Raw genomic sequence first — 57,671 nt, 5'->3', positions numbered from 1 at the left:
TCGAGCGTGGCGTTCGGGTTTACGCTGAACTCTGCCGGTTCTGGCGTTGCTAAAGACACTCCGGTCGCGAAGCCCGGTTTATAGCGCAGCAGCAGGCTGTGCAGCTTCTCTTCATCGATCGGTTTAGCCAGATAATCATTCATCCCGGCACTGAGCAGTTTCTCTTTTTGCCCGGCCATGGCGTGAGCGGTTACCGCGATCACCGGCGTCTGCTGTTGATGCGGCAACTGGCGAATCAGCTCACAGGCGCGGATGCCGTCCATGCCCGGCATCTGAATATCCATCAGGATCAGATCGAACTGCATCTGTTTGGCCTGTTCAACCGCCTGCGGGCCGCTGGTGCACAGCTCAACGTGATGTACCTGATCCTCCAGCAATACGCCGATGAGTTTCAGGTTAGCCGGATTGTCATCCACCGCCATCACGCTCATGGGCAGCTTGTGATCGTCACTCGAGACAGGGATCGCCTGATGATTAATGCGGCAGTATTCCGTCAGCGCAGGCAGCAGGCGCGTGGCGGTAAGGGGCTTTAACAGACAGGCGGCGGCACCGTCATTTTTCAGCTCTTCCGCGTTAAGCTGCGCGTGGCACGGCAAAGCCAGGAGCAGGTAATCGGTCATCGATGCGGCCTTCGCCAGCCGCTCCTGCTGCATGGTCAGCTCACCGGTGAACGTCACGGGAATGCCCATCAGCAGAATATCGTAATGGTCGACTGCCAGCGCCGAGAATGTCGGGCTGTAAATCACCTCCAGCGGCGTGGTGCTGAGCACATCCAACGTGCTCTGCGCGGCTGCGGCGTTGGGTTCGATATAGGCCAGACGCTTGCCGCGCAGGCAATCCGTCATCGGTCCGTCCGTCACCACGTTCGGGTTCAGATCGAGATTAATATGGAACCAGAAGGTCGAGCCGCGATTCGGCTGGCTGTGGAAGGAGATATCGCCGCCCATCTCTTTCACCAGTTTCTGGGTGATCACCAGCCCCAGACCTGTCCCGCCGTGGCGACGCGAGATGCTGGCATCAGCCTGCCGGAACGCCTGGAACAGCCGCGACTGATCGCGCTCGGGAATACCAATGCCCGTATCGCGTATCTGCACCTCGATCTGCACTTTGTTATTGCTTATCGCCCGGCGCTCAACCAGCACATCGATGTTGCCGCTCTCGGTAAATTTGATCGCGTTGCCCACCAGGTTAGTGATCACCTGCTGCAGGCGCAGAGGATCGCCGATGACGTTATCCGGCACGTCGTTTTTGATGTTCAGCGTTAGCTCAAGGCCTTTGTCATGGGAAGAGTGGGCCAAAAGAGTGACCACCTCATCCAGCGTACTGCGCAGCGGGAAGGGAATACTTTCGAGGATGAGCTTGCCTGCCTCAAGCTTGGAGAAGTCGAGTACGTCGTTAATGATCGCCAGCAGGTTATTGGCGGAACGCTCGATGGTGTGCAGGTGATCGCGCTGAGTAGGATTAAGCTCCGATTTGAGCGTCAGGCGGGTAAAGCCAATCACCCCGTTCAGCGGCGTACGCAGCTCGTGGGACATATTCGCCAGGAACTCCGATTTGATACGCGCCGCTTCCTGGGCGCGTTTCTTCGCCAGATCCAGCTCGACGTTCTGGATCTCCATCTGCTCTAAGGTTTCGCGCAGATCGGAGGTTGCCTGGTCGACGTTGTGTTGCATCTCTTCGTGATAAGCCGCCAGCGACATTGCCATCGAGTTGATGCCGTTTTTGAGCATATCCAGCTCGCCGAGCATAAACCCTTCAACGCGGCTATCGAGCTGCCCGCGACGGATACGGTCGACGGTGTTCACCATATTGCGAATCGGGCTGGTGACGTCACGCATCAATCGCCAGCCGAAAATCAGCGCAATACCGATACAGAACAGCATCATGACGCTGGAGATGAAAATTTCTTTGTACTGTTGCAGGCGCACTGACTTGAGATCCAACTCCAGTGCCACATATCCCAGTATATTATTACTGGCCTTGGCATCTGATATGGCCGATTCATCAGGTGAATAGCTTTCCGAGATAATGGGCGTACGCAGGATCATGATGTCGCCGCGTCGCACCACGCTCAGATGGCGCGGGAAAGGTGTACCGTCGGGGATTTTAAGCTCGCCGGGGTCGAGATGAAAATTCGACGTGACAAACAGCCGGTTATTCTCGTCATAGACCGAAATGGCGCGCACGATTTCTGAATGCCGACGATGCAAAACGCTGATTAACTGGCCGAGGGAATCACGGTTTTGCAGGTTCATGCCGTATTCGCTGGAGACGGCCAACGGTTCGATGATGCTGGCTCCCGCATCTTCCAGTTGACGCTGCAAGTCATTGTAACGGTGCACAACGAAGAAGATGCTCAGCAGCAAACCGATTAAAACGGTCGGGGCGAGGATCAAAATCATCATGCGCGCGCGCAGGCTGTAGTTGGTCATGGAGTTCCGTTATGGGACAATTAGAGTCATTATGTTTATTTGAGAAAATTCTCGGCAATGGCGCAATTCTACTCTGCAAAGCGACGCGTGACGACGCGTCAGATCATAACTGTTGATGTCACCGACCTTGACCCCTTCGGCCAGGGCGTTGCGCGTCATAATGGTAAGACGGTATTTATCCCCGGATTATTACCCACTGAGCGTGCCGAAGTCACCCTGACGGAAGACAAGAACAAGTTTGCTCGCGGCAAAGTGAAGCGTCGCCTTAATGATTGCGCGGAACGCACAGCGCCACGCTGCCCGCATTATGGCGTGTGCGGCGGCTGTCAGCAGCAGCATGCCAGCGTTGCCCTGCAACAGCGCAGCAAAAGCACCGCCCTGGCACGGCTTATCAAGCATGAGGTGAACGACATCATCGCCGGCGAGCCTTGGGGCTACCGCCGTCGCGCTCGTCTGAGCCTGAATTACCAGCCAAAAACGCAAAAGCTGGAGATGGGTTTTCGCAAGAGCAGCGCCAGTGACATTGTCGACGTGAATCAATGCCCCGTTTTGGTGCCCCGTCTTGAAGCATTGCTCCCGGACCTGCGCAACTGCCTGTCTGATCTACAGGGCGTGCGTTCGCTGGGGCATGTGGAACTGGTACTGGCCGATAACGGCCCGCTGATGGTGCTGCGTCACACGGCGCCACTTTCTGCCAAAGACCGCGAAAAACTGGAACGCTTTTCGCATTCTCACGAGCTGACGCTTTTTCTTGCGCCACAAAGCGAGATACTTGAGCAAGTTACAGGTGAAGCTCCCTGGTATCTGTCGGACGGGCTACGCTTAACGTTCAGTCCGCGCGACTTCATTCAGGTAAACGACGGCGTAAATCAGCAGATGGTCACCACCGCAATCGCGTGGCTGGATGTTCAGCCCGGTGACCGGGTACTGGATCTGTTTTGCGGGATGGGGAATTTCACCCTACCGCTTGCAAAACGGGCGGCCAGCGTTGTCGGCGTAGAAGGCGTCGAGGCGCTGGTGGCAAAAGGGCAGGAAAATGCGCAGCGCAACGCGTTGCACAATGTGACATTTTTTCATGAAAATCTGGAAGAAGATGTCACCCGGCAGCCGTGGGCAAAGCACGGTTTCGATAAAATCCTGCTCGATCCGGCTCGCGCCGGTGCGCCTGGCGTAATGCAGCATATAATTAAACTCGCGCCAAAACGCGTGGTCTATGTTTCCTGTAACCCGGCCACGCTCGCCCGCGACAGCGAGGCTTTATTGGGCGCGGGTTACCAGATTCAGCGTCTGGCAATGCTGGACATGTTCCCGCACACTGGGCATCTGGAATCAATGGTGTTGTTCGAGCAGAACTAACGAATTTCGGCTTGTCGAATTCGACAGGCCCTTGTCCCTAAAGGAGAGGACGATGGTTGCGGTAAGAAGTGCACATCTCAATAAAGCTGGTGAGTTTGACCCACAAAAATGGATCGCAAGTCTGGGGATTTCCAGCCAGCAGTCGTGTGAACGCTTAACCGAAACCTGGGCCTATTGTCTGCGCACAACGCAGGGACATGCCGATGCCGAACTGCTGTTGTGGCGCGGCATCGAGATGGTTGAAATCCTCTCCATGCTCAACATGGATCTCGAAACGCTGCAGGCCGCGCTGCTCTTCCCGCTGGCAGATGCCGAAGTGGTGAGCGAAGACGTGCTGCGTGACAGCGTCGGTAAACCGGTTGTGGCGCTTATCCACGGCGTGCGCGATATGGCCGCCATCCGACAGCTGAAAGCCGCCCAGACAGATTCCGTCTCCTCGGAACAGGTAGATAACGTCCGTCGCATGCTGCTCGCGATGGTGGATGATTTCCGCTGCGTGGTGATTAAGCTTGCCGAGCGCATCGCGCACCTGCGTGAAGTAAAAGACGCGCCGGAAGATGAACGCGTGCTGGCAGCGAAAGAGTGTACCAATATCTACGCGCCCCTCGCGAACCGCTTAGGTATCGGCCAGCTGAAATGGGAGCTTGAGGATTACTGCTTCCGTTACCTGCACCCGGCAGAATACAAACGTATTGCCAAACTGCTGCACGAACGCCGTATCGATCGTGAACACTATATCGACGAGTTCGTGGGCGGATTGCGCCAGTCGATGAAAGAAGAGAACGTGCGGGCGGAGGTCTATGGTCGTCCGAAGCACATCTATAGCATCTGGCGCAAAATGCAGAAAAAACATCTCGCTTTTGACGAGTTGTTCGACGTGCGTGCAGTGCGCATCGTTGCCGATCGCCTGCAGGACTGCTACGCCGCGCTGGGGATAGTGCATACTCACTTCCGCCATCTACCGGATGAGTTCGACGACTACGTGGCGAACCCTAAACCGAACGGTTACCAGTCGATTCATACGGTAGTGCTTGGGCCGGGCGGGAAAACGGTCGAGATTCAGATTCGTACCAAACAGATGCACGAAGACGCCGAGCTGGGCGTCGCGGCGCACTGGAAATACAAAGAAGGCCCATCCAGCGGAACGCGTACCGGCCATGAAGACCGCATTGCGTGGCTGCGTAAGCTGATTGCGTGGCAGGAAGAGATGGCCGACTCTGGCGAAATGCTCGACGAAGTGCGCAGCCAGGTCTTCGACGATCGGGTCTACGTCTTTACGCCAAAAGGCGACGTTGTCGATCTGCCTGCCGGGTCTACTCCTCTCGATTTTGCCTACCACATCCACAGCGACGTGGGGCATCGCTGCATCGGCGCGAAGATCGGCGGGCGCATCGTGCCCTTTACCTATCAGCTGCAGATGGGCGATCAGATTGAAATCATCACCCAGAAACAGCCAAACCCGAGCCGCGACTGGCTGAACCCGAACCTGGGGTATGTCACCACCAGCCGTGGACGCTCCAAAATTCACGCGTGGTTCCGTAAACAGGACCGCGACAAGAATATCCTCGCGGGCCGCCAGATCCTCGATGATGAGCTTGAGCATTTAGGTATCAGCATCAAAGAGGCGGAAAAACACCTGCTGCCGCGCTACAACTTCAATGAGCTTGATGAGCTGCTGGCAGCCATTGGCGGAGGCGATATTCGCCTCAACCAGATGGTGAACTTCCTGCAGTCTCAGTTTAACAAACCGAGCGCGGAGGAGCAGGATGCGGCGGCACTGAAACAGCTTCAGCAGAAAACCTATACTCCGCAGCATCGCAGCAAAGACAATGGCCGCGTGGTAGTGGAGGGCGTCGGCAATCTGATGCACCACATCGCTCGCTGCTGCCAGCCAATACCTGGCGATGATATCGTGGGCTTTATCACCCAAGGGCGCGGAATCTCCATTCACCGCTCCGACTGCGAACAGCTGGCAGAACTGCAGTCTCACGCACCAGAACGTATTGTGGATGCGGTGTGGGGCGAAAGCTATTCCGCGGGCTACTCGCTGGTGGTGCGTGTCACCGCCAACGATCGCAGCGGTTTGCTGCGCGATATCACCACCATCCTCGCCAACGAAAAGGTTAATGTCCTTGGCGTCGCCAGCCGCAGCGATACCCGCGAGCAGCTTGCGACTATCGATATGACTATCGAAATCTACAACCTGCAGGTGCTGGGCCGCGTGCTTGGCAAGCTGAATCAGGTGCCAGATGTGATTGACGCTCGACGTCTGCATGGCGGGTAAATTTACTCTTTGTTGGCCGGGTAACGCTTTGCTGTTACCCGGCTATCTTTACTTATCATGGATGTAAAAATGAACCAACTCGACCGCCTGCTCGGCATTATGAAACGTCTGCGTGACCCGGAAAACGGCTGTCCGTGGGATAAAGAGCAGACCTTCGCCACCATCGCCCCTTACACCCTCGAAGAAACCTACGAAGTGCTGGACGCTATCTCGCGCGAAGATTTTGACGATCTGCGCGGTGAACTGGGTGATCTCCTTTTCCAGGTGGTGTTTTATGCGCAGATGGCGCAGGAAGAGGGGCGCTTCGATTTTAATGATATCTGTGCCGCCATCAGCGACAAACTCGAACGTCGCCACCCGCATATTTTTGGCGACGCGACCGCTGGCAACAGTGAAGAAGTGCTGGTTCGCTGGGAGCAGATCAAAAGCGCTGAACGCGCTGAAAAAGCACAACATTCCGCGCTGGACGATATCCCCTTAAGTCTGCCGTCCCTGATGCGTGCGCATAAAATTCAGAAGCGTTGCTCCGCCGTGGGTTTTGACTGGACCTCTCTTGGCCCGGTGCTCGACAAAGTGTACGAAGAGATCGACGAAGTGATGGATGAAGCTAAGCAGGCGGTGGTGGATGAAGCTCGCCTGGAAGAGGAGATGGGCGATCTGCTGTTTGCCACGGTCAACCTCTCGCGCCATTTGGGCGTCAAAGCCGAAACCGCGCTGCAAAAAGCCAACCTCAAATTCGAACGTCGCTTCCGCGAAGTCGAGCGGATTGTTGCGGCACGAGGCCTGGAAATGACCGGCGTGGACCTCGATTTGATGGAAGAGGTGTGGCAGGAAGTAAAACGCCAGGAACATGATCTCTAACGGATTTTTGCGATCAAGCGCAATTTGTGTGATTTTTTAAATGACAAGCGCTTGATTTGCGTCAAAAACATTTACCCAAAAGGGGCTATTTTCTCACTCCCTATGTTTGTCAAAGCCTGAGACAGGAGACGGAGAATGAAAGTTTGTGGCGCTCGCCGTGTTCGGGTATACTACTTTCCCGTCTTGGTTATTCCATCGTTCCAACCTAACTTCTCAGGTTCAGCATGACAACGAACTATATTTTTGTGACCGGCGGGGTTGTATCCTCTCTGGGTAAAGGCATTGCCGCAGCCTCTCTCGCGGCCATTCTTGAAGCCCGTGGCCTCAATGTGACTATGATGAAACTGGATCCGTACATCAACGTCGATCCAGGCACCATGAGCCCAATCCAGCACGGCGAAGTGTTCGTTACCGAAGACGGCGCTGAAACCGATTTGGACTTAGGTCACTACGAGCGCTTCATCCGTACTAAAATGAGTCGCCGCAACAACTTCACCACGGGTCGTATCTACTCTGACGTTCTGCGTAAAGAACGCCGTGGCGATTACTTAGGCGCAACCGTTCAGGTTATCCCGCACATCACCAACGCTATCAAAGAGCGCATCATCGCAGGTGGCGAAGGTCACGACGTTGTGCTGGTTGAAATTGGCGGTACCGTGGGTGATATCGAATCCCTGCCATTCCTGGAAGCGATTCGTCAGTTGGCGGTTGATATTGGTCGTGAACACGCGCTGTTCATGCACCTGACGCTGGTGCCATACATGGCGGCAGCCGGTGAAGTGAAAACCAAACCGACGCAGCACTCCGTGAAAGAACTGCTCTCTATCGGTATCCAGCCGGATATCCTGATCTGCCGCTCCGATCGTGCCGTTCCGGCCAACGAGCGCGCGAAAATTGCATTGTTCTGTAACGTTGCTGAAAAGGCTGTGATTTCTCTGAAAGACGTCGATTCCATTTATAAAATCCCGGGCCTGTTGAAATCACAGGGTCTGGACGATTATATTTGTAAACGATTCAGCTTGAACTGTCCGGAAGCTAATCTGTCAGAATGGGAACAGGTTATCTACGAAGAAGCTAATCCGGCAGGCGAAGTGACTATCGGTATGGTCGGCAAGTATATTGAACTGCCGGATGCCTATAAGTCGGTTATCGAAGCGCTGAAACACGGTGGTCTGAAGAATCGCGTAACCGTTAACATCAAGCTGATTGATTCGCAGGATGTTGAAACGCGCGGTGTCGAAATTCTGAAAGATCTGGATGCTATTCTGATCCCTGGCGGCTTCGGCTACCGCGGTGTTGAAGGCAAGATCGCTACCGCACGCTTTGCGCGTGAAAACAATATTCCTTACCTCGGCATTTGCCTGGGTATGCAGGTTGCGTTGATCGAGTTCGCTCGTAACGTAGTCGGGATGGAAAACGCGAACTCTACGGAATTTGTGCCAGACTGTAAGTACCCTGTTGTGGCGCTTATTACAGAATGGCGTGATGAAGACGGCAACGTCGAAGTCCGTACTGAGAAGAGCGATCTGGGTGGCACGATGCGTCTTGGCGCTCAGGCTTGCCAGGTGTCTGACGATAGTCTGGTTCGCAAAATGTATGGTGCGCCAACCATCACTGAACGCCATCGTCACCGCTACGAAGTCAACAATATGCTGTTGAAACAAATCGAAGCTGCGGGTCTGCGTATCGCGGGCCGCTCCGGGGATGATCAGTTAGTCGAGATCATTGAGGTGCCAAACCATCCGTGGTTCGTCGCCTGTCAATTCCACCCGGAATTTACTTCAACGCCGCGTGACGGACATCCGCTGTTTGCAGGCTTTGTGAAAGCCGCGAGCGAATACCAGAAGCGTCAGGCGAAGTAAAAAAGTTAGAACGGCAACGCGTACCATCGGTACGCGTTGTTTGTCTGGAGTTTTAGTTTAACTTGTACTGAGGAAAATCTAATGTCCAAAATCGTTAAAGTCATCGGTCGTGAAATCATCGACTCCCGTGGTAACCCGACCGTTGAAGCCGAAGTTCACCTGGAAGGTGGTTTCGTCGGTATGGCAGCTGCTCCGTCAGGTGCTTCTACTGGTTCCCGCGAAGCGCTGGAACTGCGCGATGGCGACAAATCCCGTTTCCTGGGTAAAGGCGTAACCAAAGCTGTTGGCGCGGTTAACGGTCCTATCGCTCAGGCAATCCTTGGCAAAGACGCCAAAGACCAGGCTGGCATCGATAAAATCATGATCGACCTGGACGGTACTGAAAACAAATCTAACTTCGGTGCGAACGCAATCCTGGCTGTGTCTCTGGCTAACGCCAAAGCGGCTGCAGCGTCTAAAGGTCAGCCGCTGTATGAGCACATCGCTGAACTGAACGGCACCCCAGGCAAATACTCCATGCCAGTTCCGATGATGAACATCATCAACGGTGGTGAGCACGCGGACAACAACGTTGATATTCAGGAATTCATGATTCAGCCAGTTGGCGCGAAATCCCTGAAAGAAGCGGTTCGTATGGGTTCTGAAGTGTTCCACAACCTGGCTAAAGTTCTGAAAGCTAAAGGCATGAACACTGCTGTTGGTGACGAAGGTGGCTACGCGCCTAACCTGGGTTCTAACGCAGAAGCTCTGGCTGTTATCGCTGAAGCAGTAAAAGCAGCGGGCTACGAGCTGGGCACCGACATCACTCTGGCGATGGACTGTGCAGCATCTGAATTCTACAAAGACGGTAAATACGTTCTGGCTGGCGAAGGCAACAAAGCATTCTCCTCCGAAGAGTTCACTCACTTCCTGGAAGACCTGACCAAACAGTACCCAATCGTCTCTATCGAAGACGGTCTGGACGAATCTGACTGGGATGGTTTCGCATACCAGACTAAAGTTCTGGGCGACAAAATCCAGCTGGTTGGTGACGATCTGTTCGTAACCAACACCAAGATCCTGAAAGAAGGTATCGACAAAGGCATCGTTAACTCCATCCTGATCAAATTCAACCAGATCGGTTCTCTGACCGAAACTCTGGCTGCGATCAAAATGGCGAAAGACGCTGGCTACACTGCCGTTATCTCTCACCGTTCAGGCGAAACTGAAGACGCTACCATCGCTGACCTGGCTGTTGGTACCGCTGCAGGCCAGATCAAAACAGGTTCTATGAGCCGTTCTGATCGCGTAGCTAAATACAACCAGCTGATTCGTATCGAAGAAGCACTGGGCGAAAAAGCTCCGTACAACGGTCGTAAAGAGATCAAAGGTCAGTAATCTACTGAGCTTTCACTCTTAAGAAAAACCCGCTTCGGCGGGTTTTTTTATGTCTGATTTACAGCAGCAAGGGGAGAGTGGCACTGGCCGTCTGCTGACTGACATCGCCATAGTGATCGTCGAGGGTAATCAGACTGGTTGCCAGCAGTTCCACCAGCAGCATCACGCCCACTTTGGCATTTAACGCCCCAGCACTCAGCGGCCCTTCCGGTTTCGCTGCCACCAGCAGCATTTCGCTTATCGATGCCAGCGGGCTGCGCGGCGTGTTGCTCAGCGCCAGCACTTTAGCTCCACGCTTACGCGCCAGCTTCACCACATGCAGTAAGTCACGCGTCGAACCAGAACTTGAAATCGCCACCACCAGATCGTCCTGAGTGAGCGTCGTCGCGTTCATTGATGCCCGATGCATATCGCTGAACAGTTGCACCGGTTTCCCCAGCCGCAATAATTTGTAGTGCAGATAGTCCCCGATAATGGCGCTGGCCGCGACGCCATAAATGTAGACTGACCGCGACTGATGCAGCGCCTGCGCCGCCTTCAGCAGCACCTCTCTGTCGAGCAACTGGGCGGTATCGCGCAGCGCCTGCACCGACTCTTCCACCACCTCGTCGATCTCATCGCCTTTTCTGGCAGGTGCCTGGATCCGCTGTACATCCAGCGCCAGCGCCATTTTGAATTCCGTATATCCCTTACAGCCCAGCGCGCGGCATAAGCGCGTCACGCTCGCCTCACTGGTTTCACTTTCGCGCGCCAGTTCGGTGATCGTCAGATAAAGCACTTTCGCGGGATCGTTTAAGACGAACTCTCCCAGTTTTTGCTGAGTGGGGCTGTATCCCGAGACGCTCTGGCGCAGCCTCAGCAGCAGATTTTCATTTTCTGACATGCAAGATCCTTAATGCGTTTCTCTGCGGCTAGTGTGGCGGAAAGCGGGGGAGAGATGCCAGTCATTTTAAAAAAGTATGATCCGCTTCCCGATCTTTGGTGATAAATTTCAGTCTATATAATTTATGTGGTAAAAATTTTCATCATTACTCGGGGGAAGTGAAAATATGATGCAGATGTTTAGTGGTGCCTCTTCAGGGGCGTGGTTCGAAAAGGCGCAGCGGTTCGGTAAATCGTTCATGCTGCCGATAGCGGTATTGCCCGCGGCGGGCTTGCTGCTGGGAATTGGCGGGGCGTTGTCCAACCCCAATACGCTGACGGCATATCCGTTCCTGGATGTCGGCTGGCTTCAGGCCATCTTTACCATCATGAGCAGCGCCGGATCGATTGTCTTTGCCAACCTCTCGGTGCTGTTTGCGGTGGGTGTTGCGGTCGGGCTGGCGAAAACGGATAAAGGCACCGCCGGGCTTGCGGCGCTGCTCGCATTCCTGGTGATGAATGCCACCATCAATGCGCTGCTGATCCTCACCGGCACGCTGGCCCATGAAAATCCCGGCGCGGTGGGGCAAGGAATGACGCTCGGGATCCAGACGCTGGAAACCGGCGTCTTTGGCGGCGTGGTGATTGGCCTGGTGACCTGCACCCTACACCATCGCTTTAATAAAATCGCTCTGCCGCAGTTCCTCGGCTTCTTCGGCGGCTCCCGCTTTGTGCCGATTATTAGCTCGCTGGCGGCAATTGTGGTCGGTGCGCTGATGACGGTTGTGTGGCCTCATTTCCAGAAAATGATATTTGGACTGGGTGGGCTGGTGGACGCAACGGGTTATCTCGGCACGTTTTTGTACGGTTTTATCCTGCGCATGCTCGGCCCGTTTGGTCTGCACCATATCTTCTATCTGCCGTTCTGGACAACCGCACTGGGCGGGAGCGAAATCGTCAACGGCCAGTTGGTGGAAGGCACGCAGCGCATCTTCTTTGCGCAGCTCGCCGATCCGAATACCCAGCAGTTTTATATCGGCACCTCGCGCTTCATGTCCGGGCGCTTTATCACCATGATGTTCGGCCTGCTGGGCGCCTGTCTGGCGATGTACCACACGGCTAAACCGGAGAACAAAAAGCGCGTAGCCGGGCTGCTGCTCTCGGCGGCGTTGACCTCCTTCCTGACCGGGATCACCGAGCCGATTGAGTTCTCATTCCTGTTTGTCGCGCCGATGTTATACGTCATCCATGCCTTCTTTGATGGGCTGGCGTTCATGATCGCCCATATTCTGCACATCACCATCGGGCAGACTTTCTCGGGTGGTTTTATCGATTTCATCCTGTTTGGCGTCCTGCAGGGCGAAGCCAAAACCCACTGGATGTACGTCCCGTTGGTCGGCGTTCCGTGGTTCTTCCTCTACTACTTCACCTTCCGTTACCTGATTAACCGTTTCCGGTTCGCCACGCCGGGCCGTGAGAAAGAGGCCGTGGTTGAGAGTGCGCTTCCACAAAGCGAACGCGCAGCGGCGGTGATTGCAGGATTAGGCGGTCGGGAAAATCTGGAAGAGGTGGACTGCTGCGCCACGCGTCTGCGCGTCACCGTGAAGGATGGCGGCAAGGTCAACGAAGCGGCGCTAAAAGCGACCGGCGCGCGCGGGGTGATTGTGCGCGGGAACGGCGTTCAGGTGATTTACGGTCCACACGTCACCATCATTAAAAACGAAGTCGAAGAGAGTTTAGCGTAATGAAAACGATACTGGATGTATTGAAAGGCAAATTGATCGTCTCCTGTCAGGCACTGGAAAATGAACCGCTGCATAGCCCGTTTATCATGTCACGCATGGCGCTGGCGGCGGCGCAGGGAGGGGCGGTCGCTATTCGCGCCAACAGCGTGGTGGATATCGCGGCTATCCAGGCGAGCGTCTCTTTACCGGTGATAGGCATCATTAAGCGTGATTATCCGGACAGTGAGGTGTTTATCACCGCCACCATGAAAGAGATCGACGAACTGATGACGGTGACACCGGAAATTATCGCCCTCGACGCCACCGCGCGCCCGCGTCCGAACGGAGAGACGTTGGCCGATCTCGTCGCACAGATTCGTGCGCGTTATCCCTCCCTGCTGCTGATGGCGGATATCGCCACCGTTGCCGAGGCCAAAAAGGCGCAGGATTTGGGCTTCGACTGCGTGGGCACCACCCTCCACGGCTACACGGCGCAGACGGCAGGTCAGTCTCTGCCGGATAATGACTGCGCCTTTTTACGCGACGTCCTTGCGGCCGTGACGGTGCCGGTGGTGGCTGAAGGGAATGTCGACACGCCAGAACGGGCCGCACGATGCCTGGCCCTGGGCGCGCATACCGTGGTGGTGGGTGGTGCAATCACCCGTCCTCAGCAGATTACGGCGCGCTTTGTGGCGGCGATTGAGGCGTAAAGCACCGATCGGGCATGATACTTAGGCGGGGATCTGCGATACTTAACGTTTATCCCCTTAACTGAGATGACTATGCAGTACCCGATTAACGAGATGTTCCAGACCCTGCAAGGCGAGGGTTACTTCACCGGCGTTCCTGCTATTTTTATTCGTTTACAGGGATGCCCGGTCGGCTGTGCCTGGTGTGATACCAAACATACGTGGGATAAACTCGCAGATCGGGAAGTGTCGCTGTTTAGTATTCTGGCAAAAACCAAAGAGAGCGATAAATGGGGTGCCGGGAGTGCCGAAGATCTGCTGGCGATCATTGGCCGTCAGGGCTGGACCGCGCGCCACATCGTGATTACCGGTGGTGAACCCTGCATCCACGATTTAATGCCGCTCACGGAGCTGCTGGAGAAGAACGGCTACAGCTGCCAGATCGAAACCAGCGGTACCCATGAAGTCAGATGCTCGCACTCGACCTGGGTGACCGTATCGCCAAAAGTGAATATGCGCGGCGGATATGACGTGCTCTCTCAGGCGCTGGAGCGCGCGGATGAGATTAAACACCCGGTAGGGCGCGTGCGTGACATTGAAGCGCTGGATGAACTGCTGGCGACGCTGACAGATGAAAAGCAGCGCATTATCGCCCTGCAGCCGATCAGCCAGAAAGAGGACGCCACCCGGCTATGCATCGAAACCTGTATCGCGCGCAACTGGCGTTTGTCGATGCAGACGCATAAGTATCTGAATATTGCCTGATATAAAAAAGCCCGGATATCCGGGCTTTTTTGTCTTACTCGCCGCGATAAACGCAGCCCGCTGTACAGGTCTCTTTGATCATCACCGAGCTCAGCAGGGGAACCAGTGGCTTCATCTGATCCCAGATCCATTTCGCCAGCACTTCGCTGGTGGGATTTTCAAGCCCCGGAATATCGTTCAGGTAGTAGTGATCCAGACGATCGTAGGTCGGCTTGAAGGCGGCTTTCAGCTCGGAAAAGTCCATGATCCAGCCAGTATGCGGATCGACTTCACCGGTAATTTCAAGACGCACCATGAACGAGTGTCCGTGCAGACGACCGCATTTATGTCCCTCAGGAACGTGCGGCAGGCGATGGGCGGCTTCGAAGATGAAATCTTTAAACAGTGTGGTGGACATCATGTGCTCTCAGTAATCCGAATGCGGAAAAAACCGCCGCATAGTACCGGAAAGACCCTTTTTTAGCATTAACTAAAACGGCCGTTGTCCCGGATGAGAGATTTTCTCATCGCTTATACTCATAAAATTTAAGAAATTCAGTGGCTTGCTTTATCGGTTTTAATGTTAAGAACCATGACTAAAAGCGGTTAGTTCTTTTGGTTATTTATTATTTCCATCCCTTCTTTAATTGTTATTATCCCCGCCGTTAACCTTATCTCTAGTTTGGTCTTTTTGCATAAATTCCGCTTTGCTACTGGAACATAACAACGCATGACAACACAGGCCCCACCTTCGAATTTGCTTCCCCTGAACCCGGAGCAACTGGCGCGCCTCCAGGCGGCCACCACCGATTTTTCACCTGTACAGCTTGCCTGGGTCTCCGGCTATTTCTGGGGGATGCTCAATCAACAACCTGGGGCTGTTGTCACCGCAGCGCCTGCCGCCGTTGAAATCCCGGCGATAACACTTATCTCTGCCTCGCAGACCGGCAACGCCCGGCGCGTGGCGGAAGCACTGCGCGACGATCTGCTTGCCGCCCAACTGAACGTGAACCTGGTCAACGCCGGGGATTATAAATTCAAACAAATCGCGTCAGAAAAACTGTTGGTTGTGGTTGCCTCCACGCAGGGCGAAGGCGAACCGGCCGAAGAAGCGGTCGCGCTGCATAAATTCCTGTTCTCGAAAAAAGCGCCAAAACTCGATGGCACCGCGTTTGCCGTCTTTGGCCTTGGCGATACCTCGTACGAGTTCTTCTGCCAGTCCGGCAAAGATTTTGACAATAAGCTCGCGGAGCTGGGCGCTGAGCGCCTGCTGGATCGCGTCGACGCTGACGTTGAATACCAGCCTGCCGCCGCTGAATGGCGCGCGCGCATGGTGGAAGTGCTGAAAGCTCGCGTGCCGAAAGACTCCCCGGCGCAGGCCGTTGCAACGGCATCGGGTGCGGTTAACCAGGTACTGACCAGCCCTTACACCAAAGAAGAACCGCTGACGGCGAGCCTGTCAGTTAACCAGAAAATCACCGGTCGCGACTCCGAAAAAGACGTGCGCCACATCGAAATCGATCTGGGTGATTCCGGTTTACGCTACCAGCCCGGCGATGCGCTCGGCGTCTGGTATCAGAACGATCCGCTGCTGGTCAAAGAGCTGGTGGAGCTGCTGTGGCTGAAAGGCACTGAACCTGTCACCGTGGACGGCAAATCCCTGCCGCTCTCCGAGGCGCTGCAGTGGCACTTTGAACTGACGGTCAATACCGCCAATATCGTTGAGAACTACGCCACGCTGACGCGCAGCGAAACCCTGCTGCCTTTAGTGGGTGATAAAGCCAAACTGCAGCAGTACGCCGCGACCACGCCGATTGTGGATATGGTGCGTTTCGCGCCCGCGCAGCTGGATGCAGAGGCGCTCATCGGCTTGCTGCGTCCGTTGACGCCGCGCCTCTACTCGATCGCCTCATCACAGGCCGAAGTGGAAAGCGAAGTGCACATCACCGTCGGCGCGGTACGTTATGAAATCGAAGGCCGCGCTCGCGCGGGTGGGGCATCCAGTTTTCTCGCCGATCGCGTGGAAGAAGAGGGCGAAGTGCGGGTGTTCATCGAGCACAACGACAACTTCCGCCTCCCGGCCAACCCGGAAACGCCGGTGATCATGATTGGTCCTGGCACCGGCATCGCCCCGTTCCGCGCCTTCCTTCAGCAGCGCGCGGCAGATGAAGCGCCGGGCAAAAACTGGCTGTTCTTCGGCAATCCGCACTTTACCGAAGATTTCCTTTACCAGGTTGAGTGGCAACGTTACGTCAAAGAGGGCGTGCTGAACCGCATCGATCTGGCCTGGTCCCGTGACCAGCAACAAAAAATATACGTACAAGACAAACTGCGCGAACAGGGCGCAGAGCTGTGGCGCTGGATCAATGACGGTGCCCATCTTTATGTCTGTGGCGACGCAAACCGCATGGCGAAAGACGTCGAGCAGGCTTTGCTGGAAGTGATTGCCGAATTCGGTGGTATGGATGCCGAAACGGCGGACGAATTTTTAAGTGAGCTGCGCGTAGAGCGCCGTTATCAGCGAGATGTCTACTAATGAGCGAAAAACACCCTGGCCCACTGGTGGTCGAAGGCAAACTGACGGACGCCGAGCGCATGAAGGTAGAGAGCAACTACCTGCGCGGCACCATTGCCGAAGATTTAAATGACGGTCTGACCGGCGGTTTCAACGGCGACAACTTCCTGCTGATCCGCTTCCACGGCATGTACCAGCAGGACGACCGCGATATTCGCGCCGAGCGTGCCGAGCAAAAGCTGGAGCCGCGTCACGCGATGCTGCTGCGCTGTCGTCTGCCGGGTGGGGTGATCACCACCCAACAGTGGCAGGCGATTGATAAATTTGCTCATGACAACACGATCTACGGCAGCATTCGTCTGACCAACCGTCAGACCTTCCAGTTCCACGGCATTCTGAAGAAGAACGTGAAGCCGGTTCACCAGATGCTGCACTCCGTAGGCCTGGACGCGCTGGCGACCGCCAACGACATGAACCGTAACGTGCTCTGCACCTCGAACCCGTACGAGTCTGAGCTGCATGCGGAAGCTTACGAATGGGCGAAAAAGATCTCTGAGCATCTGCTGCCGCGCACCCGCGCCTATGCGGAGATCTGGCTCGATCAGGAAAAGGTCGCGACCACTGACGAGGAGCCGATCCTCGGCCAGACCTATCTGCCACGTAAATTCAAAACGACCGTGGTGATCCCGCCGCAGAACGATATCGATCTTCACGCCAACGACATGAACTTCGTGGCGATTGCCGAGAACGGAAAACTGGTGGGCTTTAATCTGCTGGTGGGCGGTGGTCTGTCGATTGAGCACGGCAACAAGAAAACCTACGCCCGCACGGCGAGCGAGTTTGGTTATCTGCCGCTGGAGCACACCCTGGCGGTGGCGGAAGCGGTAGTCACGACCCAGCGCGACTGGGGCAACCGTACGGATCGTAAAAACGCGAAGACCAAATACACCCTTGAGCGCGTCGGCGTTGAGACGTTTAAAGCGGAAGTGGAGCGTCGCGCAGGCATCAAATTTGAGCCAATCCGACCGTATGAGTTCACCGGTCGCGGCGATCGCATCGGCTGGGTAAAAGGTATCGACAATAAATGGCACCTGACGCTGTTTATCGAGAATGGCCGTATTCTGGATTATCCAGGCCGTCCGCTGAAAACCGGTTTGCTGGAAATTGCTAAGATCCATAAAGGCGAGTTCCGCATCACCGCGAACCAGAACCTGATCATTGCCGGCGTGCCGGAGAGTCAGAAAGCGAAGATCGAGAAGCTGGCGCGCGAGCATACGCTGATGGATGCGGTTAAACCGCAGCGTGAAAACTCCATGGCCTGCGTCTCCTTCCCGACCTGTCCGTTGGCGATGGCTGAGGCAGAACGCTTCCTGCCCTCTTTCACCGACAAAGTGGAAGCGGTGCTGGAGAAACACGGCATCGGCGACGAACACATTGTGATGCGAGTGACGGGCTGCCCGAACGGCTGTGGCCGCGCGATGCTGGCGGAGCTGGGACTGGTGGGTAAAGCGCCGGGCCGCTACAACGTCCATCTTGGCGGGAACCGCAGCGGAACGCGCATTCCGCGTATGTATCGCGAAAACATTACCGAGCCGGAAATTCTCGATTCCATCGATGAACTGGTCGGACGCTGGGCGAAAGAGCGCGAAGCGGGTGAAGGCTTCGGCGACTTTACGGTACGCGCGGGCATTATTCGCCCGGTGCTCGATCCAGCGCGAGATTTCTGGGAGTAATCCTGATCGCCCGGTGGCGCGCGCCTGATAAGCGAAGCGCCATGAGGCAAGGCAAACAGTGAGGAACTTATGTCCAGACTCGATCTAAACGCCCTAAACGATCTGCCCAAAGTGGAACGTATCCTGGCGCTGGCAGAAACGAACGCCATGCTTGAAAAACGCGATGCGCAGGGCCGCGTCGCGTGGGCGCTAGAAAATTTGCCGGGCGACTATGTGCTCTCGTCGAGCTTTGGCATTCAGGCGGCGGTGAGTTTACATCTGGTGAATCAGATCCGCCCGGACATTCCGGTGATCCTCACCGATACCGGCTATCTGTTTCCGGAAACCTATCAGTTTATTGATGAGCTGACGGATAAGCTCCAGCTGAATCTTAAGGTCTATCGCGCTGAGCAGAGCGCAGCGTGGCAGGAAGCGCGCTACGGCAAACTGTGGGAGCAGGGTGTTGAGGGCATTGAGAAATACAATGAGATCAACAAAGTTGAGCCGATGAATCGGGCGCTCAGTGAGCTGAATGCGAAAACCTGGTTTGCCGGCCTGCGCCGCGAACAGTCCGGCAGTCGGGCCAGTCTGCCGGTACTTGGGATCCAGCGCGGCGTATTTAAAGTCTTGCCGATTATCGACTGGGATAACCGCACCGTTTATCAGTATCTGCAGCAGCACGGGCTGAAATACCATCCCCTGTGGGATCAGGGCTACCTGTCGGTGGGCGACACCCACACCACCCGCAAATGGGAACCTGGAATGGCGGAAGAAGAGACGCGATTCTTTGGGCTTAAACGTGAGTGCGGGTTGCACGAAGGCTGATTCACCGGTCCGCTGTCATATGCCTCTGCTTGTCACGAGCAGGGGCTTTTTTTATTGCGAGACGCATTCCGTAAAGGATGACTGCGTACAGAGGAGACGTAAGAATCCTTATAAATAGCTGCTGAGGGGGATTGTTACTGACTTATTTCTCCACGCAGGCGTCTGATATCACGTTGCGGCGACTCACCAAACTCCCTGCTGTACTCGCGGCTGAACTGGGACGCACTCTCATAGCCCACTTTTACCGCCGCGCTCACCGCGTCAAGGTGGCTGTTCAGCATATGCTGTCGTGCCTCCTGAAGTCTGAGCTTCTTGATAAACTGTAGCGGGCTCATCCCTGTCACTGACCTGAAATGGTGACGAAAAGATGACGTGCTCATTGACGAACGGGAAGCCAGTTCATCGATGCTGACAGGCTGTGTGAAATGTTGTTTAAGCCAGGCAACAGCAGCGGAAATTTGTTGCCCAGGTGAACCCGGTGATGCGATGTGACGAAGCGCACTACCATAGGGGCCCGTCAGCAGTCGAATGATGATCTCCTGCTGTATGAGCGGGGCAAGATGCTGAATTAAACGTGGTTCGTCATTCAGTGACAGCAGCCTTCTCAACGTATCAGCGAGGCCCGCATCAAGCTCGTTAACGGCCAGCGGATCAAAGCCCGGCGATTTTGCGGCTGGTCGAAACGGGATCATCGCCGCCGTCTGCATCACAGCAGCGGGTTCGATCGTGACCATCATCCCCAGGAACGGTGCGGATGCTGTCGCCGTCGCAACATGGGACACGACGGGAAGCTCAAGTGTGGTGAGCAGTGTTTGCCCGGCCTGGTAGCCAGTCACTTTTCCTCCCAGCACCAATTCCTTACTGCCCTGAATTACTACACCCAACCCAATGCCATAGATACAGTGAACGGGAGTAGTCGGCGCATTTCGTCGATGTACCGATAACGACGGAACAGCTGTTGTGAAATCGCCATCGTATTGTGCAATCTCGCTAATTTTCTCAGCAAGCATTTTAAGGTTTTGTTCTACGGAGAAGTCCTGCATTTATCAGCCCTGAAACATCAAATCACTCACTGGCAATGTAATAATTAAAATATCACCTATGGATGAAAATAACCTAAAAAAAGAAAAGTAAATCATTTCAGGCAAGGATTGTGGCGAAGTGAGTAAGCCATCTTCCCGCTTTGTAGTGAATAATAGCTCTAACATGTTCCTGCTTATGGAGTGCCTTATGACAGGTTTATTTTCTTCCTTTTCCCTAAAAGATATTACGTTACGTAATCGGATCGCCGTTTCTCCCATGTGTCAGTACCAGGCTGTCGATGGCTTTATCAATGACTGGCACAGTACCCATTATTCTATGCTCGCACGTGGAGGTGCGGGTCTCGTTGTCGTTGAAGCCACGGCGGTAGCACCAGAGGGCCGAATTACGCCAGGCGATCTCGGATTATGGAGTGATGAACACACTGCGGGGCTGTCGTCCATTACTGCAGCAATAAAGACAGGCGGGGCAGTCGCAGGGATTCAGCTCGCCCATGCGGGGCGTAAAGCGGGCTGTACGCCACCATGGCAGGGTGGCGCGCCTTTGGATCGTAATGATGCACAGGCGTGGGTACCCGTCGGACCTTCCGCTGTTCCCTTTGTACCCGGGGATGACTATATTTCCCGTGAAATGACAAAAAACGATATCCGACAAACTCAGCAGGACTTTGCCCGTGCGGCAGAGCGGGCCTGTCAGGCAGGTTTTCAGTGGCTGGAACTGCATTTTGCCCATGGTTTCCTGGCACAAAGTTTTCTTTCCCCACAGTCTAATATCCGTTCAGATGAATATGGCGGTTCTCTTGAGGGGCGTGCCCGCTTCTTACTGGAGACAGTGGCTGAAGTCCGCAAGTTCTGGCCTGATAATTTTCCCCTAACGGTACGCCTCGGAGTGGTGGAATTTGATGATTGTCCCGAACATTCTTTCAGCGAATCACTCACGGTAATCGGCTGGCTGAAAGATGCCGGTGTGGATTTTGTTGATGTGGGTCTTTCTCTGACAACGCCAGGGGAGAACATCCCGTGGGCGGCAAACTTTATGATCCCATGGGCCGCACGAGTTCGCCGGGAGAAAAATATTCCTGTCGGGACAAGCTGGATGATTACTCAGGCTAAAGAAGCGAATGAATTCATACAGGACGGTAAAGTTGACGTGATCTTTTTCGCCCGTACATTGCTGGCTAATCCGCACTGGCCATATCACGCGGCGCGGGAGCTTGAAATAACCGCCCCGCACGCTGTGTTACCTACACCCTATGCGTACTGGTTACAAAACTGGTCCGAATGACCATAGCAGGTGCGTCGTTCCGGCCAGTAGCCTTTCCTCACTAGGGGATTCGCGCTGATATTGAAACCGTAATTAAGCGCAGAATGATATGAGTCAGCCAAACCCCCGTCCTGCATAACGTATTGAAAGCATAAGCACTTTCAGTCGATGAGGGACAAGAAATATCAACCGTCTCCGTGAAAACTTTGCTGCTTTAGAGATCCAGTTTACCGTTATTGTGGCTACGGCTAATCGGGTTGAAAAAACGTCAGGTGGTATTGAATTCCCGGGTTCCATTTTTCAGGTGGATCCCCTTATGCCTGAAACATAAAAAAACCCGCTCAAGGCGGGTTTTTTATCACGTTCACTTATCTGCTCAGGCTGATGCCGTCATCGCTGTCGTAAGTATTCGTGTCATTATCAGCTATTACAGCGTGATAACGTTGGCAGCTGCAGGGCCTTTGGCACCATTCTCAATTGAGAACTCAACCTTCTGCCCTTCATCTAGTGTTTTGTAATCGTTGCTCTGGATAGCAGAAAAATGTACGAAGACATCTTTGCTACCGTCTTCTGGCGAAATGAAGCCGAAGCCTTTTTCAGAGTTAAACCATTTTACTAAACCAGTCATTTTATTAGACATATTTACTTCCTTAAATTTTCTTGAGCCACACGCGGTGGCAAACATGGCCTGCTTGCAGATGAGGACTTATTGGGCACTTAGGAGGAGGCTCATGCAGAAGAGTATCTAAGGAACACGCTTGAAATGAGGACTGCTTTACTAAAACTGCTTTCATAAGGTCTGTATGCCAAACCGATGACGCATAGTGGGCGCATATGACTTGATAAGCAAGATTATTTTTGTCAGTAATCTGTTGGGGAAATTTACAATCCAAAAGGGCAGTCATCTTAAAAGCCCTGACCATTACAGACAGGGCTTTTAAGATACTACAGTTTTCAGATTTAACATTAATGGGCTTAATAAAGTGATACTGCTATTTATACTGCTTTCAAATGTACCCGTTCACTACAGATAATATTGGGCATTAATACTAAAAAAACTTCCCACTATTTATTGTACCAATCTACCGACAACGTCCGCTGCACGTCCTGAAACATTCGACACGTTTTATGGCCTAAGTAGGGGCGGTTTTCGCGCTTCGAGCGCCAGCAACTCTTTCTCTTCATCGTAACGGCTTGTGTTCGTCCAGCAGCGGTAAATGACTCTTTTCAGGCATAACATCCTCGGGAGAGTGTAGGAAGGGTGTTAATTCATCAAAGTTATTGCTGAGGCAGAAAAGTAACCAACCAGGTGAATGGAAGATACGGTTGCAGAATTGATTTTTTAGACAGGCAGGAAACGAAAAGAGCCCGTACATCACATGGACTCTTTCTTTAATGCCTCGGCTATTCTGTCCAACTTTTTGGGGGGCGGCACATGACCTCATGCCCCCATTCTTTCGCTTTCCGTTTACGCTTTACCCGCTTTCGTCAACTCTTTCACCAGCGGCAGCATCACTTTCACCACGTCACGGCTGCGGTGCTCAATGCGCTGAGGCAGCACTTTATCAATGTGCTGCTGGTTATCCAGTCTCACATCGTGCCAGCTGGTGCCATCCGGGAAGGCTTTCGATTTAGCGCGCTGCTGATAGCCGTTTTTGTCCCCTAAGTTCCAGTTCGTCGCCTCGACGTACAACACGGGAATACCCGCTTTATCAAACACTTCGCCGTCGCTACAGCAGCCGGTGCCTTTTGGGTAAGCCGGATTACGCCCAGGATTGACTGCCGCCAGAATACCATGGCTGCGGGCAATGGCCAGCGCGCGGTCGCGCGTCAGTTTGCGTACAGAGTTGGGGGTGCTTTTGCCGCTGTTGAAATAGAGCTTATCGCCGACGATCAGGTTATCGAGATTGATCACCAGCAGGGTATTTTTCTTTTCCGCCGCGCTCATGCGGTTGAGCAGGTTCTCCGCCCCGAGTTTGCCTTCCTCTTCGCCGCTGGTGGCGACAAAGCGAATCCCGTATTGAGTTGGAACATCTTTCATCCGTTCGGCCAGCTCCAGCATCACGCCAAGGCCTGCCGCATTATCGTCGATACCCTGAAGGGTAAGGCCGCCGAGATTATTATCAATGTCCGCATCGCTCTGGGGGGCGAAGGTATCAAGATGCGCCATAATAATAATTTGCTGCGCCGATTTGCCTTCGTGGGCCGCGATAACCGTACTGCCGGTCACGTTATGCCAGTTTTTGCTGTTATTGCGCGACGTAAAAATGTAGCGGCTGTGGAAGGCCCGAATGTCGTTCTGGTAGCCCATCTGTGCAAACTGCTGGCGCAGATAGTCTGCCGACAGCATCTCTGCAGGCGTGCCTGTCATTCGTCCTGGAAATACCGTGGCAATATGGCGCGCCTGAGTGGATGCGATTTCACCCAAAGGTTGAGTGGTGGCCTGAGCCGGGAGGATACAGCAAACGCCGATCGCCAGGGCAGCGATACGGTGGCGCATTGCGCAAAACATAGTGAGTCCTTAAAAAATCGAACAAAATTTTAACCTGCCTAGTATGAAACTGTGACGGCGCTTACACAATTTCATTTGCTCTTAAATGCCCGTTATTTCGCAGGTTAAGCACTTTTTGATATTAGCTTTCTCAACTCGTTATTCCATTGAGTAACTACTCATTCCAATTCGTAATTTCATTCACTCTAAGCCGCCCCCTATAGTCCCACTATTCCTGTTGTTGAGACGAGTTACCGCATCGTGGACTATCTGCCGCTGTTTGCTTTATTGAAAGGCCGTCCGGTGCTGGTTGTCGGGACGGGCGAAATCGCCGATCGCAAAATCGCTTTTTTACAGCGGGCCGGCGCGCAGGTGCAGAGTGTTACGGCGTCAGAATTTGATGAGTCACAGCTTGATCAGGTGGTACTGGCCATCGCGGCGACGGACGATCCGGCGCTGAACCGTCGGGTGTTCGAGGCGGCCAATGCCCGTCATCGGCTGGTGAACGTGGTGGACGATCAGCCCTTGTGCTCGTTTATCTTCCCGTCGATTGTCGATCGTTCGCCGCTGCTGATTGCAATCTCATCCGGCGGCAACGCGCCCGTGCTGGCGCGCATGCTGCGAGAAAAGCTGGAAGCATTATTACCTGTAAGCCTCGGGCGTATGGCTGAAGTGGCGGGGGGCTTTCGTGAACGACTGAAAGCGTTCCGTACCACCACCGCCGATCGCCGTCGTTTTTGGGAGAAAGCCTTTCGCGGGCGTTTTGCCAGCCTGATGGCGGCGGGAAACGAACAGGCTGCCAAACGCGAACTGGAGGACTCCCTTCACGCTTCACATCAGCAGCAGGGCGAAATTATTTTAGTCGGTGCCGGGCCGGGTGACGCCGGGCTGCTGACGCTGCGCGGTCTGCAGGTTATCCAGCAGGCCGACGTGGTCTTTTACGATCATCTGGTAAGCGACGAGGTGCGTGAGCTTATCCGTCGCGATGCCGAGCAAATCTGCGTCGGCAAACGCGCGTGCGAACACTCAGTGGTGCAGCATGAGACCAATCAGATGCTGATTGATGCTGCGAAAGCCGGGAAATCCGTGGTACGCCTCAAAGGCGGCGACCCGTTTATTTTCGGGCGCGGCGGCGAAGAGTTGCAGGCAGCCGCGCAGGCGGGCGTGCCGTTTCAGGTGGTCCCGGGTATCACGGCGGCATCGGCGGTCACCGCCTACGCCGGTATCCCGCTCACTCACCGCGACTATGCCCAGAGCGTCACCTTCGTTACCGGACACTACAAAGCAGACAGCGCGCCGTTTGACTGGGCCCAGCTGGCGCAAAGTCGTCAGACGCTGGCGATCTACATGGGCACTCTGAAAGCCGCTGACATCAGCGAACAGTTGATTCGTCATGGGCGCGATAAAGCGACGCCGGTGGCGGTGATTTCACGCGGGACACGCGTCGACCAGCACGTCGCGACCGGAACCTTACAACAACTTGCAAACCTGGCGAAAAATGCCCCCATGCCCGCCCTGATTGTGGTGGGAGAGGTGGTGGAGCTGCATCAGACGCTCGCCTGGTTTCAACAAAACCAACAGCAGGAGGGATTCAACTCTTCTGTGGTGAATCTGGCTTAAGGAATGGTTATGGACCAAAAACGACTTACCCACCTGCGGCAACTTGAAGCGGAAAGCATCCATATTATCCGCGAGGTGGCTGCCGAATTTTCGAACCCGGTGATGATGTACTCGATCGGGAAAGATTCCAGCGTCATGCTGCATCTGGCGCGTAAAGCGTTTTATCCGGGCACTTTGCCCTTCCCGCTGCTGCACGTGGATACCGGCTGGAAGTTCCGCGAAATGTACGAGTTCCGCGACCGTACCGCCAAAGCCTACGGCTGCGAACTGCTGGTGCACAAAAACCCGGAAGGGGTGGCGATGGGCATCAATCCGTTCGTGCACGGCAGCGCGAAACACACGGATATCATGAAAACCGAAGGGCTGAAGCAGGCTCTGAACAAATACGGTTTTGATGCGGCCTTCGGCGGCGCGCGCCGTGACGAAGAGAAATCCCGCGCCAAAGAGCGAATCTATTCTTTCCGCGACCGCTTCCACCGCTGGGACCCGAAAAACCAGCGCCCGGAGCTGTGGCACAACTACAACGGCCAGATTAATAAAGGCGAAAGCATCCGCGTCTTCCCGCTCTCCAACTGGACCGAGCTGGATATCTGGCAGTATATCTATCTGGAAAATATCGAAATCGTTCCGCTGTATCTGGCGGCAGAGCGTCCGGTGCTGGAACGCGACGGGATGCTGATGATGATCGACGACGATCGTATCGATTTGCAGCCGGGCGAAGTGATCAAAAAACAGATGGTCCGCTTCCGTACGCTGGGCTGCTGGCCGTTGACGGGCGCTGTGGAATCAAACGCGCAGACGCTGCCGGAGATCATCGAAGAGATGCTGGTCTCCACCACCAGTGAGCGACAGGGGCGCATGATTGACCGCGACCAGGCAGGCTCGATGGAGCTGAAGAAACGTCAGGGTTATTTCTAAGGAGCCGCCATGAACACCACTATTGCACAACAAATTGCTGATGAAGGCGGCGTGGAAGCTTACCTGCACGCCCAGCAGCACAAAAGCCTGCTGCGCTTTCTGACCTGCGGCAGCGTCGATGACGGGAAAAGCACCCTGATTGGCCGACTGCTGCATGACACGCGTCAGATTTACGAAGACCAGCTCTCCTCCCTGCACAATGACAGCAAACGTCACGGCACCCAGGGCGAAAAACTCGATCTGGCGCTGCTGGTGGATGGCCTGCAGGCTGAACGCGAGCAGGGGATTACCATCGACGTGGCGTACCGCTATTTCTCTACCGAAAAGCGCAAATTCATCATCGCCGACACCCCAGGGCATGAGCAGTACACCCGTAACATGGCCACGGGCGCCTCGACCTGTGAGCTGGCGATCCTGCTGATGGACGCGCGCAAAGGCGTGCTCGATCAGACCCGTCGCCACAGCTTTATCTCCACGCTGCTCGGCATCAAACACCTGGTGGTGGCAGTCAACAAAATGGATCTGGTGAATTTCAGCGAAGAAAAATTCGAGGAGATCCGCCAGAGCTATCTGACTTTCGCCGCGCAGCTGCCGGGTAATCTGGATATTCGCTTTGTGCCGCTCTCCGCGCTGGAGGGCGATAACGTGGCCTCCCAGAGCGTGAACATGCCGTGGTACAGCGGCCCGACGCTGCTGGAAGTGCTGGAAACCGTCGAAATTCAACGCCCCGTGGAAAGCCAGCCGATGCGCTTCCCGGTGCAATATGTCAACCGTCCAAACCTCGATTTCCGTGGCTTCTCCGGGACGATTGCTTCCGGCGTGGTGAAAGTTGGTCAGCGCGTGAAAGCGCTGCCGTCCGGCGTCGAATCGACCATTGCCCGTATTGTCACCTTCGACGGCGATTTGCCGGAAGCGGGCGCGGGCGAAGCGGTGACTCTGGTACTGAAGGACGAGATTGATATTAGCCGCGGTGATTTGCTGCTGGATGCGCAGGAGAGCGTGCCGGCCGTGCAAAGCGCGTCCCTGGACGTGGTGTGGATGGCAGAGCAACCGCTGACGGCGGGCCAAAGCTATGACATCAAAATCGCGGGCAAGAAAACCCGTGCGCGCGTCGATAGCATTCACTATCAGGTGGACATCAACAATCTGGCGCAGCACCAGGTTTCAGAATTGCCGCTGAACGGTATTGGTCTGGTGGATCTCACTTTTGATGAGCCACTGGTGCTCGACAAATATCAGCAAAACCCGGTAACGGGCGGCCTGATCTTTATCGACAGGCTGACTAACGTCACCGTGGGTGCCGGGATGGTGCGCGAGCCGCACGAGCAGGCAACCGCAGCGCCTTCTGAATTCAGCGCCTTTGAGCTGGAGCTGAACGCGCTGGTTCGCAAACACTTCCCGCACTGGGGCGCACGCGATTTGCTGGGAGGAAAATAATGGCGCAGCACGATGAGAACGTCGTCTGGCATCCTCATCCGGTAACCGTTGCCGCGCGCGAACAACTCCACGGTCATCGTGGGGTTGTGCTGTGGTTTACCGGGCTGTCTGGCTCCGGTAAATCCACCGTGGCCGGAGCGCTGGAAGAGGCGCTGCATCAGCAGGGGGTCAGTACCTATCTGCTCGATGGCGACAACGTGCGCCACGGCCTGTGCAGCGATTTGGGATTTAGCGATGACGATCGTAAAGAGAACATTCGCCGCGTAGGGGAAGTGGCGAGCCTGATGGCTGATGCAGGGCTGGTCGTATTAACCGCCTTTATCTCGCCACATCGCGCCGAGCGACAGATGGTGCGCGAGCGCGTGGGTCACGAGCGGTTTATCGAAGTGTTTGTCGATACGCCGCTTGCGGTGTGCGAAGCGCGCGATCCGAAAGGGCTTTACAAAAAGGCCCGTGCGGGCGAGCTGCGTAATTTCACCGGCATTGACTCGGTTTACGAAGCCCCTGAATCACCAGAGATTCACCTGGAAGGTCAACAATTGGTAACAAATTTAGTAGGCCAATTATTAGACCTGCTCAGACAGGGCGATATTATCAGATCCTGAGACGGTATCGAACGGATAGCTCGCTGCCCGTAAGATGTGTCATGGTCACAGGATCTGCTATGCGTAACAGTGAGAATTACATTATCACCACGTCGGACACCGTATCGACTGATGACGACACGACCTGGTCACTTCCTGGGGCCGTGGTCGGCTTCGTCTCGTGGTTGCTGGCGCTCGGCATCCCATTTCTGATCTATGGCCGCAATACGCTGTTTTTCTTCCTCTACACCTGGCCGTTCTTTCTCGCGCTGATGCCCGTCGCGGTTGTGGTTGGCATTGCGCTGCACTCGCTGCTGAATGGCCGCCTGTTCTACAGCACCATTATCACCATTGCCACCGTGGTCATCATTTTCGGCCTGCTGTTTTTATGGCTGATGGGCTAACTTGCGACATAATTAAAACCCCAGAGTAGAGTCGAACGGAAAGTTATGGGATGATGATGCCGTTTTTCAGGGGGCTGGATGGGTAAATTAACACTGCTGTTGCTGGCTTTGCTGGTCTGGCTACAGTATTCGCTGTGGTTTGGTAAGAACGGTCTTCACGACTACAGCCGCGTCAATGATGACGTCACGGCACAGCAGGCAACAAATGCAAAACTCAAAGCGCGAAACGATCAACTCTTTGCCGAAATTGACGACCTCAATGGCGGGCAAGAGGCGATTGAGGAACGCGCACGCAACGAACTCAGTATGACTAAGCCGGGCGAAACTTTTTATCGTCTGGTGCCGGATGCGTCTAAACGCAGTCAGGGCTCAGCACAAAACAATCGATAATCAGGCCCAGGATTACGACATGGCAGTGACTTTTTCGGATGTATGCGCTGTGGTACCGGCAGCAGGTTTCGGTCGGCGCATGCAAACAGAGTGTCCTAAGCAGTACCTTTCCATTGGCGATAAAACGATCCTTGAACACTCCGTCGCGGCGCTGCTGGCGCACCCACGGGTGACGCGCGTCGTGATCGCCATCAGTCCGGGCGATGCCCGTTTTGCCGATCTACCGCTGGCAAATCACCCACAGATTACCGTCGTTGATGGTGGCACAGAGCGCGCCGACTCCGTTCTTGCAGGCCTTCGCGCGGCGGGTGATGCCGAGTGGGTGCTGGTACACGACGCTGCACGCCCCTGCCTGCATCAGGACGATCTGGCCCGTCTGCTTAAGCTCAGCGAAACCAGCGCCACGGGTGGCATTCTGGCCTCGCCCGTGCGCGACACCATGAAGCGCGCTGAGCCGGGCGTGCAAGCTATCGCCCATACCGTTGAGCGCGTCGATTTATGGCACGCGCTGACCCCCCAGTTTTTCCCCCGCGAACTGCTCAAAAGCTGTTTAACCCGCGCGCTCAATGAAGGCGCCACCATCACCGACGAAGCCTCGGCGCTGGAGTATTGCGGTTTTCACCCTGAGCTGATTGAGGGGCGCGCTGATAATATAAAAGTGACGCGCCCGGAAGACTTACAGCTCGCGGAATTTTATCTTACCCGTACGATCCCTCAGGAGAAGGCATAATGCGAATTGGACACGGTTTTGACGTACACGCCTTTGGCGGCGTTGGCCCGATTATCATTGGCGGCGTACGCATTCCCTTCGAGAAGGGCTTACTCGCGCACTCTGATGGCGATGTTGCGCTGCATGCCTTAACCGATGCTCTGCTCGGCGCGGCTGCGCTGGGCGATATCGGTAAACTGTTCCCGGACACCGATCCGGCATTTAAAGGCGCGGACAGCCGCGAGCTGCTGCGTGAAGCCTGGCGCCGGATTCAGGCGAAGGGTTATACCCTCGGTAATGTCGATGTGACGATCATCGCTCAGGCGCCAAAAATGCTGCCGCACATTCCGCAGATGCGCGTTTTTATCGCGGAAGATCTCGGCTGCCATATGGATGACGTTAACGTCAAAGCGACCACCACCGAGAAGCTCGGCTTTACCGGTCGCGGCGAAGGTATCGCCTGTGAGGCTGTGGCGCTGCTGGTGAAGGCGGCCAAATGATCGACTTTGCTAACCTGACGTATCTGCACGGCAAACCACAGGGAAATGGCCTGCTGAAAGCCAGCCCAGAAGATTTCGTGGTCGTGGAAGATCTCGGCTTTGAGCCGGACGGCGAAGGCGAGCATATTCTGGTGCGTATTCTGAAAAACGGCTGCAACACCCGTTTTGTGGCCGATGCGCTGGCAAAATTCCTCAAGATTCATGCCCGTGAAGTGAGCTTTGCGGGGCAAAAAGACAAACATGCGGTCACAGAACAGTGGCTGTGCGCGCGCGTGCCGGGCAATGCGATGCCTGATTTAAGCAAATTTGAGCTTGAAGGCTGTAAAGTGCTGGAGTACGCCCGCCACAAGCGCAAGCTGCGCCTGGGGGCGCTTCAGGGCAATACGTTTACTCTTGTGCTGCGTGAAGTCACAGACCGTGATGACGTCGAAAAACGTCTGACGGCCATTAACGAGCAGGGCGTGCCGAACTATTTCGGTACCCAGCGTTTCGGGATTGGCGGCAGCAATTTGCAGGGGGCGCTGCGCTGGGCGCAGAGCAATGCCCCGGTTCGCGACAGGAATAAACGCAGTTTTTGGTTGTCGGCAGCCCGCAGTGCGTTGTTTAATCAGATTGTGAGCGAACGACTGAAAAAAACGGACGCGAATCAAGTTGTTGTCGGCGATGCGCTACAATTAGCGGGACGCGGCAGTTGGTTTGTCGCCACAAGCGATGAAATGGCCGATCTGCAGGCACGCGTCGACAATAAAACGCTGCTGATTACCGCCGCGCTGCCCGGCTCGGGAGAGTGGGGAACGCAGGGCGACGCGCTGGTCGCGGAGCAGGCGGCGGTTGCAGAGGCGACAGAATTACAATCATTGCTGGTGCGGGAGAAAGTTGAAGCGGCACGCCGCGCGATGCTGCTCTATCCGCAGCAGCTAAGCTGGAACTGGTGGGATGACGTAACCGTAGAGTTACGTTTCTGGCTGCCGGCAGGGAGCTTTGCCACCAGTGTTGTCAGGGAACTAATCAATACGTCGGGTGACTATGCGAATATTGCTGAGTAACGATGATGGGATCCATGCGCCTGGAATTCAGACGCTGGCTAAACACCTTCGCGAGTTTGCCGAGGTGCAGGTTGTTGCTCCCGATCGTAACCGCAGCGGTGCCTCCAACTCATTAACGCTGGAGTCGTCCCTTCGCACTTTTACCTATGAAAACGGCGATATCGCGGTGCAAATGGGGACGCCAACGGACTGCGTTTTCCTCGGCGTGAACGCACTGATGCGCCCGCGCCCGGACGTGGTGGTCTCAGGCATCAACGCTGGCCCAAACTTGGGCGACGACGTGATCTACTCCGGAACGGTTGCAGCAGCGATGGAGGGGCGTCATCTCGGGTTCCCGGCGCTGGCGGTCTCGCTCAATGGTTACACCCATTACGATACGGCTGCTGCCGTCACCTGTTCGATCCTGCGCGCCCTCAGCCGTGAGCCGCTGCGCACCGGTCGCATTCTGAATATCAACGTGCCGGATCTGCCTCTTGCCGAGATCAAAGGTATTCGCGTGACGCGCTGTGGCAGTCGCCATCCAGCCGATCAGGTGATCCCTCAGCAAGATCCGCGCGGAAATACGCTTTACTGGATTGGTCCTCCTGGCGAGCAGTGCGACGCCGGGCCAGATACGGACTTTGCGGCCGTGGATGCAGGCTATGTGTCCGTTACGCCGCTGCACGTAGATTTAACCGCCTATAACGCGCAAGATGTGGTCTCAGGCTGGCTGGAACGTGCCGGGGTGAACACACAATGGTAAGTAAACGTGTACAAGCTCTTCTGACTCAATTACGCACTCAGGGCATCACCGACGAGCGTGTGCTTGAGGCAATCTCACAGGTTCCGCGTGAGAAATTTGTGGATGAGGCGTTTGAACACAAAGCGTGGGAAAACGTAGCCTTGCCGATCGGGCAAGGGCAGACGATTTCACAGCCGTATATGGTTGCGCGCATGACGGAGCTGCTGGAGCTGACGCCGGAATCCCGGGTGCTGGAAATCGGCACCGGTTCAGGGTATCAGACGGCAATTCTGGCCCATCTCGTCCATCACGTCTGCTCCGTCGAGCGGATTAAAGGCTTGCAGTGGCACGCCCGTCGTCGCCTTAAACAGCTTGATTTACACAACGTTTCCACTCGTCACGGCGATGGCTGGCAGGGCTGGCAGGCCCGCGCGCCATTTGATGCCATTATCGTGACGGCAGCACCGCTTGAGATCCCGGCCGCGCTTCTGGCGCAGCTGGACGATGGCGGTATTCTCGTTTTGCCGGTGGGCGATGAACAACAGCTTCTGAAGCGTGTTTGTCGACGGGGCGGCGAGTTCATTATCGATACCGTTGAAGCCGTGCGTTTTGTGCCTCTTGTTAAGGGAGAGCTTGCCTGATACTCGGAATTTTCCAGGGTTATTCGGAAAAATTCAGCGTATGGTGTGGCGCAAAAGGTTCAAGCCATCACGGTTAATTTTAAGTCACTGGTAGTTAACACATTCCTGGGGGATAAATGAGCGCGGGAAGCCCGAAATTCACCATCAGCCGTGTCGCGGCATTGTCATTGGTTTCGCTTTGGCTGGCAGGTTGCACGAGTTCTAATAACCCCCCTGCGCCAGTGAGCTCAGTCGGCGGGAGCAGCAATTCGGGGAATACTTCCGGTGGAATGCTGATTACGCCTCCGCCTAAAATGGGCACTGCGGCACCGCAGCAAACTCCGCAGATCCAGCCTGTTCAAACGCCGATCACGCAGCCAACTCAGATTCAGCCAGTGCAACAACCTGTGCAGACTGAGAATGGCCGCATAGTCTATAACCGCAAGTATGGGAACATTCCGAAAGGAAGTTATGCGGGCGGCAGCACCTACACCGTAAAACGTGGCGACACGCTGTTCTATATCGCGTGGATCACCGGGAACGATTTCCGTGACCTCGCCCAGCGAAACAACGTACAAGCCCCGTATGGCCTGGAAGTCGGCCAGACGCTGCAGGTCGGTAATGCGACCGGTACGCCGCTGACCCCAGGCAACTCTGTTTCAGCCGCGGATGTCACCGCGCAAAACAATAGTGTGAAACCTGCGCAAAATACCACCGCGGTGGTTGCTTCACAACCAACAATTACGTATTCTGAAGACTCAGGTGAACAGAGTGCTAACAAAATGTTGCCGAATAATAAGCCGTCTGCGACTGTCGTCACAGCACCGGTTACGGCACCTGTGGTTAGCTCTTCCGTACCGACTGCCAGCAGTCAAACCGCCAGTGCGCCAATTTCAACCTGGCGTTGGCCGACTGATGGCAAGGTTATCGAGAACTTCTCTTCCTCCGAGGGGGGAAACAAAGGGATCGATATCGCAGGAAGTAAGGGACAGGCAATCATCGCGACCGCAGATGGACGCGTTGTATATGCCGGTAACGCTCTGCGCGGTTACGGTAATCTTATTATCATCAAACATAACGATGATTACCTGAGTGCCTACGCCCATAACGATACAATGCTGGTCCGGGAACAACAAGAAATCAAGGCGGGGCAAAAAATCGCTACCATGGGTAGCACCGGCACCAGTTCTACACGCTTGCATTTTGAAATTCGTTACAAGGGGAAATCCGTAAACCCGCTGCAATATTTACCGCAGCGATAATTTGACGGGACATACCACTTCAGGGTGTCTCGTTCAGGGATCACGGGTAGGAGCCACCTTATGAGTCAGAATACGCTGAAAGTTCATGATTTAAATGAAGATGCGGAATTTGATGAGAACGGAGCCGAGTCTTTTGATGAGAAAGCCTTGGTTGAAGAGGAACCCAGTGATAACGATTTAGCTGAAGAAGAGCTGTTATCGCAGGGCGCCACACAGCGTGTGCTTGACGCGACTCAGCTTTACCTTGGGGAGATTGGTTATTCCCCACTGTTAACGGCCGAAGAAGAAGTCTATTTCGCGCGTCGCGCATTGCGTGGAGATGTAGCCTCACGCCGCCGCATGATCGAAAGTAACTTGCGTCTGGTGGTGAAAATTGCTCGTCGTTACAGCAATCGTGGTCTGGCACTGCTGGATCTGATTGAAGAGGGCAACCTGGGCCTGATCCGCGCCGTTGAGAAGTTTGACCCAGAACGTGGGTTCCGTTTCTCTACGTACGCGACCTGGTGGATTCGTCAGACTATCGAACGGGCGATTATGAACCAAACCCGTACGATCCGCCTGCCGATTCACATCGTCAAAGAGTTGAACGTCTATCTGCGTACTGCACGTGAGTTGTCCCATAAACTGGACCACGAGCCAAGTGCGGAAGAGATTGCCGAGCAGCTCGATAAACCGGTTGATGACGTAAGCCGTATGCTGCGTCTTAACGAGCGCATTACCTCCGTCGACACCCCGCTGGGTGGCGATTCTGAAAAAGCGCTGCTGGACATCCTGGCCGATGAAAAAGACAACGGCCCGGAAGACACCACGCAAGACGATGATATGAAACAGAGCATCGTCAAATGGCTGTTCGAACTGAACGCCAAACAGCGTGAAGTGCTGGCACGTCGTTTCGGTCTGCTGGGGTATGAAGCTGCGACACTGGAAGATGTTGGCCGTGAGATTGGCCTGACTCGTGAACGTGTTCGTCAGATTCAAGTAGAAGGTTTGCGTCGCCTGCGTGAAATCCTGCAGGGACAAGGGCTGAATATCGAAGCACTGTTCCGCGAATAAGCACCTTTTCATCAAAAAAGGCCCGTCGAGAGACGGGCCTTTTTCTTTTCTAACGTTCGACTGTTTCGTGAAGATGGCGCCAGAGCACGCTATCTCCTTGTTGACGTAATACCACGGTTGACCATCGCAGGGTCGTTGGCGCTGAAGGCTGATGTTGCACTTCGCGATAACGTAGCACTGCGCCATTCGGCCACGCCTCCAGCACGTCCACATTGTCGACTAAAATGGAAAGCCCCGGACGGCTGCCGCGCTGTGCCAGAAAGAACGCGCTCAGGGCAGGATAATCCAGGCATGCCCCGGTCGGTGTCACCATGGTAAATCCCTCGCAGAAATGCGCCATTAGCGCGTCGTGATCGCCTTCGCCTTTGCCGAGCCAGTTTTCAATGGCAATGTGCGCGTCGATGATTTCGTCTTTAAACAGATTCATGATGGTTCCTTATGAAGGTGGATAAGTACCTGCTGGTTGTTCAGGCGGATCGCGCTAAACAGCGGTACAAGCGTGATGAGGCCTGCAAGAATGAATGTCCCGTGCCAGGCCTGAAGGGGGGTGAAAATCTGTTGCAGAGTGCTCAACATCACGGCCAGCAGCGTAGCCCCCAGAAGGAAACTCAGCTGGCGATTGATATTCCACAGCGCGCTGGCGTCCGGCATTTCGTCAAAGGCCACGTTAAGAAAAGCGGTGCTTTGTGCGGTGCTGCTGCACAGACTGCCACCAGCTCCCATCAGTACGAAGAGGGCGATGATGATGTATTCAGGGGTTGTCGCTGATACTACTGCTAAACCCGCGATTCCCGCCGCCTGCAGCAGACAGCCGGTGATTATCAACGGGCGTGGGCCAAGACGGTTGAAATATTTGCCGGTAGCGGAAATGGCGATAAACGAGGCGAGCGACCAGGGGAGCATCAGCGCACCCGTTGCCGCCGGGGTCATCTTTACCACACTCTGCAGATAAAACAGGCCGACCACGTTCACGCCAATGAAAATCCCCGGTACGCATAAATAGATCAGCATCGCGAAGCGCAGCAGCGGGTCGGACAGCAGCGGCAAATGCAGTAAACGAGCAGGCCCTGATGCCGTGGTGTCGTTTTTGAGCCACAGGCAGGCGAGCAGCAGCGTGACGACCGCAAGCGGCAGCGGTGCAAAAAAGATCCATCGCCAGCTAAAGAACTGAATAAGCACTCCCCCCAGCGCCGGCGCACTCGCGGGAGCGAGCAGGGCGACCAGCATCACCGCTGTCGATAATCCGGCCCGCTCGTGGGGTTTAAACTGTTGCCACGCCAGGGCCTGCCCAACCGGGATCAGCAGACCCCCGCCCGCTCCCTGAAGCACCCGCCAGAAGATAAGATGGCTCAGTGACTCCGCCAGCCCGGCGGCGGACGCCGCAGCACAGAACAGGGTCAGGGAGAGAATAAAAAGGCGCTTTGCGCCAATCCTGCGGGTGATAAGGGCGCTAAAAGGGATGACCAGCGTCATGCCAGCGATGTAGCCATTACTGACCCATGCCAGCGCAGGGGCGGATGCGTTTAGCACCACCGCCATCGCCGGGAACGCGACGCTGGCGATAAACATATTGATGAGGTCGAGAAAAAAGCCCAGCAGAAACACGATGGCGACTTTATGGCGATACGTCATGATTTACCCTCTGTTAAGGAGCGGTAATGTATCTGCCAGAAAGCGTGGGATAAACGGCATCGCTGGCGATATACTGTCAAAATAATTTTGACAGTAATGGCACTCAGCAATGCTCAATCTACAACGAATGACGATTTTCGTGGCGGTGGTGGATACCGGCAGTTTTACCGCGGCGGCCACTACGCTTGGGCAAACCAAAGCCGTTGTTAGTTTTAATATTCGCCAGCTGGAGAATGAGCTGGGCGTAACGTTACTCCTGCGCTCTACGCGCAGAATCACCCTCACGGAAGCGGGCGCGCTCTTTTATCAGCGCGGTGTCGAGCTGTTAAAAGCGGCGGAGAATTTGCAGGATGAAGTCAGGGCCAGCCACGTTGGGCTGAGCGGTGAGCTGCGAATCACCTCGACGCCGGAGTACGGTGCGCAGGTGATTATCCCGGTTCTGGCGGAGTTCAGTCGTCTTCATCCGGATTTACGGATACGCCACGTTGCGTCGTCGCATCATGCCGATTTGATTGCAGAGCGTTTTGACGTCGCCATTCGGCTGGGAACGCTGGCCGACTCTCGCTATCACGCCGCGCAGATTTCGCGTTTCACGATTTTGCCCGTGGCCGCCCCTGAATGGCTCTCTGCACACCCGGTTGATTCGCTGAACGCCCTGGCGCAGGCCGAGTGGCTGATTCATGACCGCCTTCCTGCGCCGCTACGCTGGCAGGTGACGGATGCCTGTGGAAAAAAAGCGCTGTTAGAGATCACGCGTCCTGCACGATTATTTGCCGACAGCGCTCAGGCGCTGATGGCGTTTGCGCTCGCGGGAGCGGGCGTGGCATTGCTGCCAGAATGGCTGGTAAAAAATGCACTGGAAAAGGGGCGGCTGATACACGTCTTACCCGACTACACCTTTGCGCAGCAGGGCATTTATGCGGTCTATCCCGATGCGCAGCATGTCTCGGCTAAGGTGCGCGTGTTTATCGACTATCTGCGCACCCGAGCCGGTTAATGTTGCCTGAGGTAATTTACGCCAGATTTTTCAGGCGATAGATCCACTCCAGCGCCTGACGCGGCGTCAGAGAATCTGGATCGAGATTCTCCAGCGCTTCGAGCGCCGGGGAGGTCTCTTCTGCCAGCGTCAGCAACGACATCTGTGAGCCGTCAATCTGCGTCGCAGCAGCGTTCGGCGACAGGCTTTCCAGCTCGCGGAGTTTCTGGCGCGCGCGTTTAATCACCTCTTTTGGCACGCCCGCCAGCGCGGCAACGGCCAGGCCGTAGCTCTTGCTGGCCGCTCCGTCCTGCACCGTATGCATGAAAGCGATGGTATCGCCGTGCTCAAGCGCATCCAGATGAACGTTGGCGACACCCTCCATTTTCTCTGGCAGTTGCGTCAGTTCAAAATAGTGCGTCGCAAACAGGGTCAGCGCTTTGATCTTATTCGCAAGACTTTCAGCGCAGGCCCATGCGAGGGAAAGACCATCGTAGGTAGAGGTACCACGACCGATCTCATCCATCAGCACCAGGCTGTTTTCCGTCGCGTTGTGCAGAATGTTGGCGGTTTCGGTCATCTCGACCATGAAGGTCGAGCGGCCACTGGCCAGATCGTCCGCCGCCCCCACGCGGGTGAAAATGCGATCAATAGGACCGATCTCCACACTCTGCGCCGGAACATAGCTGCCGATATAAGCCAGCAGGGCGATAAGCGCAGTCTGACGCATATAGGTACTTTTACCGCCCATGTTCGGGCCGGTGATGATCAGCATGCGACGCTGGGCGGAGAGATTCAGCGGGTTGGCGATAAACGGCTCGTTGAGCACCTGCTCAACCACCGGATGACGCCCTTCGGCAATGCGAATACCTGGTTTGTCGCTGAACGTCGGACAGGTGTAATTGAGCGTATCAGCGCGTTCTGCCAGGTTTACCAGCACATCCAGCTCGGCAAGCGCGCTTGCGCTCAACTGCATATCAGCCAGGTGCGGCAGGAGCGTGTCGAACAGCTCTTCATAAAGCTGCTTTTCCAATGCCAGGGCTTTGCCTTTGGAGGTAAGAACTTTGTCTTCGTACTCTTTCAGCTCTGGAATGATGTAGCGTTCGGCGTTCTTCAGCGTCTGGCGACGAACGTAGTGAATCGGCGCCATGTGACTCTGTCCACGACTGATTTGGATGTAATAGCCGTGAATCGCATTGTAGCCGACTTTCAGGGTATCCAGGCCCAGACGCTCGCGCTCGCGGATTTCAAGCTTATCCAGATAATCAGTGGCCCCGTCTGCCAGGGCGCGCCATTCGTCCAGCTCTTCGTTGTAACCCGGGGCAATCACACCGCCGTCGCGAACCAGCACCGGCGGTGCTTCCACAACCGCGCGCTCCAGCAGCTCGCGCAGCTCGGTAAATTCACCCATGCTTTCGCGCAGCTTTTGCACCGGCGCGCTGTCGACTTCCGCCAGCTGCGCGCGCAGTTCAGGCAACTGCTGGAAGGCGTGGCGCATACGGGCCAGATCGCGCGGACGCGCAGTGCGCAGTGCGAGACGGGCCAGAATACGCTCCAGATCGCCCACCTGACGCAGCACGGGCTGTAATTCTGTAAAGCGATCCTGCAGCGCGCCAATGGTCTGCTGGCGGCTTTTCAGCACTGCCGTATCGCGCACCGGCATATGCAGCCAGCGTTTAAGCATACGGCTGCCCATCGGCGTGACGGTACTGTCGAGCACCGAAGCGAGCGTGTTTTCAACCCCACCGGCCAGATTCTGAGTGATCTCCAGATTACGGCGCGTAGCGGCATCCATGATGATGCTGTCCTGCTGACGCTCCATGGTAATTGAGCGAATGTGCGGCAGGGTGGTGCGCTGCGTGTCTTTCACGTACTGCAGCAGGCAGCCTGCAGCGCAGAGACCGCGCGGGGCGTTCTCTACACCAAAACCAATCAGGTCGCGGGTGCCAAACTGCAGGTTTAACTGCTGGCGAGCCGTGTCAATTTCGAACTCCCACAGCGGGCGACGGCGCAGACCACGACGCCCTTCAATCAGGGCCATCTCGGCGAAATCTTCGGCGTAAAGCAGTTCCGCCGGATTGGTGCGTTGCAGCTCTGCCGCCATGGTTTCACGGTCGGCGGGTTCGCTCAGGCGAAAACGCCCGGAGCTAATATCCAGCGTGGCGTAGCCGTAGCCTTTGCTGTCCTGCCAGATGGCGGCGAGCAGGTTATCCTGACGCTCCTGTAACAGCGCTTCGTCGCTGATGGTACCCGGCGTAACGATGCGCACCACCTTGCGCTCGACGGGGCCTTTGGAGGTCGCCGGATCGCCTATCTGTTCGCAGATGGCAACGGATTCACCCTGATTCACCAGTTTCGCCAGATAGTTTTCCACTGCATGATGCGGGATCCCGGCCATCGGGATCGGTTCACCTGCTGACGCGCCACGTTTGGTCAGAGAGATGTCGAGCAGCTGCGACGCCCGTTTGGCATCGTCATAGAAAAGCTCGTAAAAGTCGCCCATACGATAAAACAGCAGAATTTCCGGATGCTGAGCTTTCAGTTTCAGGTACTGCTGCATCATCGGGGTATGCGCGGTTAAATTGTCGATTGTGCTCATGGAGTTATGATATCCATTTCTTTGAAATTGTTGCGTTTTGAGCGACCCACAGCTCGTTAATTCCCTCTATTGTCGCATGAAAAAATGGCGTGGCGCAGTAAAAAGTCGCGAGTTTACGCCGCCGCTTCATCCATCAGCTCAATGAGCAATTTCCCGTGTTCGACCCTCACCCGCACCTGTGAATTTGTTTTAAATCCTGCCTGTTCCAGCCAGTCGCCTTTCAGGCTGAGGGCGGGGTGTACGCTGTAGCGCTTCGGAATTTTGGTCTTCCGATCTTCGTGACGCTTTCTGAAATAGCCCACTTTAAGATGGCGATGGGGTTGAGCAATGATCATGTCAGACATAAAAACTCCCTTAACAGCGGTCAGGATGGCTTTAGATTTACCTGTATAAAATACCAGTAAAATGCGCCGGGAGTCGGTTTAAAACTGGAAGCGGCCTTCAGAAAATGAAATGCAAATGATGAAATCCGGCTGAAACAGGGGATATAAAAATGTATTATAAATGCACTTTATTAACCGGTAACGTGACATGTCAGGAAAACGCCTCTCCCGCGAAAAAGAGACTATCGGGAAAATGATTGCGCTGTATGAACAGCAATGCCCGGCGGCCACACATGAGGCAGGGCATTATCAGGCGCTGAAGGCCTATGCGGAAAAACGTCTGGATAAATGCGTGTTTGGTGAAGAGAAGCCCGCTTGCAAGCAGTGCCCGGTGCACTGTTACCAGCCCGCAAAACGCGAAGAGATGAAGCAGATTATGCGCTGGGCAGGGCCGAGAATGCTGTGGCGTCACCCGATTTTGACGATTCGTCATCTGATTGACGATCGCCGTCCGGTGCCAGAGCTGCCGGAAAAATATCGTCCGAAGACGTGATGCCGTGCCGGGCACGGCATATCGCGTCTAGACCAGCATATCCTTTTCAATACCCAGCCGTTTCATGCGTGAAAGCAGCGTGGTGCGCTTCAGCCCCAGGCGCTGCGCGGCACCTTTCGGCCCGGCGACCACGCCGTTGGTCTCTTTAAGAATGCGGACAATCAGCTGGTATTCGTCCTCACCCTCCTGCGGAAGTTCTGCCGCAGGCAGCGGATTTTCTGCAACCATCAGCTCCGGCAGAGAGAGCTGTAACACGTTGCCGCGCGTTAACAGCACTGCCCGCTCAATAACGTTTTCCAGCTCACGGACGTTACCCGGCCACTCCATCGCGGAGAGCGTGCGCAGGGTTTCCGCCGGAATACTGTCGATATTGCGCCCCATCCGGCGGGCAATTTTGGCGGTAAAGGCTTTGACCAGCAGCGGAATGTCGTCCGGGCGTTCGCGCAGGGGAGGCAGGCAAATCGGGAACACGTTCAGGCGATAGTAGAGATCGTTACGGAACTCGCGATCGGCAACCATCTTTTTCAGATCGCGGTTAGTGGCGGCGATCAGGCGCACGTCGGTCTGGATCAGTTTGTTACTGCCGAGGCGTTCGAACTCCTGTTCCTGCAGCACGCGCAGCAGTTTTGGCTGCAACTCCAGCGGCATATCGCCCACTTCATCGAGGAACAGCGAGCTTTTATCGGCCAGTTCAAAACGACCGATGCGCTGGGTACTTGCGCCCGTAAACGCCCCGCGTTCGTGACCAAACAGATCGCTCTCGAGCAGTCCTGCCGGCATCGCCGCGCAGTTCATTTTCACCATCCGGCGGCTGTTGCGGTTGCTCAGATTGTGGATCGCGCGGGCGATCAGCTCCTTACCGGTGCCGGTTTCGCCGAGGATCAGCACCGTGCTGTCGCTCTGGGCAACCATCTCCACCTGCTTGAGCACGCTGAACATAGCGTCGCTGCGGCCAATGATCTCGCCGAATTCGCTGTCGACATTGTTCAGCTGTTCCGTCAGGGCCAGGTTCTCATCCACCAGCCGCTCTTTCAGGCGGTGAATCTCCTGATACGCCAGCGCATTATCGAGGGCGATGGCGATGCGCTCGGCAATCTGGCGCAGCAGCTTTAAGTTGGTGGTGGTAAAGATGTGCTCTTCACACTGGGCCAGTTTCAGTACGCCGAGCATGGTGTTGCCGGACATCAGCGGCAGCAGGCACAGGGTCTGGATCTGGTTGCCCCAGGAGTTAAACAGCATTCGCTCGTAGGGGGCCAGCTCGTCGCGCTCACTCAGATTGAGCAGCAGCATCTCTTTGTTTTTGAACACCTGTTCGGACAAGGTTCCGGCTTCGTCAACTTCGCTCTGCTCATGGGCCGGGTTAGTTTCATCCAGATAGTGCGTGGAATGAATGGTCAGTTTGCCCTTGCGATGACCCCGCAGCACGATGCTGATGGCGTCTATTTTGAAGTAGTGATGGATCTCTTTGGCGACTTCGCTCACCAGCTCATCCATGTCCAGCCGGGAGAGCACCGCGTTAGTGATGGCGACCAGAATGCGGAAGTTATCACGCTCGCGGCTCAGCAGATCGTAGTCGACATTATCCGTGACCCGGCTGTGGATCTGCTCCGCCACCACGCTGACAATTTGCGTAAAGGTATGCAGGCGCTCGTACTCCGCCTCGCTCCACGGCTGATCGGCGTTACGGATAAACTCACAGCCGCCAAAGATACGCCCATCCACCGCCAGTGGCAGCAGACAGTAATGACCGAAGGGCGCATACAGCGGGCTTTCGGCAAGCCGTGGCCAGGCCTGGCGAAACTCGTCGAAATTGCAGTGCAGGGCGTCCGGGCGCGACAGAATACGACGTACAGGACCGTGCGCCAGCACCGTTTCATCTTCATATTCGACAGGCTTGCCGTTATCGCGCGTAGCATAGTAGCTGGCGCGATGACTGGTGCTGTTCCAGAGCACAATCGCGGCGCTGTCTGCGAGGGCAGACTGCCTGACCAGCCGTGTGAGGGCATCGCTCAGTGAACCCAGGTCGGGCTGCTGTAAAAGTGTACGCGTAATATCAAACAGCCCTTGCTGTCCAAGATCGCTCATCGGTGTATACGACATATCGCTTCCAAAGAAACTGGCAAAAAAAGAGAAACAGTGCTGACCGCTTTTCGCGCGGTTCTAGCAAATTCGGGGTAACGGTTCTGAGTGTGGTAAATCCAGTGTGCGCTTGATGCCATACAGGCCGGTCAGTCGCACCCCTTTGCGCTCCACCACCTCCCCAACGATCGCGGCGTTCTGCCCCAGCGGATGGCTGCGCAGCTGTGCCAGTATGTTTTCGGCTGCGCTGCGTTCAACGCCAATCAGCAGTTTGCCTTCGTTGGCAAAGTTTAGCGGATCCAGGCCAAGCAGTTCGCACAGGCCGCGCACCGCCGGTTTGACGGGCAGTTGGCTTTCTACCAGCTCAATGCCGCAGCCGCTGGCGGCGGCGAACTCGTGGGCTACCGCATTTACGCCGCCGCGCGTGGCATCGCGCAGGGCTTTAACGCCTGCGCAGTTGCGCAAAGTGTGGATAAGCGGTGTCAGCACCGCGCAGTCGCTGCGCAGTTCGCCGTCCAGCCCCAGCCCTTCGCGCAGATTCAGGATCGTCGCGCCGTGACAGCCCAGCGTGCCGCTCACCAGCAGCACATCACCGACGGTAAGCTGCTGCGCGCCCCAGTGGATCTCCACCGGGATCGCGCCCATGCCTGCGGTATTGATAAACAGTTTGTCTGCTGCGCCGCGCTGCACCACTTTGGTATCGCCAGTCACAATCGCAATACCTGCTTCGCGCGCGGTCTGCGCCATGCTGTTGACGACGGTGGTTAACGTTTCCATCGGCAGGCCCTCTTCGAGGATAAAGCCGCAGGAGAGATAGCGGGGGATCGCCCCGCTTACCGCCACATCATTCGCCGTGCCGCACACCGCCAGCTTGCCGATATCACCGCCGGGGAAAAACAGCGGGTCGATGACGTAGCTGTCGGTGGAAAACGCCAGCCGATCGCCCTGCGCGGTGAGGGACGAGAGCGCGATACGCGCCTGATCTTCCTGCTCGGCCAGCCAGGGGTTATCGAAGGCTGCCATGAACAGCCGCCCAATCAGCTGCTGCATCGCCTGGCCGCCACTGCCGTGGGCCATTTCCACCGTGTTCATGCTTCACACTCCTGATTGCGGTACTGATACCACGCGGCGCACGCCCCTTCTGACGAGACCATCAGCGCGCCAAACGCTGTTTGCGGATTACAGGTGTTGCCAAATAACGGGCATTGATGCGGTTTGCATTTGCCGGTTAACACCGCCCCACAGCGGGCTCGGGGATCGTCGCACACCTGCTGCGGCTGCGGGCGAAAATGCGCTTCGGCGTCGAATGCCTGATACGCGGCGGTCAGATGCACGCCGGACTGCGCGATCAAACCCAGCCCGCGCCATTCGCTGTCGCCTTCGACGCTAAATACTTCGGCGATGGCCTGCTGCGCCAGCCGGTTGCCCGCATCGGGGACCACGCGGCGGTACTGATTTTCTACCGAACTCAGGGCTGCTATTTTCTGCTCAACCAGCATGTTCACGCCTTGTAGTAGATCAAGTGGTTCGAATCCAGCCACCACTAATGGGCGATGATACTCTGCGGCGATAAACCCATAGGCCTCGGTGCCTATCACCATGCTGACGTGGCCCGGCGCCAGAAACGCATCGATCCCGTTGTCGGGTTCGTCCAGCAGGCTGCGCAGGGTCGGGATAAGCGTAATGTGCTGACAGAAAAAGAAAAAGTTGGTCAGATTCTGCTTTTTTGCCTGCTGTAGGGTGATGGCCGTGGCGGGCATGGTGGTTTCAAACCCCAGGCCGAAAAAGACCACTTTGCGTGCCGGATTCTCTGCCGCCAGCTTCAGGGCATCCATCGGCGAGTAGACGATACGCACATCCGCGCCGTGTGCGCGGGCCTGCATCAGCGAACCGTTTTTCCCCGGCACGCGCATCGCGTCGCCAAAGGTGCAAAAAATGACGTCCGGCTGGCGGGCAATCTCAATGCAGCTATCGATGCGGCCCATCGGCAGCACGCACACCGGACAGCCAGGGCCGTGGATAAATTCGATGTTATCGGGCAGGAGCTGATCGAGACCGAATTTAAAGATCGCATGGGTGTGGCCGCCGCACACTTCCATGATGCGCAGCGGGCGCTCTGCCGTGTAATCCAGCTGGGCAGCGCGCGTTTTCAGGTGCGCGATAAGCTGCATCACCTGTTCCGGCGCGCGATATTCATCAACGTAGCGCATGATTTATCGCTCCTCGCCAAACAGCAGGGCGCCGACGTCTGGCTCCACTTCAAACATATTTTGCAGCGCCGCCAGGGTGTCACGGGCCTCGGCTTCGTTAATCACGCTCATGGCAAAACCGACGTGCACCAGAACCCACTGGCCGAGGCGCGAGGCACCGTTTTCGTCAACCGCGCCCACCAGCGTTAAATCGACATCGCGCAGTATGCCGCAGACGTCCACTTTGGCCTGATTACCGTCGATATCGCTGATTTGTCCCGGAACGCCTATGCACATCGTTCGTTCTCCAGCCAGGCCAGCCAGCTCTCCATGCCGTCGCCCTTGGTGGCGGAAACCAGCAAAATTTCAATCTCCGGGTTTACTTCCCGGGCAAAGGCCAGGCACTTCTCAACGTCAAAATTGAGATAGGGCAGAAGGTCGACTTTGTTAAGCAACATCAGCGAGGCGGCGGCAAACATATGCGGATATTTCAGCGGCTTGTCCTCGCCCTCCGTCACCGACAGCACCGCCACTTTATGCCGTTCGCCGAGATCAAAACTGGCCGGGCAGACCAGATTGCCGACGTTTTCGATAAACAGAATGCCGTTATCGGCAAGAGGCAGACGCGGCGCGGCGTCGGCAATCATCTGCGCATCCAGATGACAGCCTTTGCCCGTATTCACCTGAATGGCCGGGGTGCCGGTTTCACGAATGCGCGCCGCGTCATTAACGGTCTGCTGATCGCCTTCGATTACCGCGCAGGAGACGCGGTGATTCAGACGCTTCAGGGTTTCCGTCAGCAGCGTGGTTTTACCGGAACCGGGGCTGGACACCAGGTTCAGCACTAATTGCTGGCGAGCGGCGAAACGCGCACGGTTGCGGGCGGCGAGCTGGTTGTTCTTATCCAGCACGTTAATTTCGACCTCCAGCATTTTGCGCTGGCTCATGCCCGGCGCATGCGTGCCCGCTTCACCGTGGCCGTAGTGCAGATCGCCCGCGTCAGACTGCTTCGGGGCAAAGGTGATGCCGGTCAGCGCCGCCACTTTACGCGGGGCGGGAGAGAAGGGCGCGGAGCGAAACGCGGAGTGGGGGCGATGCTCGTCCCCTTCGATATACAGGTTGCCTTCGGCGCAACCGCAGGTACTACACATGATTTACTCCTGGTCTATTTCGAGGCGCTGGATCTGCAAACCGTCGTCCGCGACGATGCGAAGCCCGGTGTTCTGACACTGCGGGCAGCTTCGCACTTTCGATGACAGCAACGTGACGTACTGCTGGCAGGTCTCGCACCAGCATTCGGCCTGCTGCTCTTCGAGATGCAGCTCGCAGCCTTCTGCCAGCGTGTCGCGACACACCAGCTCAAAGCAAAAGGTAAGGGCGCCTGGCTCGACGCAGGAAAATGCCCCGACTTTTAGCCATACGCCGGTGACGCGTTTTGCGTGATGCTGCTTCGCCTGCTGTTCGATAAGTTCCAGCGCTCGCTGGCAGAGGGTGATTTCGTGCATGACGCCTCCTCGGTGATTTGGGGCGGTTATGCAATAACGATGCCAGCCTGATTTTGGAAAGGGAGTGTCGATGACGGCGCTGACGAAATGACACGTCGACACACGCATTTTGACAGTCTGTTTTATTATTAAATCGTTAATTATCAGTAGGATAAAAACTGGCACAAAATCTGCTTAACAGCCGCTATCTCCAATAACCGGATACCTGAGATGACTATTTGGGAACTTAGCGAAAAAGCGGATTACATCGCGCAACGCCATCAACAATTACAGGAGCAGTGGCACCTCTACTGCAACTCACTGGTTCAGGGCATTACTCTGTCAAAAGCCCATCTGCACCACGCGATGAGCTGCGCGGCGCAAGAGGATTTGTGCTTCATCCTGTTCGGCCACTTTACGATTTACGTCACCCTGGCCGATGCCTTTAACAGCCACGACATTGAGTATCACGTCGAGACCAAAGACGGCGACAGACAGCGGATTGCCCAGGCGCAGCTGATGATCGACGGCATGGTTGACGGCCACGTCAGCACCCGCGATCGCCACCAGGTGCTTGAACACTATCTGGAAAAAATCGCGCCGGTTTACAACGGCCTCTATTCCGCGGTCGAGCACAATTTGCCGGTGAATTTGCAGTCGCTTACCAGCGAACCGCACACGGCCTGATGCTTGCGTGTCGAGATGTGTCGATATGGCACGTCCGTCGTCAAAAATGACACTGTCCTGAGGACTACCCGGTGAACCGTTTTGTAATTGCTGACTCGACGGTCTGTATTGGCTGCCACACCTGTGAAGCGGCGTGTTCCGAAACACACCGCCTGCACGGGCTGCAGTCCATGCCGCGCCTGCGCGTTATGCGTAATGAAAAAGAGTCTGCCCCGCAGCTCTGCCATCAATGTGAGGATGCCCCCTGCGCGGGCGTCTGTCCTGTGAATGCCATCAACCGTATCGATGGCGCTGTTCAGCTGAACGAAAGCCTGTGCGTAAGCTGCAAACTGTGCGGCATCGCCTGCCCGTTTGGTGCGATTGAATTTTCTGGCAGCCGCCCGCTGCATATTCCGGCCAATGCCAATTCGCCAAAAGCGCCGCCTGCGCCTCCCGCACCGGCTCGCGTCAGTACCCTGCTGGACTGGGTGCCGGGCGTGCGCGCCGTGGCGGTGAAGTGCGATCTGTGCAGCTTTGACGAACAAGGCCCCGCCTGCGTACGCACCTGCCCAACTAAAGCGCTGATTCTGGTCAATATCCACGATATCGCTCGCACCAGTAAGCGCAAACGCGAACTGACCATTAATACCGACTTTGGCGATCTGTCGCTGTTTCAGGCGCAAAACGAGGGGGCGAAATGAACGCTGTCTATCTGATCAACAGCGCCGTAGCCTGCTTTGCTGCGACGGCGGTGCTGGCGCTGGTCTTCTCTTTTCACAAAACCCTCAGCGGATGGATTGCCGGAATCGGCGGCGCGGCGGGGAGTGTCATCACGGCGATAGCCGGATTCATGGTGTTGACGCAGGGTGTCCATGCAGAAGGCGTCATGCCGCTGATTCGCCACACTCTTCAGATCACGCCGCTGAATGCGATCTGGCTGGTGACCTTTGGCCTGTGCGGGCTGTTTGTCAGTCTGTTTAATATTGACTGGCACCGTCACCCGCAGACCAAACCGAACGGCCTGCTGGTCAATCTGCTGCTCGCCGCGGCCGTCTGTACCGTGGTGGCCAGCAACCTGGCCGCGCTGGTCGTAATGGCGGAGATCATGGCGCTGTGCGGCGTGTTCCTCACGGGATGCAGCCCATCCGGGAAACTGTGGTTTTTCCTGGGGCGTCTCGGCACCCTTTTGCTGGCGCTCACCTGCTGGCTGGTGTGGCAGCGCTACGGCACGCTTGACCTGGATCTGCTGAGTGCCCGCGCGCAGTTGCTGCCGTTTGGGGCCGATATCTGGCTTTCTGGCGTGGTCGGCTTTGGTCTGCTGGCGGGGATTATTCCGCTGCATGGCTGGGTGCCGCAGGCGCATGCCACTGCGTCAGCGCCCGCCGCGACGCTGTTCTCGACGGTGGTGATGAAAGTCGGTCTGTTTGGCATCCTCACGCTTTCGCTTATCGGTGGCCAACCGCCGCTGTGGTGGGGCGTGGTGCTGTTGATTGCCGGGATGATCACCGCCTTTGTCGGCGGGCTGTACGCCCTGATGGAGCACAACATCCAGCGCCTGCTGGCGTATCACACACTGGAAAACATCGGCATCATCCTGCTCGGCTTAGGCGCGGGTGTGACGGGGCTGGCGCTGAACCATCCGGCGCTGGTCGCCGCCGGGTTTATCGGCGGGCTGTACCATCTGGTTAACCATAGCCTGTTTAAAAGCACTCTGTTCCTGGGGGCGGGCAGCGTCTGGTTCCGCACCGGGCATCGCGATATCGAAAAGCTGGGCGGTATCGGCAAAAAAATGCCGCTGATTTCGCTCGCGATGCTGGTGGGGTTGATGGCGATGGCCGCACTTCCGCCGCTCAACGGTTTTGCCGGTGAGTGGGTGATCTATCAGTCCTTCTTTGCGCTGGGTCAGAGCGACCTCTTTATTGCTCGTCTGCTCGGGCCAATGCTGGCGGTCGGCCTCGCGATCACCGGCGCGCTGGCGGTGATGTGTATGGCGAAAGTCTATGGCGTCACCTTCCTTGGCGCACCGCGCACTCCGGAGGCAGAAAATGCCCGCAGTGCACCGGCGCTGATGACCGCAAGCGTGGTTCTGCTGGCCCTGTGCTGCATCGCGGGTGGGGTTGCCGCGCCGTGGCTGCTGCCGCTGCTGGGGAGTGCGGTTCCACTACCGCTCACGACCGCGCACACCGCCGTTTCCCAGCCGATGATTGCCCTGCTGCTGATCGCTGCGCCGCTGTTGCCGCTGGTGCTGATGATGTTCTTCAAACGCGACCGTCTGCCTGCGCGTTCACGCGGAACGGCATGGGCGTGCGGGTACGAGCACGAACAATCGATGGTCATCACCGCCCACGGTTTTGCGATGCCGGTGAAAGAGAACTTCGCCTTTGTCCTGAAACTGCGCCACGCGCTGAACCCGGTGAAGGTGATCCCCGGCTGGCAAAGCGCGGCTGCACCGACGCTGTTCCGTCGTCTCGCCGTGATCGAGCTGGCGGTGCTGGTGGTGATTGTGATTTCACGAGGAGCCTGACATGAGTCTGTTACTGGCATTACTTCAGGCGCTGGTGTTATTCGCCGTTGCGCCACTGCTTTCGGGCATTACCCGCGTGGCCCGCGCCCGGATGCACAACCGTCGCGGTCCGGGCGTGCTTCAGGAGTACCGTGACCTCATCAAACTGATGGGTCGTCAGAGCATCGCCCCGGATGCGTCCGGCTGGGTGTTCCGCCTGACGCCGTTCGTGATGGTCGGCGTGATGCTGACCATCGCCACCGCGCTGCCGGTGGTGACCGTCGCGTCGCCTCTGCCGGTGCTCGGCGATCTGATCACCCTAATCTACCTCTTCGCTATCGCGCGCTTTTTCTTTGCGATTGCAGGGCTGGATACAGGCAGTCCGTTTACCGGTATCGGCGCCAGCCGCGAGGCGATGCTCGGCGTGCTGGTGGAACCGATCCTGCTGCTGGGCCTGTGGGTAGCCGCGCAGGTCGCGGGTTCCACCCATATCAGCTTTATCACTGACACGGTTTATCACTGGCCGGTTACGCGCACCGTTCCGCTGCTGCTGGCGCTCTGCGCCTGTGCTTTCGCCACCTTTATTGAGATGGGAAAACTGCCCTTTGACCTCGCGGAAGCGGAGCAGGAGCTGCAGGAAGGGCCGCTCACGGAGTACAGCGGCTACGGCTTTGCGGTGCTGAAGTGGGGCATCAGCCTCAAACAGCTGGTGGTTCTGCAAATGTTTGTCGGCGTCTTCTTCCCGTGGGGGCAGATGACACACTTCTCGGCGGCGGGTTTGCTGCTGGCAGTGGTTATCGCCGTGCTCAAGCTGGTGGCGGGGGTGCTGATTATCGCGCTGTTTGAAAACAGCATGGCGCGACTGCGTTTCAACGCCACGTCGCGCGTCACCTGGGCCGGTTTTGGGTTCGCATTTTTAGCCTTCGTCTCCTTGCTGGTGGCGTGATTACAGAGAGTCTTAGCATGTCTGAAGAAAAAGTAGGTCAACAGTATCTTGCCGCACTGCATCAGGCGTTTCCCGGCGTGGTGCTGGAGGAGAGCTGGCAGACCAAAGACCAGATCACCGTCACCATCAAGGTGAACTACCTGCCGGAAGTGGTGGAGTTTCTCTATTACCAGCAGGGCGGCTGGCTGTCGGTACTGTTCGGCAACGATGAGCGTCAGCTGTGCGGCAACTACGCGGTTTACTACGTGCTGTCGATGGAGCAGGGCGTGAAGTGCTGGCTCACGGTACGCGTCGAAGTTGATCCGAATAAACCGGAATACCCGTCCGTCACGCCGCGCGTGCCTGCCGCCGTCTGGGGCGAGCGCGAAGTGCGCGACATGTACGGCCTGGTGGCGGTTGGCCTGCCGGATGAGCGCCGTCTGGTGCTGCCCGACGACTGGCCGGATGAACTCTATCCGCTGCGCAAAGACAGCATGGATTATCGCCAGCGTCCGGCGCCGACGACCGACAGCGAAACCTACGAGTTCATCAACGAACTCGGCAGCAAAAAGAACAACGTGGTGCCGATTGGCCCGCTGCACGTCACCTCCGATGAACCGGGCCACTTCCGCCTGTTTGTCGACGGCGAAAACATTATCGACGCCGATTACCGCCTGTTCTACGTCCATCGCGGCATGGAAAAACTGGCGGAAACTCGTATGGGTTACAACGAAGTCACCTTCCTGTCAGATCGTGTTTGCGGGATCTGCGGCTTTGCCCACAGCACCGCTTATACCACCTCGGTGGAAAACGGCATGGGCATTGTGGTGCCTGAGCGTGCGCAGATGATCCGCGCCATTCTGCTGGAGGTCGAGCGCTTGCACTCGCACCTACTGAACCTCGGCCTCGCCTGTCACTTCGTCGGTTTTGATTCCGGGTTTATGCAGTTCTTCCGCGTGCGTGAAGCGTCGATGAAGATGGCGGAAATCCTCACTGGGGCGCGTAAAACCTACGGTCTGAACCTGATCGGCGGGATTCGCCGCGATCTGCTGAAAGAGGACATGATCCAGACCCGCCTGCTGGCACAGCAGATGCGCCGCGATGTGCAGGATCTGGTGGATATGCTTCTGAGTACGCCAAATATCGAGCAGCGTACCGTCGGCGTGGGCCGTCTCGATCCGCAGATCGCCCGCGACTTCAGCAACGTCGGCCCAATGGTGCGCGCCAGCGGTCACGCCCGCGATACCCGCGCCGATCACCCGTTTGTCGGTTACGGTCTGTTGCCGATGACCGTACACAGCGAGCAGGGCTGCGACGTTATCTCGCGTCTGAAAGTGCGTATCAACGAAGTCTTCACCGCCCTGAATATGATCGATTTTGGTCTGGATAATCTGCCCGGCGGTCCGCTGGCGGTGGAAGGCTTTACCTATATCCCGAACCGTTTTGCGCTCGGGTTCGCCGAGGCGCCACGCGGAGATGATATCCACTGGAGCATGACCGGCGACAACCAGAAGCTCTACCGCTGGCGCTGCCGTGCGGCGACCTACGCCAACTGGCCGACCCTGCGCTACATGCTGCGCGGCAATACGGTCTCTGATGCGCCGCTGATCATCGGCAGCCTCGATCCTTGCTACTCCTGTACCGACCGCATGACGGTGGTGGATGTGCGCAAGAAGAAAAGCCAGGTGGTGCCGTACAAAGAGCTTGAACGCTACAGCATCGAGCGCAAGAACTCGCCGCTGAAATAAGGAACCGTCATGTTTACCTTTATCAAAAAAGTGATCAAAACCGGTACGGTCACCAGCCGTTATCCGCTTGAGCCGATGCCGGTCGACAAAAACTTTCGCGGCAAACCAGAGCACAACCCGCAGCAGTGCATCGGCTGCGCGGCGTGCGTTAATGCCTGCCCGTCGAATGCCCTGACGGTAGAGACGGATCTGGCGACGAATCAGCTGGCCTGGCAGTTCAACCTCGGACGCTGCATTTTTTGTGGCCGCTGTGAAGAGGTCTGCCCGACGGCGGCGATAAAGCTGTCGCAGGAGTACGAGCTGGCGGTGTGGAAAAAAGAGGATTTCCTCCAGCAGTCGCGTTTTGACCTGTGCCACTGCCGCGTTTGCCACCATCCGTTTGCCGTGCAAAAAGAGATCGACTACGCCATTGCGTTGCTGAAACACAACGGTGATGCGCGCGCCGAAATGCACCGGGAAGGGTTTGAAACCTGCCCGGAATGCAAGCGTCAGAAATGCCTGCTGCCGTCCGACCGCATTGATATCACCCGCCACATGAGAGAAGCCAGCTGATGAATAATTTACTCGGCCCGCGCGACGATAACGGCATTCCGGTGCCGATGACGGTGGACGAATCCATCGCAAGCATGAAAGCCTCCCTGCTGAAAAACATCAAACGTTCCGCCTACGTCTACCGCGTGGACTGCGGCGGCTGCAACGGCTGCGAAATCGAAATCTTCGCCACCCTGTCGCCGCTGTTTGATGCCGAACGTTTTGGTATCAAAGTGGTGCCATCCCCGCGCCACGCGGACATTCTGCTGTTTACCGGCGCGGTGACGCGCGCGATGCGATCTCCGGCGCTGCGCGCCTGGCAATCGGCGCCGGATCCCAAAATTTGTATCTCCTACGGCGCCTGCGGCAACAGCGGCGGGATCTTCCACGATCTCTACTGCGTGTGGGGCGGCACCGACAAAATCGTGCCGGTGGATGTGTATATCCCTGGCTGCCCACCGACGCCCGCGGCGACGCTGTACGGTTTTGCGATGGCGCTGGGTCTGCTGGAGCAGAAAATTCATGCCCGCGCCCCGGGTGAGCTGGACAATCAGCCCGCGCAGATTTTGCATCCGGATATGGTGCAGCCTCTGCGCGTGAAGGTCGATCGCACGGCGCGACGCCTCGCCGGGTATCGCTATGGCCGCCAGATTGCCGATGACTATCTGCGTCTGTTGAGCCAGGGCGAGCATCAGGTGGCACGCTGGCTGGAGGCGGAGAAAGATCCGCGTCTGAACGAGATCGTGGCAAACCTGGACCAGGTGGTGGATGAGGCGCGTATCCGATGAGTGAAAAGGTGGTGTTCAGTCAGCTGAGCCGTAAATTTATCGATGAGAACGACGCGACGCCGGATGCGGCCCAGCAGGTGGTCTATTACAGCCTGGCGATTGGCCACCATCTCGGGGTAATCGACTGTTTAGAGGCGGCGCTGAGCTGTCCGTGGCAGGACTATCTGGCATGGATCGGCACGCTGGAGGCGGGCAGCACGGCGCGACGCAAAATGGAAGGTGTACCGAAGTATGGCGAGATTGTCATCGACAGCAATCACATCGCCATGCTGGCGAATGCCTTCGATGCGGCGCTCGCAGTGCAAACCCCTGAGCAGCAGGCGTGGAGCAAAACGGTGCTCAGTATGCTGCATGATATTCATCAGGAGAGCGCCATCTACCTGATGGTGAGGAGATTACGTGACTGACGTTTTACTGTGTGTGGGTAACAGCATGATGGGCGACGACGGCGCAGGCCCTTTGCTGGCGGAAATGTGCTTTGCAAATCCGCAGGGTAACTGGCAGGTGATCGACGGCGGCAGCGCGCCGGAAAATGACGTGGTTGCCCTTCGCGAGTTGCACCCGGACCGGCTGCTGATTGTCGATGCCACCGATATGGGGCTAAACCCGGGCGAAATCCGTCTCATCAATCCGGACGATATTGCTGAGATGTTCATGATGACCACTCACAATATGCCGCTCAACTATCTGGTCGATCAGATTAAAGACGACGTGGGCGAGGTGCTGTTTTTGGGCATTCAGCCGGATATTGTCGGCTTTTATTATCCGATGACTCCCGCGATAAAAGCGGCGGTGGAAACAGTCTATTCCCGGCTTGCAGGATGGGCAGGGGACGGGGGTTTTGCACGACTCTGAGAAGTGAATGCCCGGTGCGCGACGTACCACCGGGCAGAACTCCGTTACGCCAAATCCGCCCCGTTGCTCGCAATCACCTTCTTATACCACCAGAACGATTTCTTGCGTTTACGATCCAGCGTGCCGTTGCCTGCGTCGTCACGATCGACATACACAAACCCGTAGCGCTTGCTCATCTCGCCCGTGGAGGCTGCCACCAGATCGATACAGCCCCAGGTGGTGTAACCCATTAGCGGCACGCCGTCTTCAATCGCATCGCCCATCGCGCGGATATGCTCACGCAGATAGCTGATGCGGTAATCGTCGTTAATCTCGCCGCTGGCGTCGATCTCGTCTTTCGCCCCGAGGCCGTTTTCCACCAGGAACAGCGGTTTCTGGTAGCGGTCATACATCATGTTCATGGTGATGCGCAGGCCCAACGGGTCAATGCCCCAGCCCCATTCACTCACGTTGATGTGCGGGTTGCGCAGGGATTTAACGATGTTAGCCGCGCTGGTGTTATTGGCGTTCATCTCCGCTGAGGCGCAGCGTGACGCGTAATAACTGAACGAGACAAAATCGACGGTATGTTTCAGGATCTGGTCGTCGGCCGGGTCTTTGACAATCGTCACCCCTTTATCGCGGAACACGCGCGCCGAGTAGGCCGGATAGGTGCCGCGCGCCTGAACGTCAATAAAGAACAGGTTTTCGCGATCTTTTTCCAGTGCCGTCCACACGTCTTCTGGCTTGCAGGAGTACGGGTAGAAACTGCCGCCTGCCAGCATACAGCCGACCTGGTTTTCCGGGTTCACTTCATGGGCGATTTTGGTCGCCAGTGCGCTTGCCACCAGCTCGTGGTGCGCGGCCTGGTATTTCACCTGATCTTCGTTTTCACCCTCTTCAAAGACCAGCCCCGCGCCCGAGAACGGGCTGTGCAGCATGATGTTGATCTCGTTGAAGGTCAGCCAGTATTTCACCAGACCATTGAACTCTTCAAAGCAGGTGCGCGCGTAGCGGGCGAAGAAATCGACCATTTTGCGGTTGCGCCAGGAGCCGTATTCGGTGACCAGATGCATCGGCACATCGAAGTGGCACAGGGTCACCAGCGGCTCGATATTGTACTTTTTGCACTCTTCAAACACCGCGCGGTAAAAGGCGATACCGGCCTGATTCGGCAGCGGTTCGTCGCCGTTCGGGTAGAGGCGGCTCCAGGCAATCGAGGTGCGGAACACCGTAAAGCCCATCTCCGCCATCAGAGCGATGTCTTCTTTGTAGCGATGGTAGAAATCTATCGCCTCGTGGCTCGGGTAAAACTCGTCGTCGCGCAGCGAGAAACGTTTTTCCTTACCGACTTTCACCGCCATACGGTTTGCGCCGTGGGGGATCATATCGACGGTGGTCAGCCCTTTACCGCCTTCACGGTAAGCGCCTTCACTCTGGTTGGCGGCCAGTGCGCCGCCCCATAAAAATCCTTCTGGAAAAACAGACATTTGTACCTCGTTATTCATTTATGCTCGTGCTTCTTGTGCCGGAACCGGTGCGGTTTGCAGGGCGCGTGCTTTCTCGGCCTCGTTTTCCACCGGAATATCCTCAAAGCCGAGGATCAGCGTCAGAACAAACGAAAGCACCACGGCCAGGGCCATCACGCCAAACACCCAGACGATGGTCATCGGATTGGCCGGATCGAAGAACTGTACGCTGGTGAACAGGCCCGGTGCCGCCATCGAGTGGCTGGCAAGCCCCGCCATACCGGCGATCGCGCCGCAGATAAAGCCGCTGATCAGGCTCGCAATCAACGGGCGTTTCAGGCGAATCGCCACGCCGTAAAGTGCCGGTTCAGAAATCCCCGCCATGATGGCGGACGCCGCCGCGGCGAGCGCCGTCTGGCGCAGTTCCGGGTTTTTGGTTTTCCACGCCACCGCCAGGGAAGAACCGCCAAGAGAGAGGTTCGCGCCGATTTCCGACGGCATCACCATCCCTTCTTTGCCGGTTTCGGCGATGGTCTGAATAATCGTTGGCGTAAAGACGCGGTGCATACCGGTCATTACCAGCAGCGGCCAGAGTGCGCCCATAATGGCCACGGACAGCCAGCCCAGATAGCCGTGAATGGTGTAGACCAGCGACGAAATCGCGCTACCAATCCAGATACCCAGCGGCCCAATCAGCACAATCGCCAGCGGGGCGGCAATCAGCACGATCAGCATCGGTTTCAGGAAGTTTTTGGTGACCGCTGGCGTGATCTTGTCCACCCAGCGTTCGATGTACGACAGGCACCAGGTCATGACCAGCGCCGGGATCACCGTGTAGGTGTATTTCACCGCCGTCACCGGGATAAACGCGAACTCGACGTGCTCGCCCTGGGCGGCTTTCGCCATCAGCTCAATAAAGCTTGGATGCACCAGCACGCCTGCGATGGCAATCGCCAGCGACATGTTGGTTTTGAATTTCACGGCGGCAGACGCGGCCACCATCAGCGGCAGGAAGAAGAAGGCTCCGTCACCGATCACCGTCAGAATCGTGAGCGTCGGGGCGCCTTTCGG

54 protein-coding genes (2 of these 54 running past the window's edge) are annotated in these 57,671 nt (G+C 56.3%); 36 read left to right on the top strand and 18 right to left on the bottom strand.

The features are described 5' to 3' along the window. Positions 1–2,432: the 5' portion of a two-component sensor histidine kinase BarA gene (gene barA, locus C0560_RS16510; RefSeq protein ID WP_248859083.1), read on the bottom strand. 328 nt of this gene lie to the left of the window's left edge; 2,432 of the gene's 2,760 nt are visible here — the first part of the coding sequence; the start codon lies at positions 2,430–2,432; the stop codon falls past the left edge of the window. Between the two features lie 57 nt (positions 2,433–2,489). Between barA and rlmD the strand changes: the two genes are divergently transcribed. From rlmD to eno, 5 genes are all read left to right on the top strand, one after another. Then, positions 2,490–3,788 (top strand): 23S rRNA (uracil(1939)-C(5))-methyltransferase RlmD, encoded by a 1,299-nt coding sequence (gene rlmD, locus C0560_RS16505; protein WP_248859082.1) that lies wholly within the window; start codon positions 2,490–2,492, stop codon positions 3,786–3,788. 52 nt (positions 3,789–3,840) lie between these two features. Further along, positions 3,841–6,072, top strand: coding sequence for a GTP diphosphokinase (relA, locus tag C0560_RS16500; RefSeq protein ID WP_102104651.1), 2,232 nt, complete (start codon positions 3,841–3,843; stop codon positions 6,070–6,072). A gap of 69 nt (positions 6,073–6,141) precedes the next feature. After that, the gene (gene mazG, locus C0560_RS16495) at positions 6,142–6,933 is read left to right on the top strand and encodes a nucleoside triphosphate pyrophosphohydrolase (protein ID WP_123428666.1); all 792 of its coding nucleotides are present in this window, start codon (positions 6,142–6,144) and stop codon (positions 6,931–6,933) included. Positions 6,934–7,157: 224 nt separating this feature from the next. Continuing rightward, complete coding sequence (gene pyrG / locus C0560_RS16490; protein WP_095283160.1) at positions 7,158–8,795, top strand: glutamine hydrolyzing CTP synthase; 1,638 nt, start codon at positions 7,158–7,160, stop codon at positions 8,793–8,795. Between the two features lie 81 nt (positions 8,796–8,876). Then, positions 8,877–10,172: a phosphopyruvate hydratase gene (gene eno, locus C0560_RS16485; RefSeq protein ID WP_100779120.1), complete on the top strand. Its 1,296-nt coding sequence runs from the start codon at positions 8,877–8,879 to the stop codon at positions 10,170–10,172. A 58-nt stretch (positions 10,173–10,230) separates the two neighbouring features. On the opposite strand, the gene C0560_RS16480 is transcribed toward eno, so the two are convergent. Next, the gene (locus C0560_RS16480) at positions 10,231–11,055 is read right to left on the bottom strand and encodes a MurR/RpiR family transcriptional regulator (protein ID WP_107702933.1); all 825 of its coding nucleotides are present in this window, start codon (positions 11,053–11,055) and stop codon (positions 10,231–10,233) included. Between the two features lie 166 nt (positions 11,056–11,221). Between C0560_RS16480 and C0560_RS16475 the strand changes: the two genes are divergently transcribed. The 3 genes from C0560_RS16475 (at position 11,222) to queE (ending at position 14,211) form a co-directional block, all read left to right on the top strand. Next, a complete protein-coding gene (locus C0560_RS16475) occupies positions 11,222–12,778 on the top strand; it encodes a PTS transporter subunit EIIC (protein ID WP_194512080.1) in 1,557 nt (518 codons plus the stop codon). Then, entirely contained in the window at positions 12,778–13,467 is a 690-nt protein-coding gene (locus C0560_RS16470) for an N-acetylmannosamine-6-phosphate 2-epimerase (RefSeq protein WP_248859081.1), read from the top strand. The genes C0560_RS16475 and C0560_RS16470 overlap by 1 nt, the downstream gene beginning before the upstream one ends. Positions 13,468–13,539: 72 nt before the next feature. After that, positions 13,540–14,211, top strand: coding sequence for a 7-carboxy-7-deazaguanine synthase QueE (gene queE / locus C0560_RS16465; RefSeq protein ID WP_102105451.1), 672 nt, complete (start codon positions 13,540–13,542; stop codon positions 14,209–14,211). 34 nt (positions 14,212–14,245) lie between these two features. Here the strand turns inward: queE and queD are convergent, their stop codons facing one another. Further along, positions 14,246–14,611 (bottom strand): 6-carboxytetrahydropterin synthase QueD, encoded by a 366-nt coding sequence (gene queD, locus C0560_RS16460; RefSeq protein WP_181826777.1) that lies wholly within the window; start codon positions 14,609–14,611, stop codon positions 14,246–14,248. Between the two features lie 309 nt (positions 14,612–14,920). On the opposite strand from queD, the gene cysJ reads away from it, so the two are divergent. From cysJ to cysH, 3 genes are all read left to right on the top strand, one after another. After that, the gene (gene cysJ, locus C0560_RS16455) at positions 14,921–16,726 is read left to right on the top strand and encodes an NADPH-dependent assimilatory sulfite reductase flavoprotein subunit (protein ID WP_248859080.1); all 1,806 of its coding nucleotides are present in this window, start codon (positions 14,921–14,923) and stop codon (positions 16,724–16,726) included. Further along, positions 16,726–18,438, top strand: a complete 1,713-nt coding sequence (cysI, locus tag C0560_RS16450) for an assimilatory sulfite reductase (NADPH) hemoprotein subunit (RefSeq protein ID WP_194512078.1) — start codon at positions 16,726–16,728, stop codon at positions 18,436–18,438. Before cysJ ends, cysI begins: the two co-directional genes overlap by 1 nt. Before the next feature lie 69 nt (positions 18,439–18,507). Beyond that, positions 18,508–19,242: a phosphoadenosine phosphosulfate reductase gene (gene cysH, locus C0560_RS16445; RefSeq protein ID WP_100779128.1), complete on the top strand. Its 735-nt coding sequence runs from the start codon at positions 18,508–18,510 to the stop codon at positions 19,240–19,242. 134 nt (positions 19,243–19,376) lie between these two features. Here cysH and C0560_RS16440 read toward each other — a convergent pair whose 3' ends face one another. After that, entirely contained in the window at positions 19,377–20,285 is a 909-nt protein-coding gene (locus C0560_RS16440; protein WP_248859078.1) for an AraC family transcriptional regulator, read from the bottom strand. A gap of 187 nt (positions 20,286–20,472) precedes the next feature. Between C0560_RS16440 and C0560_RS16435 the strand changes: the two genes are divergently transcribed. Then, positions 20,473–21,567, top strand: a complete 1,095-nt coding sequence (locus C0560_RS16435; RefSeq protein WP_123428677.1) for an NADH:flavin oxidoreductase/NADH oxidase — start codon at positions 20,473–20,475, stop codon at positions 21,565–21,567. A gap of 406 nt (positions 21,568–21,973) precedes the next feature. On the opposite strand, the gene cspG is transcribed toward C0560_RS16435, so the two are convergent. After that, positions 21,974–22,186: a cold shock protein CspG gene (gene cspG, locus C0560_RS16430; RefSeq protein WP_100779129.1), complete on the bottom strand. Its 213-nt coding sequence runs from the start codon at positions 22,184–22,186 to the stop codon at positions 21,974–21,976. 828 nt (positions 22,187–23,014) lie between these two features. Further along, the gene (locus tag C0560_RS16425) at positions 23,015–24,058 is read right to left on the bottom strand and encodes an aminopeptidase (RefSeq protein WP_100779130.1); all 1,044 of its coding nucleotides are present in this window, start codon (positions 24,056–24,058) and stop codon (positions 23,015–23,017) included. 240 nt (positions 24,059–24,298) lie between these two features. Here C0560_RS16425 and cysG point away from each other — a divergent pair, with 240 nt between their 5' ends. The 13 genes from cysG to rpoS all read left to right on the top strand — a co-directional run bounded on the left by cysG (position 24,299) and on the right by rpoS (position 35,301). Then, positions 24,299–25,657 (top strand): siroheme synthase CysG, encoded by a 1,359-nt coding sequence (cysG, locus tag C0560_RS16420; protein WP_248859077.1) that lies wholly within the window; start codon positions 24,299–24,301, stop codon positions 25,655–25,657. A gap of 9 nt (positions 25,658–25,666) precedes the next feature. After that, a complete protein-coding gene (gene cysD, locus C0560_RS16415) occupies positions 25,667–26,575 on the top strand; it encodes a sulfate adenylyltransferase subunit CysD (protein WP_095283121.1) in 909 nt (302 codons plus the stop codon). 9 nt (positions 26,576–26,584) lie between these two features. Further along, complete coding sequence (cysN, locus tag C0560_RS16410; RefSeq protein ID WP_100779132.1) at positions 26,585–28,012, top strand: sulfate adenylyltransferase subunit CysN; 1,428 nt, start codon at positions 26,585–26,587, stop codon at positions 28,010–28,012. Continuing rightward, entirely contained in the window at positions 28,012–28,617 is a 606-nt protein-coding gene (gene cysC, locus C0560_RS16405) for an adenylyl-sulfate kinase (protein ID WP_100779133.1), read from the top strand. Before cysN ends, cysC begins: the two co-directional genes overlap by 1 nt. 59 nt (positions 28,618–28,676) lie before the next feature. Then, on the top strand, positions 28,677–29,000 hold the full coding sequence (locus C0560_RS16400; protein WP_100779134.1) for a DUF3561 family protein: 324 nt from the start codon (positions 28,677–28,679) through the stop codon (positions 28,998–29,000). Positions 29,001–29,078: 78 nt separating this feature from the next. Beyond that, positions 29,079–29,390 carry a cell division protein FtsB gene (gene ftsB / locus C0560_RS16395; protein WP_100779135.1) on the top strand — a complete coding sequence of 104 codons (312 nt, stop codon included), beginning with the start codon at positions 29,079–29,081 and terminating at the stop codon, positions 29,388–29,390. 19 nt (positions 29,391–29,409) lie between these two features. Continuing rightward, positions 29,410–30,120, top strand: a complete 711-nt coding sequence (gene ispD / locus C0560_RS16390) for a 2-C-methyl-D-erythritol 4-phosphate cytidylyltransferase (RefSeq protein WP_107702939.1) — start codon at positions 29,410–29,412, stop codon at positions 30,118–30,120. Continuing rightward, entirely contained in the window at positions 30,120–30,599 is a 480-nt protein-coding gene (gene ispF, locus C0560_RS16385; protein ID WP_017457714.1) for a 2-C-methyl-D-erythritol 2,4-cyclodiphosphate synthase, read from the top strand. Before ispD ends, ispF begins: the two co-directional genes overlap by 1 nt. Then, complete coding sequence (truD, locus tag C0560_RS16380; protein WP_123428685.1) at positions 30,596–31,645, top strand: tRNA pseudouridine(13) synthase TruD; 1,050 nt, start codon at positions 30,596–30,598, stop codon at positions 31,643–31,645. The genes ispF and truD overlap by 4 nt, the downstream gene beginning before the upstream one ends. Then, complete coding sequence (gene surE, locus C0560_RS16375) at positions 31,626–32,387, top strand: 5'/3'-nucleotidase SurE (protein WP_100779138.1); 762 nt, start codon at positions 31,626–31,628, stop codon at positions 32,385–32,387. Before truD ends, surE begins: the two co-directional genes overlap by 20 nt. Beyond that, on the top strand, positions 32,381–33,007 hold the full coding sequence (locus C0560_RS16370) for a protein-L-isoaspartate(D-aspartate) O-methyltransferase (protein ID WP_100779139.1): 627 nt from the start codon (positions 32,381–32,383) through the stop codon (positions 33,005–33,007). Before surE ends, C0560_RS16370 begins: the two co-directional genes overlap by 7 nt. Positions 33,008–33,123: 116 nt before the next feature. Further along, positions 33,124–34,248: a murein hydrolase activator NlpD gene (gene nlpD / locus C0560_RS16365; protein WP_248859076.1), complete on the top strand. Its 1,125-nt coding sequence runs from the start codon at positions 33,124–33,126 to the stop codon at positions 34,246–34,248. A 60-nt stretch (positions 34,249–34,308) separates the two neighbouring features. After that, positions 34,309–35,301 carry an RNA polymerase sigma factor RpoS gene (gene rpoS / locus C0560_RS16360; RefSeq protein WP_095283101.1) on the top strand — a complete coding sequence of 331 codons (993 nt, stop codon included), beginning with the start codon at positions 34,309–34,311 and terminating at the stop codon, positions 35,299–35,301. 49 nt (positions 35,302–35,350) lie between these two features. Here the strand turns inward: rpoS and C0560_RS16355 are convergent, their stop codons facing one another. Then, complete coding sequence (locus tag C0560_RS16355; protein ID WP_181826771.1) at positions 35,351–35,728, bottom strand: DUF4440 domain-containing protein; 378 nt, start codon at positions 35,726–35,728, stop codon at positions 35,351–35,353. Further along, positions 35,725–36,933, bottom strand: a complete 1,209-nt coding sequence (locus C0560_RS16350; RefSeq protein WP_181826770.1) for an MFS transporter — start codon at positions 36,931–36,933, stop codon at positions 35,725–35,727. The genes C0560_RS16355 and C0560_RS16350 overlap by 4 nt, the downstream gene beginning before the upstream one ends. Positions 36,934–37,042: 109 nt before the next feature. On the opposite strand from C0560_RS16350, the gene C0560_RS16345 reads away from it, so the two are divergent. Next, positions 37,043–37,930, top strand: a complete 888-nt coding sequence (locus C0560_RS16345; RefSeq protein ID WP_181826769.1) for a LysR family transcriptional regulator — start codon at positions 37,043–37,045, stop codon at positions 37,928–37,930. A 16-nt stretch (positions 37,931–37,946) separates the two neighbouring features. Here C0560_RS16345 and mutS read toward each other — a convergent pair whose 3' ends face one another. Both mutS and C0560_RS16335 read right to left on the bottom strand, forming a co-directional pair. Next, positions 37,947–40,508, bottom strand: a complete 2,562-nt coding sequence (gene mutS / locus C0560_RS16340) for a DNA mismatch repair protein MutS (protein ID WP_181826768.1) — start codon at positions 40,506–40,508, stop codon at positions 37,947–37,949. A gap of 113 nt (positions 40,509–40,621) precedes the next feature. Next, positions 40,622–40,852, bottom strand: a complete 231-nt coding sequence (locus C0560_RS16335; protein WP_102105440.1) for a SymE family type I addiction module toxin — start codon at positions 40,850–40,852, stop codon at positions 40,622–40,624. Positions 40,853–41,039: 187 nt separating this feature from the next. Between C0560_RS16335 and C0560_RS16330 the strand changes: the two genes are divergently transcribed. Then, positions 41,040–41,384: a nitrous oxide-stimulated promoter family protein gene (locus C0560_RS16330; protein ID WP_100779146.1), complete on the top strand. Its 345-nt coding sequence runs from the start codon at positions 41,040–41,042 to the stop codon at positions 41,382–41,384. Positions 41,385–41,411: 27 nt separating this feature from the next. Here C0560_RS16330 and flhA read toward each other — a convergent pair whose 3' ends face one another. The 6 genes from flhA to hypA are packed head-to-tail and all read right to left on the bottom strand — an operon-like array spanning position 41,412 to position 47,157. Then, positions 41,412–43,484: a formate hydrogenlyase transcriptional activator FlhA gene (gene flhA / locus C0560_RS16325; protein ID WP_102105438.1), complete on the bottom strand. Its 2,073-nt coding sequence runs from the start codon at positions 43,482–43,484 to the stop codon at positions 41,412–41,414. A gap of 60 nt (positions 43,485–43,544) precedes the next feature. Beyond that, a complete protein-coding gene (hypE, locus tag C0560_RS16320; RefSeq protein WP_248859075.1) occupies positions 43,545–44,555 on the bottom strand; it encodes a hydrogenase expression/formation protein HypE in 1,011 nt (336 codons plus the stop codon). Beyond that, positions 44,552–45,673 (bottom strand): hydrogenase formation protein HypD, encoded by a 1,122-nt coding sequence (gene hypD / locus C0560_RS16315; protein ID WP_248859074.1) that lies wholly within the window; start codon positions 45,671–45,673, stop codon positions 44,552–44,554. Before hypD ends, hypE begins: the two co-directional genes overlap by 4 nt. 3 nt (positions 45,674–45,676) lie before the next feature. Then, positions 45,677–45,949: a HypC/HybG/HupF family hydrogenase formation chaperone gene (locus C0560_RS16310; protein WP_248859073.1), complete on the bottom strand. Its 273-nt coding sequence runs from the start codon at positions 45,947–45,949 to the stop codon at positions 45,677–45,679. Next, on the bottom strand, positions 45,940–46,803 hold the full coding sequence (gene hypB / locus C0560_RS16305) for a hydrogenase nickel incorporation protein HypB (RefSeq protein ID WP_100779151.1): 864 nt from the start codon (positions 46,801–46,803) through the stop codon (positions 45,940–45,942). Before hypB ends, C0560_RS16310 begins: the two co-directional genes overlap by 10 nt. Positions 46,804–46,806: 3 nt before the next feature. Then, a complete protein-coding gene (gene hypA / locus C0560_RS16300) occupies positions 46,807–47,157 on the bottom strand; it encodes a hydrogenase maturation nickel metallochaperone HypA (protein WP_107702949.1) in 351 nt (116 codons plus the stop codon). Between the two features lie 210 nt (positions 47,158–47,367). Here hypA and hycA point away from each other — a divergent pair, with 210 nt between their 5' ends. From hycA to hycI, 9 genes are all read left to right on the top strand, one after another. Next, complete coding sequence (hycA, locus tag C0560_RS16295; protein ID WP_248859072.1) at positions 47,368–47,823, top strand: formate hydrogenlyase regulator HycA; 456 nt, start codon at positions 47,368–47,370, stop codon at positions 47,821–47,823. A 71-nt stretch (positions 47,824–47,894) separates the two neighbouring features. Then, the gene (locus tag C0560_RS16290; RefSeq protein WP_100779154.1) at positions 47,895–48,503 is read left to right on the top strand and encodes a 4Fe-4S dicluster domain-containing protein; all 609 of its coding nucleotides are present in this window, start codon (positions 47,895–47,897) and stop codon (positions 48,501–48,503) included. After that, positions 48,500–50,326, top strand: coding sequence for a formate hydrogenlyase subunit 3 (hycC, locus tag C0560_RS16285; protein WP_248859070.1), 1,827 nt, complete (start codon positions 48,500–48,502; stop codon positions 50,324–50,326). The genes C0560_RS16290 and hycC overlap by 4 nt, the downstream gene beginning before the upstream one ends. 1 nt (position 50,327) lies before the next feature. Then, positions 50,328–51,251, top strand: coding sequence for a respiratory chain complex I subunit 1 family protein (locus C0560_RS16280; RefSeq protein ID WP_100779156.1), 924 nt, complete (start codon positions 50,328–50,330; stop codon positions 51,249–51,251). A gap of 17 nt (positions 51,252–51,268) precedes the next feature. Then, a complete protein-coding gene (locus tag C0560_RS16275; protein ID WP_123428706.1) occupies positions 51,269–52,978 on the top strand; it encodes an NADH-quinone oxidoreductase subunit C in 1,710 nt (569 codons plus the stop codon). A gap of 9 nt (positions 52,979–52,987) precedes the next feature. After that, positions 52,988–53,530: a formate hydrogenlyase complex iron-sulfur subunit gene (locus C0560_RS16270; protein ID WP_181826764.1), complete on the top strand. Its 543-nt coding sequence runs from the start codon at positions 52,988–52,990 to the stop codon at positions 53,528–53,530. Next, positions 53,530–54,297, top strand: coding sequence for an NADH-quinone oxidoreductase subunit B family protein (locus C0560_RS16265; protein ID WP_100779159.1), 768 nt, complete (start codon positions 53,530–53,532; stop codon positions 54,295–54,297). The genes C0560_RS16270 and C0560_RS16265 overlap by 1 nt, the downstream gene beginning before the upstream one ends. Beyond that, complete coding sequence (locus C0560_RS16260; RefSeq protein WP_100779160.1) at positions 54,294–54,704, top strand: formate hydrogenlyase maturation HycH family protein; 411 nt, start codon at positions 54,294–54,296, stop codon at positions 54,702–54,704. Before C0560_RS16265 ends, C0560_RS16260 begins: the two co-directional genes overlap by 4 nt. After that, positions 54,697–55,152 carry a hydrogenase maturation peptidase HycI gene (hycI, locus tag C0560_RS16255; RefSeq protein ID WP_248859069.1) on the top strand — a complete coding sequence of 152 codons (456 nt, stop codon included), beginning with the start codon at positions 54,697–54,699 and terminating at the stop codon, positions 55,150–55,152. Before C0560_RS16260 ends, hycI begins: the two co-directional genes overlap by 8 nt. 44 nt (positions 55,153–55,196) lie before the next feature. Here hycI and C0560_RS16250 read toward each other — a convergent pair whose 3' ends face one another. Beyond that, the gene (locus C0560_RS16250) at positions 55,197–56,621 is read right to left on the bottom strand and encodes a 6-phospho-beta-glucosidase (RefSeq protein WP_248859068.1); all 1,425 of its coding nucleotides are present in this window, start codon (positions 56,619–56,621) and stop codon (positions 55,197–55,199) included. A gap of 18 nt (positions 56,622–56,639) precedes the next feature. Then, positions 56,640–57,671, bottom strand: partial view of a PTS cellobiose/arbutin/salicin transporter subunit IIBC gene (gene ascF, locus C0560_RS16245; RefSeq protein ID WP_248859067.1) — the 3' portion only. The gene runs 420 nt beyond the window's last position; 1,032 of the gene's 1,452 nt are visible here — the last part of the coding sequence; its start codon lies off the right edge, out of view; the stop codon is at positions 56,640–56,642.

Origin of the sequence: Lelliottia sp. AC1 (assembly GCF_023278595.1) — a bacterium.
Lineage (GTDB): Bacteria > Pseudomonadota > Gammaproteobacteria > Enterobacterales > Enterobacteriaceae > Enterobacter > Enterobacter nimipressuralis.
This window is presented reverse-complemented; position numbering and strand designations above follow the sequence as displayed.

Bases quoted from the DNA above. Each gene is read 5' to 3' on its own strand.
- rlmD (WP_248859082.1), top strand. From the start codon at position 2,490: ATGGCGCAATTCTACTCTGCAAAGCGACGCGTGACGACGCGTCAGATC.
- relA (WP_102104651.1), top strand. From the start codon at position 3,841: ATGGTTGCGGTAAGAAGTGCACATCTCAATAAAGCTGGTGAGTTTGAC.
- mazG (WP_123428666.1), top strand. From the start codon at position 6,142: ATGAACCAACTCGACCGCCTGCTCGGCATTATGAAACGTCTGCGTGAC.
- pyrG (WP_095283160.1), top strand. From the start codon at position 7,158: ATGACAACGAACTATATTTTTGTGACCGGCGGGGTTGTATCCTCTCTG.
- eno (WP_100779120.1), top strand. From the start codon at position 8,877: ATGTCCAAAATCGTTAAAGTCATCGGTCGTGAAATCATCGACTCCCGT.
- C0560_RS16480 (WP_107702933.1), bottom strand. From the start codon at position 11,055: ATGTCAGAAAATGAAAATCTGCTGCTGAGGCTGCGCCAGAGCGTCTCG.
- C0560_RS16475 (WP_194512080.1), top strand. From the start codon at position 11,222: ATGATGCAGATGTTTAGTGGTGCCTCTTCAGGGGCGTGGTTCGAAAAG.
- C0560_RS16470 (WP_248859081.1), top strand. From the start codon at position 12,778: ATGAAAACGATACTGGATGTATTGAAAGGCAAATTGATCGTCTCCTGT.
- queE (WP_102105451.1), top strand. From the start codon at position 13,540: ATGCAGTACCCGATTAACGAGATGTTCCAGACCCTGCAAGGCGAGGGT.
- queD (WP_181826777.1), bottom strand. From the start codon at position 14,611: ATGATGTCCACCACACTGTTTAAAGATTTCATCTTCGAAGCCGCCCAT.
- cysJ (WP_248859080.1), top strand. From the start codon at position 14,921: ATGACAACACAGGCCCCACCTTCGAATTTGCTTCCCCTGAACCCGGAG.
- cysI (WP_194512078.1), top strand. From the start codon at position 16,726: ATGAGCGAAAAACACCCTGGCCCACTGGTGGTCGAAGGCAAACTGACG.
- cysH (WP_100779128.1), top strand. From the start codon at position 18,508: ATGTCCAGACTCGATCTAAACGCCCTAAACGATCTGCCCAAAGTGGAA.
- C0560_RS16440 (WP_248859078.1), bottom strand. From the start codon at position 20,285: ATGCAGGACTTCTCCGTAGAACAAAACCTTAAAATGCTTGCTGAGAAA.
- C0560_RS16435 (WP_123428677.1), top strand. From the start codon at position 20,473: ATGACAGGTTTATTTTCTTCCTTTTCCCTAAAAGATATTACGTTACGT.
- cspG (WP_100779129.1), bottom strand. From the start codon at position 22,186: ATGTCTAATAAAATGACTGGTTTAGTAAAATGGTTTAACTCTGAAAAA.
- C0560_RS16425 (WP_100779130.1), bottom strand. From the start codon at position 24,058: ATGTTTTGCGCAATGCGCCACCGTATCGCTGCCCTGGCGATCGGCGTT.
- cysD (WP_095283121.1), top strand. From the start codon at position 25,667: ATGGACCAAAAACGACTTACCCACCTGCGGCAACTTGAAGCGGAAAGC.
- cysN (WP_100779132.1), top strand. From the start codon at position 26,585: ATGAACACCACTATTGCACAACAAATTGCTGATGAAGGCGGCGTGGAA.
- cysC (WP_100779133.1), top strand. From the start codon at position 28,012: ATGGCGCAGCACGATGAGAACGTCGTCTGGCATCCTCATCCGGTAACC.
- C0560_RS16400 (WP_100779134.1), top strand. From the start codon at position 28,677: ATGCGTAACAGTGAGAATTACATTATCACCACGTCGGACACCGTATCG.
- ftsB (WP_100779135.1), top strand. From the start codon at position 29,079: ATGGGTAAATTAACACTGCTGTTGCTGGCTTTGCTGGTCTGGCTACAG.
- ispD (WP_107702939.1), top strand. From the start codon at position 29,410: ATGGCAGTGACTTTTTCGGATGTATGCGCTGTGGTACCGGCAGCAGGT.
- ispF (WP_017457714.1), top strand. From the start codon at position 30,120: ATGCGAATTGGACACGGTTTTGACGTACACGCCTTTGGCGGCGTTGGC.
- truD (WP_123428685.1), top strand. From the start codon at position 30,596: ATGATCGACTTTGCTAACCTGACGTATCTGCACGGCAAACCACAGGGA.
- surE (WP_100779138.1), top strand. From the start codon at position 31,626: ATGCGAATATTGCTGAGTAACGATGATGGGATCCATGCGCCTGGAATT.
- C0560_RS16370 (WP_100779139.1), top strand. From the start codon at position 32,381: ATGGTAAGTAAACGTGTACAAGCTCTTCTGACTCAATTACGCACTCAG.
- nlpD (WP_248859076.1), top strand. From the start codon at position 33,124: ATGAGCGCGGGAAGCCCGAAATTCACCATCAGCCGTGTCGCGGCATTG.
- rpoS (WP_095283101.1), top strand. From the start codon at position 34,309: ATGAGTCAGAATACGCTGAAAGTTCATGATTTAAATGAAGATGCGGAA.
- C0560_RS16355 (WP_181826771.1), bottom strand. From the start codon at position 35,728: ATGAATCTGTTTAAAGACGAAATCATCGACGCGCACATTGCCATTGAA.
- C0560_RS16350 (WP_181826770.1), bottom strand. From the start codon at position 36,933: ATGACGTATCGCCATAAAGTCGCCATCGTGTTTCTGCTGGGCTTTTTT.
- C0560_RS16345 (WP_181826769.1), top strand. From the start codon at position 37,043: ATGCTCAATCTACAACGAATGACGATTTTCGTGGCGGTGGTGGATACC.
- mutS (WP_181826768.1), bottom strand. From the start codon at position 40,508: ATGAGCACAATCGACAATTTAACCGCGCATACCCCGATGATGCAGCAG.
- C0560_RS16335 (WP_102105440.1), bottom strand. From the start codon at position 40,852: ATGTCTGACATGATCATTGCTCAACCCCATCGCCATCTTAAAGTGGGC.
- C0560_RS16330 (WP_100779146.1), top strand. From the start codon at position 41,040: ATGTCAGGAAAACGCCTCTCCCGCGAAAAAGAGACTATCGGGAAAATG.
- flhA (WP_102105438.1), bottom strand. From the start codon at position 43,484: ATGTCGTATACACCGATGAGCGATCTTGGACAGCAAGGGCTGTTTGAT.
- hypE (WP_248859075.1), bottom strand. From the start codon at position 44,555: ATGAACACGGTGGAAATGGCCCACGGCAGTGGCGGCCAGGCGATGCAG.
- hypD (WP_248859074.1), bottom strand. From the start codon at position 45,673: ATGCGCTACGTTGATGAATATCGCGCGCCGGAACAGGTGATGCAGCTT.
- C0560_RS16310 (WP_248859073.1), bottom strand. From the start codon at position 45,949: ATGTGCATAGGCGTTCCGGGACAAATCAGCGATATCGACGGTAATCAG.
- hypB (WP_100779151.1), bottom strand. From the start codon at position 46,803: ATGTGTAGTACCTGCGGTTGCGCCGAAGGCAACCTGTATATCGAAGGG.
- hypA (WP_107702949.1), bottom strand. From the start codon at position 47,157: ATGCACGAAATCACCCTCTGCCAGCGAGCGCTGGAACTTATCGAACAG.
- hycA (WP_248859072.1), top strand. From the start codon at position 47,368: ATGACTATTTGGGAACTTAGCGAAAAAGCGGATTACATCGCGCAACGC.
- hycC (WP_248859070.1), top strand. From the start codon at position 48,500: ATGAACGCTGTCTATCTGATCAACAGCGCCGTAGCCTGCTTTGCTGCG.
- C0560_RS16280 (WP_100779156.1), top strand. From the start codon at position 50,328: ATGAGTCTGTTACTGGCATTACTTCAGGCGCTGGTGTTATTCGCCGTT.
- C0560_RS16275 (WP_123428706.1), top strand. From the start codon at position 51,269: ATGTCTGAAGAAAAAGTAGGTCAACAGTATCTTGCCGCACTGCATCAG.
- C0560_RS16270 (WP_181826764.1), top strand. From the start codon at position 52,988: ATGTTTACCTTTATCAAAAAAGTGATCAAAACCGGTACGGTCACCAGC.
- C0560_RS16265 (WP_100779159.1), top strand. From the start codon at position 53,530: ATGAATAATTTACTCGGCCCGCGCGACGATAACGGCATTCCGGTGCCG.
- C0560_RS16260 (WP_100779160.1), top strand. From the start codon at position 54,294: ATGAGTGAAAAGGTGGTGTTCAGTCAGCTGAGCCGTAAATTTATCGAT.
- C0560_RS16250 (WP_248859068.1), bottom strand. From the start codon at position 56,621: ATGTCTGTTTTTCCAGAAGGATTTTTATGGGGCGGCGCACTGGCCGCC.